The sequence below is a fragment of the Streptomyces bottropensis ATCC 25435 genome (assembly GCF_000383595.1).
In the GTDB taxonomy this organism is placed as follows: domain Bacteria; phylum Actinomycetota; class Actinomycetes; order Streptomycetales; family Streptomycetaceae; genus Streptomyces; species Streptomyces bottropensis.
Window position 1 is genome coordinate 5,265,031 of the sequence record NZ_KB911581.1, and the last position, 57,671, is coordinate 5,322,701.

The 57,671-nt window shown below is 68.3% G+C and carries 51 protein-coding genes and 2 pseudogenes (2 of these 53 only partly in view); 25 read left to right on the forward strand and 28 right to left on the reverse strand.

The annotated features are described in order from the left end of the window. The 14 genes from STRBO_RS0123405 to STRBO_RS0123465 all read right to left on the reverse strand — a co-directional run. Window positions 1–269 carry the 5' portion of a HypC/HybG/HupF family hydrogenase formation chaperone gene (locus STRBO_RS0123405; protein WP_020114867.1) on the reverse strand. Its footprint begins 19 nt before the window's first position, so only the first 269 of its 288 coding nucleotides appear in the window; the start codon lies at window positions 267–269; the stop codon falls past the left edge of the window. Window positions 270–313: 44 nt separating this feature from the next. Next, a complete protein-coding gene (gene hypE / locus STRBO_RS0123410; protein ID WP_245170610.1) occupies window positions 314–1,369 on the reverse strand; it encodes a hydrogenase expression/formation protein HypE in 1,056 nt (351 codons plus the stop codon). Between the two features lie 44 nt (window positions 1,370–1,413). Next, window positions 1,414–2,091, reverse strand: coding sequence for a D-sedoheptulose-7-phosphate isomerase (locus STRBO_RS0123415; protein ID WP_005476249.1), 678 nt, complete (start codon window positions 2,089–2,091; stop codon window positions 1,414–1,416). After that, complete coding sequence (locus STRBO_RS0123420; protein WP_005476250.1) at window positions 2,088–2,852, reverse strand: HypC/HybG/HupF family hydrogenase formation chaperone; 765 nt, start codon at window positions 2,850–2,852, stop codon at window positions 2,088–2,090. The genes STRBO_RS0123415 and STRBO_RS0123420 overlap by 4 nt, the downstream gene beginning before the upstream one ends. After that, entirely contained in the window at window positions 2,849–3,106 is a 258-nt protein-coding gene (locus STRBO_RS0123425) for a HypC/HybG/HupF family hydrogenase formation chaperone (protein ID WP_020114868.1), read from the reverse strand. Before STRBO_RS0123425 ends, STRBO_RS0123420 begins: the two co-directional genes overlap by 4 nt. 98 nt (window positions 3,107–3,204) lie before the next feature. After that, the gene (gene hypF, locus STRBO_RS0123430; RefSeq protein ID WP_020114869.1) at window positions 3,205–5,616 is read right to left on the reverse strand and encodes a carbamoyltransferase HypF; all 2,412 of its coding nucleotides are present in this window, start codon (window positions 5,614–5,616) and stop codon (window positions 3,205–3,207) included. Between the two features lie 5 nt (window positions 5,617–5,621). Next, window positions 5,622–6,833 (reverse strand): NHL repeat-containing protein, encoded by a 1,212-nt coding sequence (locus STRBO_RS0123435; protein WP_005476253.1) that lies wholly within the window; start codon window positions 6,831–6,833, stop codon window positions 5,622–5,624. After that, a complete protein-coding gene (locus STRBO_RS0123440; protein ID WP_005476258.1) occupies window positions 6,830–7,744 on the reverse strand; it encodes a NifU family protein in 915 nt (304 codons plus the stop codon). The genes STRBO_RS0123435 and STRBO_RS0123440 overlap by 4 nt, the downstream gene beginning before the upstream one ends. A gap of 18 nt (window positions 7,745–7,762) precedes the next feature. Further along, window positions 7,763–9,001: a tetratricopeptide repeat protein gene (locus STRBO_RS0123445; protein ID WP_005476259.1), complete on the reverse strand. Its 1,239-nt coding sequence runs from the start codon at window positions 8,999–9,001 to the stop codon at window positions 7,763–7,765. Next, window positions 8,994–9,254, reverse strand: coding sequence for a hypothetical protein (locus STRBO_RS41950; RefSeq protein ID WP_005476260.1), 261 nt, complete (start codon window positions 9,252–9,254; stop codon window positions 8,994–8,996). The genes STRBO_RS0123445 and STRBO_RS41950 overlap by 8 nt, the downstream gene beginning before the upstream one ends. 9 nt (window positions 9,255–9,263) lie before the next feature. Further along, window positions 9,264–10,064, reverse strand: a complete 801-nt coding sequence (locus tag STRBO_RS0123450; protein WP_005476261.1) for a hydrogenase maturation protease — start codon at window positions 10,062–10,064, stop codon at window positions 9,264–9,266. Between the two features lie 22 nt (window positions 10,065–10,086). Next, window positions 10,087–11,691, reverse strand: coding sequence for a nickel-dependent hydrogenase large subunit (locus tag STRBO_RS0123455; RefSeq protein WP_005476263.1), 1,605 nt, complete (start codon window positions 11,689–11,691; stop codon window positions 10,087–10,089). 37 nt (window positions 11,692–11,728) lie between these two features. Continuing rightward, window positions 11,729–12,700, reverse strand: a complete 972-nt coding sequence (locus STRBO_RS0123460) for an NADH-quinone oxidoreductase subunit B family protein (protein ID WP_028796814.1) — start codon at window positions 12,698–12,700, stop codon at window positions 11,729–11,731. An 82-nt stretch (window positions 12,701–12,782) separates the two neighbouring features. Then, complete coding sequence (locus STRBO_RS0123465) at window positions 12,783–13,340, reverse strand: helical membrane plugin domain-containing protein (RefSeq protein ID WP_005476265.1); 558 nt, start codon at window positions 13,338–13,340, stop codon at window positions 12,783–12,785. Window positions 13,341–13,883: 543 nt separating this feature from the next. On the opposite strand from STRBO_RS0123465, the gene STRBO_RS0123470 reads away from it, so the two are divergent. The 19 genes and pseudogenes from STRBO_RS0123470 to STRBO_RS44820 form a co-directional block, all read left to right on the forward strand. After that, window positions 13,884–14,942, forward strand: a complete 1,059-nt coding sequence (locus STRBO_RS0123470) for an AraC family transcriptional regulator (protein WP_028796815.1) — start codon at window positions 13,884–13,886, stop codon at window positions 14,940–14,942. A gap of 59 nt (window positions 14,943–15,001) precedes the next feature. Then, a complete protein-coding gene (locus STRBO_RS0123475) occupies window positions 15,002–15,343 on the forward strand; it encodes a hydrogenase maturation nickel metallochaperone HypA (RefSeq protein WP_020114871.1) in 342 nt (113 codons plus the stop codon). A 3-nt stretch (window positions 15,344–15,346) separates the two neighbouring features. Further along, window positions 15,347–16,144 (forward strand): hydrogenase nickel incorporation protein HypB, encoded by a 798-nt coding sequence (gene hypB / locus STRBO_RS40410; protein ID WP_051085259.1) that lies wholly within the window; start codon window positions 15,347–15,349, stop codon window positions 16,142–16,144. Between the two features lie 128 nt (window positions 16,145–16,272). Beyond that, window positions 16,273–17,112 (forward strand): hypothetical protein, encoded by an 840-nt coding sequence (locus STRBO_RS0123485; protein WP_005476273.1) that lies wholly within the window; start codon window positions 16,273–16,275, stop codon window positions 17,110–17,112. Window positions 17,113–17,902: 790 nt separating this feature from the next. Then, window positions 17,903–18,262: an NADH-quinone oxidoreductase subunit A gene (locus tag STRBO_RS0123490; RefSeq protein WP_020114873.1), complete on the forward strand. Its 360-nt coding sequence runs from the start codon at window positions 17,903–17,905 to the stop codon at window positions 18,260–18,262. Between the two features lie 15 nt (window positions 18,263–18,277). Next, window positions 18,278–18,832, forward strand: a complete 555-nt coding sequence (locus STRBO_RS0123495; RefSeq protein ID WP_005476276.1) for a NuoB/complex I 20 kDa subunit family protein — start codon at window positions 18,278–18,280, stop codon at window positions 18,830–18,832. Between the two features lie 5 nt (window positions 18,833–18,837). After that, the gene (locus tag STRBO_RS0123500) at window positions 18,838–19,563 is read left to right on the forward strand and encodes an NADH-quinone oxidoreductase subunit C (RefSeq protein ID WP_028796816.1); all 726 of its coding nucleotides are present in this window, start codon (window positions 18,838–18,840) and stop codon (window positions 19,561–19,563) included. Beyond that, a complete protein-coding gene (locus STRBO_RS0123505; protein ID WP_005476345.1) occupies window positions 19,560–20,900 on the forward strand; it encodes an NADH-quinone oxidoreductase subunit D in 1,341 nt (446 codons plus the stop codon). The genes STRBO_RS0123500 and STRBO_RS0123505 overlap by 4 nt, the downstream gene beginning before the upstream one ends. Before the next feature lie 29 nt (window positions 20,901–20,929). Next, a complete protein-coding gene (gene nuoE / locus STRBO_RS0123510) occupies window positions 20,930–21,760 on the forward strand; it encodes an NADH-quinone oxidoreductase subunit NuoE (RefSeq protein ID WP_051085275.1) in 831 nt (276 codons plus the stop codon). Further along, window positions 21,757–23,151, forward strand: a complete 1,395-nt coding sequence (nuoF, locus tag STRBO_RS0123515) for an NADH-quinone oxidoreductase subunit NuoF (RefSeq protein ID WP_028796817.1) — start codon at window positions 21,757–21,759, stop codon at window positions 23,149–23,151. The genes nuoE and nuoF overlap by 4 nt, the downstream gene beginning before the upstream one ends. Continuing rightward, window positions 23,148–25,673 carry an NADH-quinone oxidoreductase subunit G gene (locus STRBO_RS0123520; protein WP_005476281.1) on the forward strand — a complete coding sequence of 842 codons (2,526 nt, stop codon included), beginning with the start codon at window positions 23,148–23,150 and terminating at the stop codon, window positions 25,671–25,673. The genes nuoF and STRBO_RS0123520 overlap by 4 nt, the downstream gene beginning before the upstream one ends. Further along, window positions 25,670–27,046: an NADH-quinone oxidoreductase subunit NuoH gene (gene nuoH / locus STRBO_RS0123525; RefSeq protein WP_020114876.1), complete on the forward strand. Its 1,377-nt coding sequence runs from the start codon at window positions 25,670–25,672 to the stop codon at window positions 27,044–27,046. Before STRBO_RS0123520 ends, nuoH begins: the two co-directional genes overlap by 4 nt. Further along, on the forward strand, window positions 27,039–27,680 hold the full coding sequence (nuoI, locus tag STRBO_RS0123530) for an NADH-quinone oxidoreductase subunit NuoI (protein ID WP_020113829.1): 642 nt from the start codon (window positions 27,039–27,041) through the stop codon (window positions 27,678–27,680). The genes nuoH and nuoI overlap by 8 nt, the downstream gene beginning before the upstream one ends. Next, entirely contained in the window at window positions 27,677–28,630 is a 954-nt protein-coding gene (locus STRBO_RS0123535) for an NADH-quinone oxidoreductase subunit J (RefSeq protein WP_005476284.1), read from the forward strand. The genes nuoI and STRBO_RS0123535 overlap by 4 nt, the downstream gene beginning before the upstream one ends. Beyond that, window positions 28,627–28,926 carry an NADH-quinone oxidoreductase subunit NuoK gene (gene nuoK, locus STRBO_RS0123540; RefSeq protein WP_020114877.1) on the forward strand — a complete coding sequence of 100 codons (300 nt, stop codon included), beginning with the start codon at window positions 28,627–28,629 and terminating at the stop codon, window positions 28,924–28,926. Before STRBO_RS0123535 ends, nuoK begins: the two co-directional genes overlap by 4 nt. Before the next feature lie 14 nt (window positions 28,927–28,940). Then, window positions 28,941–30,887 carry an NADH-quinone oxidoreductase subunit L gene (gene nuoL, locus STRBO_RS0123545; RefSeq protein ID WP_020114878.1) on the forward strand — a complete coding sequence of 649 codons (1,947 nt, stop codon included), beginning with the start codon at window positions 28,941–28,943 and terminating at the stop codon, window positions 30,885–30,887. Then, on the forward strand, window positions 30,887–32,518 hold the full coding sequence (locus tag STRBO_RS0123550) for an NADH-quinone oxidoreductase subunit M (protein WP_005476287.1): 1,632 nt from the start codon (window positions 30,887–30,889) through the stop codon (window positions 32,516–32,518). Before nuoL ends, STRBO_RS0123550 begins: the two co-directional genes overlap by 1 nt. 43 nt (window positions 32,519–32,561) lie before the next feature. Next, window positions 32,562–34,223 (forward strand): NADH-quinone oxidoreductase subunit NuoN, encoded by a 1,662-nt coding sequence (nuoN, locus tag STRBO_RS0123555; RefSeq protein ID WP_005476289.1) that lies wholly within the window; start codon window positions 32,562–32,564, stop codon window positions 34,221–34,223. A gap of 136 nt (window positions 34,224–34,359) precedes the next feature. Continuing rightward, window positions 34,360–35,083: pseudogene (locus STRBO_RS44820) on the forward strand (transposase); the annotation flags it as partial. 1,065 nt (window positions 35,084–36,148) lie between these two features. Here STRBO_RS44820 and STRBO_RS0123570 read toward each other — a convergent pair. From STRBO_RS0123570 to STRBO_RS0123610, 9 genes are all read right to left on the reverse strand, one after another. Beyond that, the gene (locus tag STRBO_RS0123570) at window positions 36,149–37,096 is read right to left on the reverse strand and encodes a phosphoribulokinase (protein ID WP_005476306.1); all 948 of its coding nucleotides are present in this window, start codon (window positions 37,094–37,096) and stop codon (window positions 36,149–36,151) included. Further along, window positions 37,081–39,165 carry a transketolase gene (gene tkt / locus STRBO_RS0123575; protein ID WP_020114881.1) on the reverse strand — a complete coding sequence of 695 codons (2,085 nt, stop codon included), beginning with the start codon at window positions 39,163–39,165 and terminating at the stop codon, window positions 37,081–37,083. The genes STRBO_RS0123570 and tkt overlap by 16 nt, the downstream gene beginning before the upstream one ends. Beyond that, on the reverse strand, window positions 39,162–39,893 hold the full coding sequence (gene rpe, locus STRBO_RS0123580) for a ribulose-phosphate 3-epimerase (protein WP_078531378.1): 732 nt from the start codon (window positions 39,891–39,893) through the stop codon (window positions 39,162–39,164). The genes tkt and rpe overlap by 4 nt, the downstream gene beginning before the upstream one ends. Before the next feature lie 698 nt (window positions 39,894–40,591). After that, window positions 40,592–41,620 (reverse strand): CbbX protein, encoded by a 1,029-nt coding sequence (gene cbbX / locus STRBO_RS0123585; RefSeq protein ID WP_005476310.1) that lies wholly within the window; start codon window positions 41,618–41,620, stop codon window positions 40,592–40,594. Window positions 41,621–41,632: 12 nt separating this feature from the next. After that, window positions 41,633–42,061: a ribulose bisphosphate carboxylase small subunit gene (locus STRBO_RS0123590; protein WP_005476311.1), complete on the reverse strand. Its 429-nt coding sequence runs from the start codon at window positions 42,059–42,061 to the stop codon at window positions 41,633–41,635. A 14-nt stretch (window positions 42,062–42,075) separates the two neighbouring features. Beyond that, complete coding sequence (locus tag STRBO_RS0123595; protein ID WP_020114883.1) at window positions 42,076–43,506, reverse strand: form I ribulose bisphosphate carboxylase large subunit; 1,431 nt, start codon at window positions 43,504–43,506, stop codon at window positions 42,076–42,078. Between the two features lie 433 nt (window positions 43,507–43,939). After that, window positions 43,940–45,130 (reverse strand): GAF domain-containing sensor histidine kinase, encoded by a 1,191-nt coding sequence (locus STRBO_RS0123600; RefSeq protein WP_005476313.1) that lies wholly within the window; start codon window positions 45,128–45,130, stop codon window positions 43,940–43,942. Then, window positions 45,127–45,774 carry a response regulator gene (locus tag STRBO_RS44165; RefSeq protein WP_005476314.1) on the reverse strand — a complete coding sequence of 216 codons (648 nt, stop codon included), beginning with the start codon at window positions 45,772–45,774 and terminating at the stop codon, window positions 45,127–45,129. Before STRBO_RS44165 ends, STRBO_RS0123600 begins: the two co-directional genes overlap by 4 nt. A 273-nt stretch (window positions 45,775–46,047) precedes the next feature. Beyond that, window positions 46,048–47,040: a class I fructose-bisphosphate aldolase gene (locus STRBO_RS0123610; protein WP_005476316.1), complete on the reverse strand. Its 993-nt coding sequence runs from the start codon at window positions 47,038–47,040 to the stop codon at window positions 46,048–46,050. A gap of 857 nt (window positions 47,041–47,897) precedes the next feature. Between STRBO_RS0123610 and STRBO_RS0123620 the strand changes: the two genes are divergently transcribed. From STRBO_RS0123620 to STRBO_RS0123630, 3 genes are all read left to right on the forward strand, one after another. Next, window positions 47,898–48,839 (forward strand): LysR family transcriptional regulator, encoded by a 942-nt coding sequence (locus STRBO_RS0123620; protein ID WP_051085273.1) that lies wholly within the window; start codon window positions 47,898–47,900, stop codon window positions 48,837–48,839. A gap of 128 nt (window positions 48,840–48,967) precedes the next feature. Continuing rightward, the gene (glpX, locus tag STRBO_RS0123625; protein WP_005476323.1) at window positions 48,968–50,029 is read left to right on the forward strand and encodes a class II fructose-bisphosphatase; all 1,062 of its coding nucleotides are present in this window, start codon (window positions 48,968–48,970) and stop codon (window positions 50,027–50,029) included. Next, window positions 50,026–50,775, forward strand: coding sequence for an HAD-IA family hydrolase (locus STRBO_RS0123630; RefSeq protein ID WP_005476325.1), 750 nt, complete (start codon window positions 50,026–50,028; stop codon window positions 50,773–50,775). Before glpX ends, STRBO_RS0123630 begins: the two co-directional genes overlap by 4 nt. 189 nt (window positions 50,776–50,964) lie before the next feature. Here STRBO_RS0123630 and STRBO_RS44830 read toward each other — a convergent pair whose 3' ends face one another. Beyond that, window positions 50,965–51,111, reverse strand: a complete 147-nt coding sequence (locus STRBO_RS44830; protein WP_020665596.1) for a hypothetical protein — start codon at window positions 51,109–51,111, stop codon at window positions 50,965–50,967. 315 nt (window positions 51,112–51,426) lie between these two features. On the opposite strand from STRBO_RS44830, the gene STRBO_RS0123640 reads away from it, so the two are divergent. From STRBO_RS0123640 to STRBO_RS44170, 3 genes are read left to right on the forward strand one after another with little or no spacing between them, the layout of a single operon-like run. Then, the gene (locus tag STRBO_RS0123640; RefSeq protein ID WP_005479607.1) at window positions 51,427–52,449 is read left to right on the forward strand and encodes a tyrosine-type recombinase/integrase; all 1,023 of its coding nucleotides are present in this window, start codon (window positions 51,427–51,429) and stop codon (window positions 52,447–52,449) included. Continuing rightward, window positions 52,449–53,669 carry a hypothetical protein gene (locus STRBO_RS44840; protein WP_005479606.1) on the forward strand — a complete coding sequence of 407 codons (1,221 nt, stop codon included), beginning with the start codon at window positions 52,449–52,451 and terminating at the stop codon, window positions 53,667–53,669. The genes STRBO_RS0123640 and STRBO_RS44840 overlap by 1 nt, the downstream gene beginning before the upstream one ends. After that, window positions 53,558–54,280 carry a tyrosine-type recombinase/integrase gene (locus tag STRBO_RS44170; RefSeq protein WP_245170656.1) on the forward strand — a complete coding sequence of 241 codons (723 nt, stop codon included), beginning with the start codon at window positions 53,558–53,560 and terminating at the stop codon, window positions 54,278–54,280. Before STRBO_RS44840 ends, STRBO_RS44170 begins: the two co-directional genes overlap by 112 nt. A gap of 39 nt (window positions 54,281–54,319) precedes the next feature. On the opposite strand, the gene STRBO_RS40935 is transcribed toward STRBO_RS44170, so the two are convergent. The 4 genes and pseudogenes from STRBO_RS40935 to STRBO_RS45485 all read right to left on the reverse strand — a co-directional run. Further along, window positions 54,320–54,688 (reverse strand): hypothetical protein, encoded by a 369-nt coding sequence (locus STRBO_RS40935; protein WP_158698344.1) that lies wholly within the window; start codon window positions 54,686–54,688, stop codon window positions 54,320–54,322. A 407-nt stretch (window positions 54,689–55,095) separates the two neighbouring features. Beyond that, the gene (locus STRBO_RS0123660; protein WP_005476555.1) at window positions 55,096–55,719 is read right to left on the reverse strand and encodes an NADPH-dependent F420 reductase; all 624 of its coding nucleotides are present in this window, start codon (window positions 55,717–55,719) and stop codon (window positions 55,096–55,098) included. Between the two features lie 33 nt (window positions 55,720–55,752). After that, window positions 55,753–56,283, reverse strand: a pseudogene (locus tag STRBO_RS0123665) (SDR family NAD(P)-dependent oxidoreductase); the annotation flags it as partial. A gap of 630 nt (window positions 56,284–56,913) precedes the next feature. Then, window positions 56,914–57,671, reverse strand: partial view of an FG-GAP repeat domain-containing protein gene (locus STRBO_RS45485; RefSeq protein WP_005476558.1) — the 3' portion only. It continues 697 nt past the right edge of the window; the window shows 758 of its 1,455 coding nt (coding positions 698–1,455); its start codon lies beyond the right edge, outside the window; it ends in the stop codon at window positions 56,914–56,916.

Below are 57,671 nucleotides of genomic sequence, written 5' to 3' on the forward strand. Positions count from 1 at the left end.
ATGATCGCCGTCGAGTCGAACGCGTCGAGCTCGTCGGAATAGGCCTGGCCCATCTTTTTCAGCGCATCGAGTGTCGACGCGGCCTCATGCTCATCGATCCTCGCCATAGCGAATCCGACATGAACGAGCACCCAGTCACCGGCGACGAGGTTCTGCTTCGCGAGCAACCGCACGCTGATCACTCGCTGCACACCATCGACGTCGACCCTCGCGAGATGTCCGTCCGGATCCGTGATCTCGACCACGCGGCCGGGGATACCCAGGCACATGTCTGTTCCTCTCGTTCTGTCTCTGTGAGCGGCATCGCCGCTGTTCAGCAGATCCGCGGCAGTGGGTCGCCGACGAGCATGTCGACGATGCGGCTTCCTCCGAACGGGGTGCGCAGCGCGACAATGCCCTGGGGCTGCTCGACGATCTCGCCGATGACGCAGGCCTCTTGGCCCAGTGGGTGGGCACGCATGGCTGCGACAGCCGCTTCGGCCTCGTCAGGTGCGACGACCGCGGCGAACTTGCCCTCGTTGGCCACGTAGATGGGGTCGATTCCGAGCATGTCGCAGGCCCCGCGCACCATCGGAGCCACTGGCAGTAGCAACTCGTCGAGGATCACCGCGAGGCCGCTGTCCTGCGCGAGTTCATTGCAGACGGTGCCGAGGCCGCCACGTGTCGGATCGCGCATCCATCGAGTCGATGGCGCCGCCTTGAGCAGCACCTCGACCAGGTCGTGCAGGGGCGCGGTGTCGGAGCGGATGTCGGCCTCGATGGCCAGGTCGCCGCGGGCCAGCATGACAGCCATGCCGTGATCTCCCAGTGACCCCGACAGCACCACCCGGTCACCCGGGCGGACCCGTTGGGCGGACAGTTCGCGGCCGGCGGGGACCAGACCGACCCCCGCAGTGGTGATGTACAGGCCGTCTGCAGAGCCCTTGGGCACCACCTTGGTGTCTCCGGTGATCAACTCCACGCCTGCCTCGCGGGCCGCGCCGGCCATGTCGTCGACGATCTCGCGCAGCCGGGCGATCTCGAAACCCTCGGCGATCACGAAGGCGACCGACAGCCAGCGAGGCCGGGCACCGGACACGGCCAGGTCGTTGACGGTGCCGTGGACCGCGAGGTGGCCGATCGAACCGCCGGGGAAGCGCAGTGGCGAGACCACGTAGGAGTCCGTGCTGAACGCCAGACGCTCGCCGGACGGAAGGCTCACCACGGCCGCGTCGCCCAACTGCTCGAGTGCGGGGTTGCGGAACGCCTCCAGGAACACGGCATCGACCAAGGCCGCTGACGACTTGCCGCCGGCACCGTGCGAGAGTGTCACGACCTCATCGATCAGCCTCGGCCGGCGCTTGCGAAACGCCTTGATCCGCTCCAGCACCTGGTCCTCCAGGCCAGGCGCCGCCGGGATGTCCGAGTCAGTTGTCATGGTGTTTCTCCTGGCGTGTTCGTGGGTGTCGACAGGTGCCGTTGCACGGTCGTCCAGAGCCGACAGCCGAGCATCGCCTGGCTTTCCTGGATGCGATGGACGCTCTGCGAAGGAACGACGAAGCAGAACCCGACCTCCGGTGACGCGGCCATCTGTCCGCCGTCGTAGCCGGCGAACCCGATGGTGAGGAGGCCGCGCTGCGACGCCTCCGTGAGACCGCGCATCAGATCGGTGGAATTTCCGCTGGTCGACATGGCGACAGCGATATCGCGGTCCGAGGCGTGAGCGATGATCTGGCGCGAGAAGACCAGATCGAATCCGACGTCATTGCCGAGCGCCGTGACGACGGCCTGGTCGGCCGCGAGGTTCAGGGCGGGCAACGGCCGTCCGGCGATCGGCTGCGCGAACAGGGAGGCGAAAGTGGCGGCGTCCGTCGAGCTTCCGCCGTTGCCGAAGGTGTACATCCGTCCGCCGGACGCGAACCGCTGGGCCATCGCCACCCCGGCGGCGCCGATCTGTTCAGCACATGACGCGAGCGTGGCCTGCTGCAGCGCGGCGCTTTCCCGCGCCTTGAGCCGTGCCGACGAGGCGAGATCGGCCAGCAACGAGTCCGCGTCCTGCTCGTCGCCTTCGATGAACGGGTACAGGAATCCGGTGTTCTCCGCCGCGCTCATCGCCCTGCCTCCGCTTCGAGCCGGGTGAGAGCCGCACCGGCGTGCACGAGTACGAGGTCCCCGACCGTCACGGGCGAGACCAGGGTGACGTCGATACGCTCCTCACCCGTCGCGGTACGCACGAGAGCGTCGCCGAAAGGACCCTCGGGAGGCTCGACGACCTCGGCAAGCCGCCCCTCGTCACTGCAGGTCACGCACACCTCGTCGGTGCACTCGGCCGCGGGCTCCCGCAGCAGGCCCGGGTGTTCGAAGCAGACATGGGTCAGCTCCCACAGCAGGTGATAGAGCAGCACGAACCGGCCGCTCGCGGGGGCGAGTGGGTGGGGATCATCGAGCCACAGCACATGGTCGGCGGCACCGGCGACCGGCCGCGCGCCCGAGCCGATCCAGACCGTGCATGCGCCCCATGCCGCGGCCCGTCGCATCAGGTCCGCGACCACGGCATCGTCGGCCGCGGCCACAGCGACGATCAGGTCGCCCGCGCGGACCGACACCCGGGCCTGCCCGACGAGGTCCGACGAGCGCAGCGCGAACGCGGGCAGAGCGCGTTTGCCGACGATCACCGGGTGCACGAACTCGACAGCCACATGGTGGGCGTGGGGTTCCCAGCGGGGAGAGACGGCCCACAGGGTGGCACCGGCGTGGAAACGGCGGGCGATCGACAGCGCCGCGTCCGCCAGATCTGCCGCAAGGCCGCCGTCGAGCATGTCGGGTGTGATGCCGGCGCCCGCTTCGGTCAGCGGAGACACGTCCGTGGTCATGCGGCGCCCTCCGGCGCGGTCTCGCCGACGAGGACCCCGTACTCCCGCATCAAGTCGATCGTCGCGGCAGCGGTCTCCGCGTCGACCTTCGTCAACGCGAAGCCCATATGTGCCATGACGTGGTCACCCACTGCGAGATCGGGCAGATAGGCCAGGCAGACGCGTCGCTCCTCGCCCGCGAAGTCGGCGCGCGCCATCGTGGTGCCGGCCTCCTGCCATATCTCGATGAGGCGCCCGGGAACACCTAGACACATGACCGCTCCGTAAGTTTGGTAGGCGGCCCGGGAGGGCCGGATATGGCTCATTGACTGTTCTGTCGGTTGTGGTTCGTGAGGACTCGGCCGTCCTGCTCTCAGAGCGGCCCTGACTGCTGAGGGGGTTCGTCACTCTCCTTCTGCGCAGTAACCAGCGGTGGTGTCCGTCGTAGCGCCGCGACCACGGCCTGTCCCAGTGCCAGCCCCCCGTCGTTCGGGGGCACGACGAAGTGGGTCAGTACGGCCAGACCGGCCTCCTCCAGGCGGCGGCGGCACTCGCGGGCGAGCAGCACGTTCTGGAAGACACCGCCGGTCAGGCCGACGAGGCGCACGCCGGTTGTGCCGGCCAGTCGCTCAGCCGCCTCGGTGACCGCCATGGCCACCGCGACGTGAAACCCGTAGGCCAGTTCCGCAGGTGGTGTGCCGGTGTGCATCCCGTCGACGATGCCCCGAATCACCGGACGGTGGTCCAGGACGCCGTCCGCAGTGACCGTGAATCTTCCGCAGGCCGGGTCTTCACCGGCCGTGGCACGACCGGATTCGGCAAGCGCCTCCAGTTCGATCGCGGCCTGCGCCTCATAACCGATGCGGTGACGGACGTCCAACAGCGAGGCGACCGCGTCGAACAGCCGCCCCATGCTGGAGCATCGGACGGTTCCCGCCCGCGAGGTGAGCTGAGCCCGCACGGCCGCCAGCTCACGGCGGTCGCACGCCTGCACCGGACCCAGCTCGGGGTCCCATGGCAGGCCCGCCGCAGTCAGGTGGGCCAACGCCGTGCGGCACGGATTGCGCACCGCGGCGTCGCCCCCCGTCATGTCGACAGGCAGCAGATGCCCGGCGCGGGTGTACTCGGCGGTGTCTTCGCCGAGCAGCAGGATCTCACCGCCCCAGACCGACCCGTCATCGCCGTAGCCCGTACCGTCGAAAGCGACACCGATGATCGGCTCGCCGATGCGGCCGTGCTCGGCGAGCAGCGACACGACGTGCGCGTGGTGGTGCTGGACGAGTTCCACGGCCGGTTCGTCCGGCCCGTCGCCGTGTCGCTCGGCCCAGGCGCGCGTCTGGTAACCGGGGTGCGCGTCCGCGGCCAGCACCTCCGGCACGGTGTCGTTGATGGTCGTGAGCTGATCGACGGCTCGCTCGAACGCGCGCAGGGCCTCCAGGCTGCCCATGTCACCTATGTGCGCCGAGCAGAAGGCGTTGGCGCCGTCGATGAGGCAGGAGGTGTTCTTCAACTCGCTGCCGACCGCGAGGGTGGGGGTGAGTCGACGCCCGATCCGCACGGGAAGCGGCGCATAGCCGCGGGACCGCCGGATCGGTAGCTCCCGCCCGTCCACCACGCGTACCACGGAGTCGTCGCACGGGACGTGGATCGGCCTGTCGTGTGTCAGCACGGCGTCGGCAAGGTGCGGCAACCGCGTCAGGGCGTCGGCGTCACTGAAGCACAACGGCTCGTCGCTGACGTTCGCACTCGTCATCACGAGCAGCTCGGGGGGTGCGACGGCGGCGCCCGGCACGGGTGCGAGCAGCAGATGATGCACCGGCGTGTACGGCAGCATCACCCCGATCAACGGATTGCCGGGTGCCACCGCGTCGACCAGTGGTGCGTCCGGCCGCCGTCGCAACAACACGATCGGGCGCGAACCGCTCGTCAGCACCTGCTCCTCGTCCATGTCGATGCGCGCCAGTCGCCGTGCGACCGTCATATCGCGTGCGAGCAACGCGAAAGGCTTTTCGGCACGGGCCTTGCGTTCCCGCAGGCGCGACACGGCCACCGCTGAATCGGCCCGGCAGGCCAGGTGATAGCCGCCGATGCCCTTCACCGCGACGACGAGGCCTGCGGCGAGAGCGCGCTGGGCGGCAGCGAGCGCGGCATCGACACCCTCCACGCGAGTGCCGCCGCCCTCGTAGCACAGCACCGGCCCGCAGTCCGTGCAGGCGATGGGCTGGGCATGGAACCGGCGATCGTCCTGGTCTCGATACTCCTGGGCACACAACCGGCACATCGGGAAGTCGGCCATGGTCGTCGTCAGACGGTCGTAGGGCAGCTCCCGGATGATCGTGAACCGCGGCCCGCAGTCGGTGCAGGTGATGAACGGGTGGCGGTACCGGCGGTCTGTCGGACTGAACAACTCGGCGAGGCACGCGGCGCAGGTGGCCACGTCCGGGGAGACGAGGGTGCGCATCGCGGTACGGCTGTGGCTGGCGACGATCTGGAAACCCGCGTCGGCAGCCGGCTTGGGCGGCACGGGCTGCGCCGTGAGGCTGGTGATGAACGCCAGCGGCGGAGCTTCCCGGTTCACCCGCCGGCGGAACTGCGCCAGCGCGGCGGGACTTCCCTGTACCTCGGCGACGACGCCCTCCGTCGTGTTGCCGACGAAACCGCTCAACCCCAGCTCGGTCGCCAGACGGTGGATGAACGGCCGGAAGCCGACGCCCTGGACCACCCCGGCCATCGTGAACCGGAGCCGCCCGAGACCAGAGTCCGTCGCGATCACGCGTTGCGTCATGGCAGTCATGTCCGCCGCCAGAGGACGACCCGATTGTTACCGGAGTCCGCGACCGCCAGCCGATCGCCCCTGAGCGACAGCCCGTACGGCCAGCACATCGAATCCCGGGTGATGCTGTCCCACCGGTTCTCACCGTTGGCCGAGAACCCGGGCTGACCGAGTACCACATCCGCGGGTGGGCCTGCCTCACCGTCACCCGGATGAGGAACCGCGTCCCAGATCAGCACCCGGTTGTTCGCCGTGTCGGCAACCGCCAGCCGGCCGGAGTCGACATCGAGGGCGTAGGGAAAGCGCAGCTTGCCGGCACTTTGCGGCCCGTACGGCCACTCCACAGCCGTCTCGAAGTCCGACTGGCCGATCACCAGGTCGGCGTCGCGGTCACACGTCGGGTGCGGACTCCAGCCCATGAGGCGGTGATTGCCGGCGTCGGCGACCAGAAGCCCCTCGGACGTTCCCGCCACGTCGTGCGGCCAGCGAAAACTCGCACGGCCGGCAGGGCCGCCGCGGTTCTCGTCGCGGTCAGTGGCGGCCGGCTGCCCCAGGACCACGTCCGGCGGAATGCCGGCGGAGGTCGGTACGCCGTCCGACCAGCCGAGCACCCGGCGGTTGCCTGTGTCGGCCACATAGAACCGGCCATCCACCACCCCCACGCCGAAAGGCCAGTACAGCGACATGGCCGAGCACTCGCCACCACGGTTCGGCTCGACACTCTCGAGATCCGGCTGGCCGAGGACCACATCCGGCTCCATGTGGCCGGCCTGCGGCAGGTGACGGTAGACGAGCACACGGTGGTGCCACGCATCGGCCACGATCAGCATCTCGTCGTGGACCAGCACGCCGGTCGGCAGATTCATCCCGTAGCGCAGGCTTCGGCCACCGGCGGCCGCCCCCTCGCTCGTCATGTCCGGTTGGCCGAGCACGACATCACACGGCTGCCCGTCCCGTTCGGGCAGGCGGTGCCAGATCAGCACCCTGTGGTTGCCCGTGTCGGCGACGACGAGCACCTCCTGCCCGTCCACCCGGCCGACGTGCACCCCGCGCGGTGCGTACATCCACGATGCTGTCGGGTGGGCGGCCGGCAACATCAGCCCGCCGACCGCCGGCGCGCCCAAGCAGGTCTCGACTCGCCACCCGCCGGAGACGTCCGTGGTGGGCTCGCCCGGAAGCGGACTGACAGCGGCGCGGCGAGCGGCGCTGACGAACTTCACTGTCTTCATGCGCCGATCCTGATCCACACGTGCCCGTCATCGACCCGCAGCGGAAGCTGCTCGAGCGCCGCACCGGGGGCGCTCAGACAGTCTCCTGACAGCGCGTCGAAGCAGAATCCGTGCCAGGGGCAGGTGAGCGTCGCTGCTGTCACATCGAGCAGGGCCCCATCGAGCGGCAGCCCCATGTGGGCGCACTCGTTCCTGTACGCGGTGAGGCCGGCTCCGATCCGCACCACGATGATCTCGACCTGCTGCCCCGACGCGTCCGTCAGGCGCATCTGGCTGATCTCGCCGTCCGGGATCTCGGTGGCTGCGGCCGTCTGTACCCACCCCGCCTCTCGGGCTTCTTCGGGGCTCTCAACCCGACGGCGCACCGATTCCAGCGGGATCAGAGCGGGGCTCGGCTCGCTCGGCAGCACCTCCACGGACGAGATGGACGCGACACCTTGGATCAGCGCTTGCTCAATGGTGTTGCGCATCGTCACCGACGACATGGAACAGCCGTTGCAGGCACCCGACAGCCGTACATAGGCGGTGCCGTTCTCGATCCGCACCAGTTCGACGTCACCGCCGTGCGACTGCAGCCCCGGCCGGACGGTGTCCAGCACGGCACCCGTCTCCATCATCGGATCCGGCCGGAGGATGCCGTGCAGCGACAACAGCATGCGCACCAGCGGGTCGTCGACCAGCTCGTAGAGCGCGTTGCGGCCTGCTTCATCGGCACGCAATCTGCGCACGATGGTGACGAGCGCGGCCTGGTGCGCCGCCTCGATCGCCTCCTTGAGGTTCTCCGCGACGGTGTGGGCATGGCCTTCGAGTGCGCGTGCCGCAGTTACCGCCGCATCGACCGCACGGGCCAGCTCCTCGAACGCCCCCTCCGTGGATGTGGACGTATCACTGCGGGCTGCCGTGCTCGTCATCGGCTTCCTCCGTCTTCCTCATGCCTGCGTGCCGGTGACGGCATGGTGTCGCGCGATCTCGTCGAGAATTCCCCGCACCGAGGTAACGGCCTCGTACTCGTGCAGTTCCTCGAAGGTGAAGCGGGCCTCGACCAGGTTGGCGCGAGCCTGTTCGAACATGCCCAGGTGCGCGAGCGCGTTGCCCTGGTTGGCCAGGACACGGGCACGGCCGAGCGGGTCCTGGTCCCGGTCCCGTGCGCCGAGCACCGCTTCGTACAGTTCGACGGCTTCGACGAGATTGTCGCCCTGGTGGGTCGAGGGGGCATACACCAGCGCGTTGGCCAGGTTGAGCTGCGCGCTCGACCACTTCTGTGGATGGGTCTGCGGTGTGTATACGGTCAACGCCGCGCGCAGCGAGCCCACCGCCACGCCGAGGCGCAGCTGATCCGAGGCTTCGACCATCGGCATCGTCAGATAGGCAGTGGCGAGGTTCGCGTGCGCGGCGGCGTACAGCTCCGGCGCATCTCCTTTGCCGATCTCCTGCAGCGCGCAGTGGTAATGGTGGATCGCCTTCGTCAGCAGATCCCGCCGTTCGCCTGCCTGCTCGTGGAGTGTGGCGGCGAGTTCGAAGTGCAGTTCCGCGCGGGCGACAGCCAGTTCGGTGTCGGCCAGCAGCGCGAGGCCCGCCCGCAGGGACTCGGCGGCGGTGTCCAGCGCACCGGCTTGCCGCTGCACCTGACCGCAGGCGCCGTGCAGCACGCCCGCGAACGCCGGATACCCGACCCGGGCGGCCGCGGCTGCCTCGTCGAGCAGGGCGGCAGCGGCATCCGGTTGTCCCCTCTCCAGGGCGATCGCGGCCCGCGAGGCCAGTGCGAGAGCGGCGAGTTCGCCGGTGGCACCCTCGCTGCCGGGCAGGGCGTCGAGTCGGCCGACTGCGATGAGCACGACGTCCACCAGAATGCCCAACTCGGGTCCGAGGCCGGCACGCAGCAGGTCAGGATCCTCTTGGTCGGGGTCGATGACGAACCGGTTGAACCGGCTGACGATGTCGTCGCCGGTCATGGCCGCTCGCGCGGCATCGATCTCGCCATGCAGAGCGAGTTCGTGTCCACGCAGCGAGTGCGGCCAGTGTTGCGGCAATCGCCCTGCGAGCAGCTCCGCGCGCACCTGCGCGGTGTCCTCCCGGTCGGGAATCAGCAGATAGCCGAACGGCAGCGGGAACGCGCCGATGGGCAGGGGCCGAACCGGCAGCGTCGTCGGCTCGGTCGAGTCAACCATGGACGGGTCCTGAGATGTCACGTTCGGCTCCACGCTTGATGCAGCGCGCGCTGATCCTGGCGCGTGCTTCTGTGCTGTATGTCGCGATGCGCTGACGCACCACGCCATCTGGAAAGATCACCACGATGTCCACTGCCCACTGTCCTTTCACGGGGAGGACCTCCACCTCCACGCCGAGCGCCCGAGACCTTTGGCTGGGCGCCGGACGACCGGCCACCGTCTCCGGTTCCTGTGGGTCCTGGTTGCCGGTCACGGCCGACTCCTAGTCCCGGCTGATCCGCAGCGCCCCGTGCTGCTCGTCCCACCATCCCTGGCGGACGCCGACCGGGACATCGTCTGCCAGCGCCTCCCGGACGAGCAGCGTGCGGTCACCGGCGATGTTGCGTTGCTTGAGGAGCAGTCCGCCGCTCGCCGTCCCGCGCAACGGGGTCAGCCACACTTCCCCTTCTTTCGCCAGTACAACGGCGGCGTCGCCGGGGAAGTACTCGCGCGCACAGGCGGCGTCGAGACGCACGTATCCGTCGTCGGTGAACTCCACCTGCACCTGGCCGACTTGACGGAAGGCGGAATCGCGCCGGATCAGACCGAGCACACGCCGCATTCCCTCCTCCACCTCGGCGCTGAGCAGGCCCCCCGGCGTGAAGTCCCGTGCCTCTATCAGGTAGACGGTCACGTCGGACGGATAGTCGGTGCCGAGGAGCCAATGGGCGAACGCCAGGGCGTTGTCCCACCGGAAGGAGTGCGTGTGCAGTCCGGACAGCGGTGGCAGTTCCTCCACGGCCGGCCCGGGCACCTTGAAGACGGTGCCGGGTTCGGCCTCGGAGCGGCAGGCATCGACGATGATCACCCGTTCGGCACCGCGCATCTGGAACGCGACGTCCATCCCGGCAGTGCCGCCGTCGACCAGCCGCACCCCCGCGGGGACACCACCTTCCCAGAGGTGGCGGACGAGGATCGGCCCCACGCCGTCGTCAGCGCGCAGCAGATTGCCGCAGCCCACGACCAGCAGTCCGCACTCCGACACGTCGTCCAGCGTGTCGAGGTGTGCGGCAGAGTGCGTCATGTTCTTCCCTTCTGGCCGAGGGCTACACGGATCCGTTGATGACGAACTTGCTGAGCTCGCGGCCCTTGCCGTCATAGGCGTGCACGGTGCAGACCAGACACGAGTCGAAGCTGCGCGCGACGTGCCCGAGCTCCACCGGGTCCTCCTGGTCGACGATCGGGGAACCGACGAGGGCTTGCTCGATGGGACCAGGGGTCTCCGTGTTGTCGCGCGGCCCGATGTTCCAGGCGGTGGGCGTCACGACCTGGTAGTTGGCGATCTTGCCGTCCTCGATCACGATCCAGTCCGACAGCGAGCCGCGTGCCGCCTCGGTCGAGCCGAACCCCTTGCCTTCCGCGTACTCGACCGGCTTGCTGTAGAAGCTCTCGTGCAGATCGATCTCGTCGAGCCACTTCCGCACCCACTTGAAGTACTTGGGCGCCTCGTGCATGCGCGCGAGCTGGCGGGTGAACACCGAAGGACCGATCTTGCCGAGAATGTCCAGGAACAGCGGATCGTAGTCCTGGTGTGCCGCCGCGCCGGGCGCGCCGGCCACGAGCCGGCGGGCCAGTGGTCCGGCCTCGAGCGGGACGTAGCCCTGGTTCGGCACGTCGTAACGAGGTGCCTTGGCGAAGCTGTACTTGCCCTGCTTGCGGGCGACCTCCGGATCCAGCGGCTTGGTCTCGCCCTCGAACGGATGGCGGGCCTCGGTTCCCTCGTAGAACGAGTGCGTGACGTCCTCGCGGACCCGAGCCTGGTCGAACTCGCTGAACTGTCCCTTCGCGTAGATTCCGGAGCGGTTGATCAACGCCGCGTTGCGTCCGTCGATGGTCGGGTTCTCGTAGAGGGACGGCTCGAAGTAGGTACCGGTCGCGAGGAAGTCACCGGAGCCGGCACCGTACTTGTCCAGGCCGATGTCCATGCTGTAGCGGATGAAGAATCCGCAGTCGCTGTTGTACTGGGACTCGTTCTCATTGACCCAGTTCAGTACGTCTTCCCAGGTCTTGTTCTCGAGCCACCGGTCGATCGAGCAGCCGAGCCAGTGCTTCTCGAGCCAGTTGACCTTCCAGTGTTCGATAATCGCGATCGCGCGGGTGACGTCGGTGAGTGTCGGCGCGCACATGACACCGCCGGGCACCATGAAGCTGGAGTGCGGCCACTGTCCGCCGAAGATCGCGTAGACCTCGACGGGTTTCCCGGACAGTACGACACCGGGGCCGTAACTGGTGCCCACATAGGGCGCGAAGCGGCGCACCGCCTCGTCGTACATCGTGGACCTGGCGTAGTTCTTGTTCGTCAGGTCGATGGCGAACAGTGCGTAGAAATACCGCGGGATGCTCTGCAGCGTTTCGCAGGCCTGGGCGATGTTCCGGACCAGCGTGGCGTTCGGGGGAAGGTGCGTGCGCCATGCCGTGTCCAGGGCGTAGGCCGATTTGTACAGATGGCTGCCGCCGCAGATGCCGCAGATGCGAGGGGTGACGATCAGACCCGCCTGCGGGTCCTTGCCCTGCAGGATGATCTCGAAGCCGCGGAACATCGCTGCCTCGGTGTATGCCGAGGTGACGACGCCGTCTTCGATGGTGACGCGCACGTCGAGGTCTCCCTCGACTCGGCCAAGCGGACTGACGAACAGATCAACGGCCGTCATCGAGCTTCCTTACTGGGTGCTTGGGATGGGAGGTTCGTCAGACAACGAACATGTCTTCCTTGGACCACTGCGGGGCCGCGACGCGCGCAGCGGCGGCATGAGCCATGTAGGTGAGGTGATCGCTTCCCTCGGGGACCTCGCGAGGCACGACACCGCTCACCTTCTGCGTCTTGAACACAGTCCCCGGCGCGAGGTCGAAGAACGGGTACTCGGGTTCGGTGCAGCCCATGCAGGGCATGCCTGCCCGGGTCTTGGACGACTGCCGGTTCCACAGGATGCGATTGCACGGCGAGTGGGTCATCGGGCCACGGCAACCGAACTCGTAGAACAGGCAACCGGTACGGGTGCCTTCACCGAAGGCGGTGGTCGACTGCTTGTACTCGAAGAACTGGACGCGGGTGCAGCCGGTCTGCGTGAAGGTCTTGAAGAAGGTCTGCGGGCGGTGCAGTTCGTCCAGCGCGATATCGCCGGCCCTACCGGTGGCCAGCGCGACGATGATCTGGGTGATCCAGTCCGGGTGCGCCGGGCACCCGGGTATGTTGATCACCGGCAGGCCGGACTTGGACCTGAAGTCCGGGCCGAGGAAGCCGCCTCTTTCCCTCTTGTGAAACTGCAGCCCGGTCGAGTCGCTCGGGTTGGGTTCCATGGCCGGAATACCGCCCCATGCCGCGCAGTCACCGATGGCCACGACCACGCTCGCGGCTTCGGCAAGGTCGGTGACCCAGTCCTTCATCGGGCGATCGGAGAACATGTCATAACGCCCCGACCCGTCGGGCCCCTCGATGACAGTGCCCTCGAAGACGAAGATGTCCAGCGGCCGCTCCCCGCGAGCACATTCCCAGAACACGCGCTGGGCGTTGTCGCCGAGCTCCAGGCCCAGCGACGGGTGCCAGAGCAGATCGAGACCGAAGTCGGTGATGAGATCGACGACGTTCGGTTCTTCCGCGTTGAGGAAGGACATGGTGTTTCCACTACAGGCTCCGCCTTGAAACCAGAGCACTGACGACATCGCGGTTCCTTTCACTGACGACTGTCATGCCGGCTGTTTGGTGCCGGGCGGCGTGCCGTCCCGGCAGAGATGGGTCCGGTCTTCACCGAGCCGCTGCGCCGGCCGCGGCATCGAGGGCCTTCAGCTCCTGACCGAGTGCCTTCGCGATGGCCACGACGAAGCCGATCGCGCGGCCGACGTCGGGGTCTTTGACGACGCGCAGCAAAGCCCGCAGGCCGTTGACCTGTGTCTGCTCGCTCGCCGCCTGGCGCGTGCCGCGTACGGCGGCACGCGAAGCGGCAGCCACGATGTCGGGGAAGCCGACGCCGCCGACGTCCGACCGGACCGCGTCCTCGATCCTCGGCAGCACGTCGAGCAGTGGTGTGATGAGCCCGCTCAGCTGCCGGGCGAGCTCGATCATCTGGCTGGCCTCGGGCAGACCGGCCGGCTTGAACTGCCGCAGCTCGGTCACTGCGTCGGCGAGCGAATCGCTGATCGTGTCACTGCGGCTCATCAGACCGTCGACGCCGTGGATCAGGATGGCCAGTAGATCTGCGTGGTTCAGCAGTTCGTGCAGCGCGCCGGCGACGTTCGGCTCCTCCAGCCGTGCGACGAGTGCCTCGACGGGGTCCGGATCCAGTGCGGATTCGATGACTGTCACCGTTCCATCTCCAATCGGACATACCGAAAAGTAGGGCGTCTATGACGGGGATCGCATCCCCCGGTGGGGGGAGGTGAGTGGGGTTGCAGCGCGATACGCCGATCCACCGTGAGGCCGTGGCGTTGCGTCGCACCGTAGGGGCGGAAATGCCTGGTGCCTACCGCAGATACGAAGGGACTATCGTGATTGCGCATTGAACTTGTCGGAATAACGACATGGTCGGCGCTGATGTGCGACACCGCCTTCCTGGGCCGACCGCAGTCCGGTGAAGGGGCGACCCGTCTCGCGGCCTGCCTGCAGTCCTCTGGGGCCGGGAGGCCGCCCGTACCCGACGCCACCCTCGTTCCTGGCATGCCCCGGTATGCGTATCCGTCCGTCGTCCGTCGTCCGTCGTCCGTCGAGGCGTGAGCGGAACGGGGCGTCGCTGCCTTGTCAGGCGCAGGCCCACCTGAGGTTGATGGTCGGGCGCGGGTCGGGCAGCATGTTCCGGAACGGCGGGGACATCAACGCGCGATGCGTTGCGACGTCAACGAGAGGCTCTCTGTGCCACGTCTGTCCAGGCTCGGCTTCATCGATGCCCGCCGCACGACGGAGCCCATACGGCGGCGGGTGCGCAGCCGTGGAGTGCCCCCGGCTCTGGAGAGCCACGAGGTCTTCTACACAGAGGATCCCTCCGAGGCATCAGAGCTGCTCGGAAAGGCGCTGGCCCCCAATCGCCTCACGCTCGGCGCGATCGGATCCAACGGGTTCGCGGCGAGTCTGCACGGTGTTCGGCTGCGCGATCTCAGCCTGCTCTACCTCGACCTGCACGTCGCCGCGACCATCGACATGGCTCACTGCGGGCCGTACTTCGCGGTCCACATGCCCTTGAACGGCCGAGCCGTGGGTAAGGTCGGCGGAAAGCCGTTCGAGGCCCACAGCGTCAACGCGGTCGTCACCAACCCGGGCGACCCACTGGAGATCCGGTTCGATCACGACTCGCCTCAGCTGATCCTCCGGATCGAGCAGGAAGCGCTTGAGCGTTACTTGACCCGCTTCCTCGGTCGCCTGCTCACCCGTCCTCTCGTGTTCGAACCCACTCTCGACCTTGCGGGCGATGCCGCGATGCGTTGGCATGGAGCGGTGCAACTCCTACATACCGAGGTGTTCTACAGCGGCTCGCTCGTCCGACGCGGCCTGGGTATCGGACCACTTGAGGACTTCCTGATGAGTACCCTGCTCATGCTCCAGTCGTCGACCTATCACGAGATCTCGACCCGGCCGACGGTGCCGCCCGGACGGCGTGCGGTGCGTCGTGCGATCGACTACATCGAACACCACCTGGCGGAGCCGATCAGCATGTCCGACATCGTCGATCACGTCGGCGTCAGTGCGCGATCGATCCAGCAGGGTTTCCGGGACGAGTTGGGTGTCACGCCCATGGGATACCTGCGCGACCGGCGCCTTGAACGAAGCCGCGAAGACCTCACGGATGCCGAACCGTCCCAAGGCGTCACCGTCACCACCGTTGCCGAGCGTTGGGGGTTCAACCACCTAGGCACATTCGCGGCGCTGTACAAGAAGCGCTGGGGGGAATCTCCGTCGGAGACCTTGCGGAGATAACTGCTGCGGGGGGTATCGTCTGCCGACCTGCATGACTCTCAAGAAAGTCAAGGAAGTCCGTGCACGAACTCTCGATCTGTGGGTCCATCGCCGGCATCGTGACTCAACACGCCGTCGGGCGTCGGGTGGAGAAAATCCACGTTCAGGTCGGTCAGCTCCGACAGATCGTCCCGGACACCCTCGTGTACTGCTGGGCGCTGGTCAGCGCCGACACCGCGCTGGACGGATCCGTCCTGGAGGTCGACAACGTGCGGGCGAGTATTGCCTGCCGCGACTGTGAGGAGACCACCGAGATCGGAAAGTTTCCGATGTTCCTCTGTGGCACCTGCGGCAGTAGCCAGGTATCAGTCGTCGCGGGCGATGAATTTCTCATCACGTCAATAGATATCTCGGAGGGTTGAACCGTGGGTCGATTCCACCGGCATGCGGATGGCATGGTGCATGAGCATGAGCACGATCACAGCGATGATCCTCACGATATCGGTGATCACTCCTCGTATCGGACAGGCCGCGAGCGAGTCTCCGTTCTTGAGCGTATCTTCGCGGAGAACGACCACACCGCTGCCGAAAACCGGGCGGATTTCGCTGCGAGCGCGGTCTGCGCAGTCAACGTGATGTCTTCCCCTGGCGCGGGAAAGACCACTCTGCTGCGGGAGACTCTGCGCCGGCTGGCGGACTCCGTCCGGACAGGCATCATCGAGGGCGATATCGAAACAAGCCTGGACGCGGATCGGCTGGCCGGACTCGGTGCGGCAGTTGTGCTGGTCAACACCGGTGACGGCTTCGGAGGCGAGTGCCACCTCGATGCCCCGATGGTCCGCTCGGCGCTGCCGCGACTCCCTTTGGAAGAGCTCGATCTCGTACTGATCGAGAACGTGGGAAATCTCGTGTGCCCCGCCGAGTTCGATGTCGGAGAAAGCGCACGCGCGATGGTGTACGCGATCACCGAGGGCGAAGAGAAGCCGCTCAAGTATCCCGTGATGTTCCGCTCCGTGGATCTGGTGCTCATCAACAAGATCGATCTGCTGCCGCACCTGGACTATGACCTCGACGCCTTTCACGCCAACCTTCGTGCTGTCAATCCGGGAGTCATCACCATCGAGGTCAGTGCGCGTACGGGCGAGGGTGTCGACGAGTGGTGCAACTGGCTGCTCACAAAGCTGCCAGAACTCCGGCTGGACGCCGACGCGGCCCTGACCTGATCGCAGGCGCATCGAGGGTGGCGCTGTCATCCTCCGGAAGGCCGATCCGCCTACAGCGAAGGAATTTTCGTGAACAGCGAACAGACGCATCTGTCTGCACGCGCAACCGCCGCGCAAGGAAGACTGCGATGAGTCGCCCCTCGATCGCCCAGGCCGACGAGCAGATCGGGTTCCACTGGATGTCCGAGGCGGGTACGCCGATCAGCCTCCCCGATCTGCTGCGTGTCGACGACGAACCTCAGCGGCTGGTACCGACGCATTTGTCAGCGCTGGACGACGCCCTGATCGACGCGGTCAACCGCTTCGGTGAGTTTCTGGGAGGCGGATGGCCGGTCAGCTCGGCCGAGGACGCAAGGAATCTTCGTACGCTGCACCGCACGCTCGATCGGCTGTGCCACGAGTACGCAGCGGCGCTCGCGCCCGCCGGGCTCACCGTGGAGAGGCGCGGCGGTCAAATCATCGGGACGGCGCAGTTGGTCGCGGCGCGGGCGCGTATGGCACTGGGGACAGCGGGGCCCTCGCCGCTCGCCGGCGAGCTGGACGAGCCTTCCCTCGGAGTCGTGGCCGGGCGGGGGCAGATGTGTGTGGTCGACGAGACACAGCCCTGGCGTGGGAGCCGCTGGATCGTACAGAGCGAGGATGGACACCGCTACCCACTCACGTTGTCCATGCTGCTGTTCGACAGTTCGGGGGTACTCAAAGATGCCGCTCTCGATGAGCACCGGGAAGCACTCAGGGCGGTGACTGCCGCGGCAGTTGACGAGGATGCCGACCCTGACGTGGCCGCAGGCGCGATCGAATGGCTGCTCCACGACTGGCTGATGGCCCACCGCGAATCACCGGAGAGCGCGGCCATCGAGATCCGCCGAACAGACGACGCCGAGATGATTGTCGCGGCGGCTGCGGCAGGAGCCCGGGCTCGAGCCGCGGTCGACATCGGACTCTTCGAGCCGGTCTCGACGAGTTGAGCGTGCCCCGGGCACGCGAAGGGTGGCGGTAGAGGGCGGCCCGCCCGCTGCTCAGCGGGATGGCCACCGCACAGGATGTGGCGGATCTACCGGCAGTGGCCCTGCCGGGCGAACGTGGCCTCGACCGGGCGCACCTCCCTCACGCATGCGCGGCGTGCCAAGGATGTGGTGGCCGACGGCGCCGGTGAGGTGAAGCGAGGTTGTCCGCGCAGGAGGGAACCGCGATCGACCACGGTGCCGGCGCGTCCGGGCTTTCAGTCGCGCATGCTGTCCGTGACCTGCCTCAGGACCGCTTGGGTCGCGTCCCGCCGTGTGCCCCGCCAGTGCGTCAAGACGCACCACCTTCCACCGTGCGACGACGGTGGTCTGACGGCCTGTCTGCTCTGGACAGTCGCTCCCACAGGCTCAGTGGTCGACCCCGTCGACCTCGGCAGCATGACATCGACGGCGTCACCACTTGACGCTCCATGAGGCATGCGCGATCGGCTGTCGCCGAATTCGGCCCGTGGCACTTCATGGCGATCGCCGTTACACCACTGGGCGGGGCGCCACCTCGCTTGGCCGTGGTCCTTGGGCCCATGGGCCCCTTGCCACCACCTCAAGAATCCCCCGGGAGGGGGAGGCCGGTTCGGGCACCGATTCCTAACATCCTTGGACCGGGTGCAGCCCAGGAGCACGGCAGAGGGCAGGAAGGTTGGGCCCCCACCTTCGCGAGCCTGACGAAGGACACGATCCGGGCTGAGCGAGTGTGTGTTCCGTCAGGCACGAGCCGTGGGAGGAGCAGCAGCTTTTGAACGCCTATGTGTCGATCCTGATACTCGGTGGCATCGCGACGGCGTTCGCGGTGGGCTCCGTAGCGATGGCTTCGCTGATCGGCCCGAAGCGCTACAACCGGGCCAAGCTCGAGGCTTACGAGTGCGGGATCGAGCCCACCCCCACGCCGGCCGGCGGAGGGCGTTTCCCTATCAAGTACTACCTGACGGCGATGCTCTTCATCGTCTTCGACATCGAGATCGTCTTCCTCTACCCCTGGGCCGTCACCTTCGACGCCCTGGGTGTTTTCGGGCTCGTGGAGATGCTGCTCTTCGTGCTCACCGTCTTCGTCGCCTACGCGTACGTCTGGCGCCGGGGCGGCCTGGAATGGGACTGAGGGGCCTTTAAGACCATGGGACTCGAAGAAAAACTGCCGAGCGGTTTCCTGCTGACCACCGTCGAGCAGGCCGCGGGCTGGGTACGCAAGGCGTCCGTCTTCCCCGCGACCTTCGGCCTCGCCTGCTGTGCCATCGAGATGATGACCACGGGCGCGGGGCGCTACGACCTGGCGCGCTTCGGGATGGAGGTGTTCCGGGGGTCGCCGCGTCAGGCGGACCTGATGATCGTGGCCGGCCGGGTCAGCCAGAAGATGGCGCCGGTGCTGCGGCAGGTCTACGACCAGATGCCCAATCCCAAGTGGGTGATCTCCATGGGGGTCTGCGCGTCGTCGGGCGGCATGTTCAACAACTACGCGATCGTCCAGGGCGTCGACCACATCGTCCCCGTCGACATCTATCTGCCCGGCTGCCCGCCGCGGCCGGAGATGCTGTTGGACGCGATCCTCAAGCTCCACCAGAAGATCCGTGAGGAGAAGCTGGGGATGAACCGCCTGCGCGCGGAGGACCAGGCCGAGCAGGAGGCACTGCGGGTAGTTCCGACGATCAGCAGGGAGGGCCTGCTGAGGTGAGCCCGATCAGCGAGGCCGGAGAGGACGGCGTCCACAACAACGGTCCCCTGCCCGCCCCGCGCGCTGCACAAGATGGGGCGATCGCCGTGCGCCGCGGGATGTTCGGTGTCGATGGTACGGGCGACACCTCCGGGTATGGGGGTCTGGTCCGCTCGATCCGGCTTCCGGGTGCGTCGGCGAGGCCGTACGGGGGCTGGTTCGACGAGGTCGCCGACGAGCTGGAGGGCGCTCTGGAGGAGCAGGGCCTGGTTCCGGAGAGCGTGATCGACAAGACGGTCGTCGACCGGGGTGAGCTCACCTTCCACATCGAGCGTGAGCACCTGCCGCGTGTCGCCCGGACCCTGCGTGACGACCCGGCGCTGCGCTTCGAACTGTGTACGGGCGTGAGCGGAGTCCACTACCCGCATGACAAGGGTCGTGAGCTGCACGCGGTCTACCACCTGCGCTCGATCACCCACAACCGGCTGATCCGCCTGGAGGTCTCGGCTCCGGACGCCGACCCACATGTCCCGTCGCTGGTGTCGGTCTATCCGACGAACGACTGGCACGAGCGGGAGGCGTACGACTTCTTCGGCATCGTCTTCGACGGCCATCCCGCGCTGACGCGGATCATGATGCCGGACGACTGGCAGGGCTTCCCGCAGCGCAAGGACTATCCCCTCGGCGGTATTCCCGTCGAGTACAAGGGCGCCCAGATCCCGGCTCCGGACCAGCGGAGGTCGTACTCATGAACACGCAGCACGCTTCCGCGGAGTCCGCCGCCTCGGCGCGTGAGACGACCGAGGGCACTGTCTACACGGTCACCGGTGGTGACTGGGACGAGGTCGCCGAGAGCGCGGCCCGGTCCGACGATGAGCGCATCATCGTCAACATGGGTCCGCAGCATCCGTCCACCCATGGTGTGCTGCGGCTGATCCTGGAGATCGACGGGGAGACCGTCACCGAGGCCCGGTGCGGTATCGGTTATCTCCACACCGGCATCGAGAAGAACCTCGAGTACCGGACGTGGACGCAGGGCACGACGTTCGTGACGCGGATGGATTACCTGACGCCGTTCTTCAACGAGACGGCGTACTGCCTCGCGGTGGAGAAGCTCCTCGGCATCGAGGGCGAGATCCCGGACCGTGCCTCGGTCATCCGTGTGCTTCTGATGGAGCTGAACCGGCTCTCCTCGCACCTGGTGTGCATCGCCACCGGCGGTATGGAGCTGGGCGCGACCACGATCATGATCTACGGATTCCGTGATCGTGAACTGATTCTCGACATCTACGAGCTGATCACCGGCCTGCGCATGAACCACGCGTACGTCCGCCCCGGCGGGCTTGCCCAGGATCTGCCGCCCGGTGCGGTGGACCAGATCCGCGAGTTCGTGAAGAAGATGCAGAAGAACCTTCCCGAGTACGACAAGCTCGCCACCGGGAACCCCATCTTCAAGGCCCGGATGCAGGATGTCGGCTACCTGGATCTGTCCGGCTGCATGGCGCTGGGCGCCACCGGTCCGATCCTGCGCTCGGCGGGCCTGCCGCACGACCTGCGCAAGGCGCAGCCGTACTGCGGGTACGAGACGTACGACTTCGACGTGCCGACCGCCGACACCTGTGATTCCTACGGCCGTTTCCTGATCCGGCTGGAGGAGATGCGCCAGTCCCTGCGGATCGTCGAGCAGTGTCTGGACCGGCTGCAGCCCGGCCCGGTCATGGTCGGTGACAAGAAGATCGCCTGGCCCGCGCAGCTCGCGCTGGGACCGGACGGGCTGGGCAACTCCCTGGATCACATCAAGAAGATCATGGGCACGTCCATGGAGGCCCTGATCCATCACTTCAAGCTGGTGACCGAGGGTTTCCGTGTCCCGCCGGGACAGGCGTACGTGGCGGTGGAGTCGCCCAAGGGCGAACTGGGGGTGCACGTCGTCTCCGACGGAGGCACCCGTCCCTTCCGGGTCCACTACCGCGACCCGTCCTTCACCAATCTGCAGGCGATGGCGGCGATGTGTGAGGGCGGCCAGGTCGCCGATGTCATCGTCGCCGTCGCGTCCATCGACCCCGTGATGGGAGGCGTCGACCGGTGACCACCACCCCCGAGGGCGTCAGCCTGGGCATGCCCCAACTGCCCGCGCCCGATTTCCCGGACGACGTTCGGGCCCGGCTGGAACGCGACGCGGCCGAGGTCGTCGCCCGCTACCCCGACTCCCGGTCCGCGCTGCTGCCGCTGCTGCATCTCGTGCAGGCGGAGGAGGGCCATGTCACCCGTACCGGCATGCGGTTCTGCGCCGACGTGCTCGGCCTGACCACGGCCGAGGTCACCGCGGTGGCCACCTTCTACTCCATGTACCGGCGGAAGCCCTCGGGCGACTACCAGGTGGGCGTCTGCACCAACACCCTGTGCGCGGTGATGGGCGGCGACGCGATCTTCGAGGCGCTGCAGGACCACCTCGGTGTCGGCAACGGGGAGACCACCGACGACGGCAAGGTCACCCTGGAGCACATCGAGTGCAACGCGGCCTGCGACTTCGCGCCGGTCGTGATGGTCAACTGGGAGTTCTTCGACAACCAGACCGTCGACAGCGCCAAGCGCCTCGTCGACGACCTGCGCGAGGGAGCCGAGGTCGAGCCCACGCGCGGGGCGCCGCTGTGCACCTTCAAGGAGACCGCGCGGATCCTCGCCGGCTTCCCCGACACCCGGCCCGGGGCCGTCGAGGCCAGCGGCGGCGCCGGACACGCCTCACTGACCGGCCTCCGCCTGGCCAGGGGAGAGAGCGGACCCGCGCGCGTGGTCCATCCACGCGACGGCGGCCCGCACGACGAGCCGCGCGGCACGGTGCACGAGCCGTCACCCAACGAACACCTCAGCTCGCACGACGCGCCGCAGGACACGTCGGCCTCGGACCCCGCCCACCCGGCCGGGCCTGCAGCCGAGGAGGGGGAGTGATGACGTTGGCACCCGAGATCAAGGGCACCAGCCCGGACAAACTGCTCGCACCCGTGCTGTCGGCCTTCTGGGACGAGGACAGGTCCTGGTCGCTGGACGTCTACCGACGGCACGAGGGGTACGAGGGACTGCGCAAGGCCCTCGCGATGTCTCCGGACGAGGTCATCGCGTACGTCAAGGAGTCGGGTCTGCGCGGCCGGGGCGGCGCGGGATTCCCGACCGGAATGAAGTGGCAGTTCATCCCCCAGGGGGACGGCAAGCCGCACTATCTGGTGGTCAACGCCGACGAATCGGAACCCGGGACGTGCAAGGACATTCCGCTCCTCTTCGCGAACCCGCACAGCCTCCTCGAAGGCATGATCATCGCGTGCTACGCCATCCGCTCCTCGCACGCCTTCATCTACCTGCGCGGTGAAGTCGTGCCCGTGCTGCGGCGGTTGCACGAGGCCGTCCGTGAGGCCTACGAGGCCGGCTTCCTCGGCGAGAACATCCTGGGCAGCGGACTCGACCTCGACATCACCGTGCACGCGGGCGCGGGCGCGTACATCTGCGGTGAGGAGACCGCACTGCTCGACTCCCTCGAAGGCCGCCGTGGTCAGCCGCGACTGCGTCCTCCCTTCCCCGCTGTCGAGGGCCTCTACGCGTGCCCCACCGTCGTGAACAACGTCGAGTCCATCGCGTCGGTTCCCGCCATCCTGCACAAGGGCAAGGAATGGTTCCGGTCGATGGGCAGCGAGAAGTCCCCCGGCTTCACGCTCTACTCGCTCAGCGGCCACGTCACCAGCCCCGGCCAGTACGAGGCACCGCTCGGCATCACACTGCGCCAGCTGCTGGAGATGAGCGGCGGAATGCGCCCCGGACACCGCCTCAAGTTCTGGACACCGGGCGGCTCCTCGACCCCGATGTTCACCGACGAGCACCTCGACGTCCCCCTCGACTACGAGGGAGTGGGCGCCGCGGGTTCCATGCTCGGCACGAAGGCACTGCAGTGCTTCGACGAGACGACCTGCGTCGTGCGCGCCGTCACCCGCTGGACCGAGTTCTACGCCCACGAGTCCTGCGGCAAGTGCACCCCCTGCCGCGAAGGCACCTACTGGCTCGTGCAGTTGCTGCGTGACATCGAGGCAGGCAAGGGCGTCATGTCCGACCTCGACAAGCTGAACGACATCGCCGACAACATCAACGGCAAGTCCTTCTGCGCCCTCGGCGACGGCGCCGCCTCGCCGATCTTCTCCTCCCTCAAGTACTTCCGCGCGGAGTACGAGGACCACATCACGGGCCGGGGCTGCCCCTTCGACCCGGCCAAGTCGACCGCCTGGGCGGACCGGCACCGGGCCAGGCGGACGTCCGTCCGTCTTCCCGCCCAGCAGAAGGCAGGGCTGGCTCCATGACTGTCGCGACCGGCAATCCCACCGGGACGGTTCCCGTCCCGCCGCAAGACCTCGTCAAGGTCACCATCGACGGGATCGAACTCCAGGTGCCCAGGGAAACCCTGGTCATCCGAGCTGCCGAGATGATCGGCATTCAGATCCCCAGGTTCTGTGACCATCCGCTGCTCGACCCGGCCGGCGCCTGCCGCCAATGCGTCGTCGAGGTAGAGGGCCAGCGCAAGCCGTTGGCCTCGTGCGCGACCACGGTGAGCGAGGGGATGGTCGTGAGGACCCAACTGACCTCGCCCGTCACCGACAAGGCCCAGCGCGGGGTGATGGAGCTGCTGCTCATCAACCACCCGCTGGACTGCCCGGTCTGCGACAAGGGCGGCGAGTGCCCCCTGCAGAACCAGGCCATGTCGCACGGCCACTCCGAGTCCCGCTTCGACGGAGTCAAGCGGACCTTCCCCAAACCGATCAATATCTCCACCCAGGTACTTCTGGACAGCGAGCGGTGCGTGCTGTGCGCCCGCTGCACCCGCTTCTCCAACCAGATCGCCGGCGACCCCTTCATCGATCTCATGGAGCGTGGCGCGCTGCAGCGAGTGGGCACCGGAGAGGGCGACCCGTTCGAGTCGTACTTCTCCGGCAACACCATTCAGATCTGCCCGGTTGGCGCGCTGACGTCCGCCGCGTACCGCTTCCGGGCACGTCCGTTCGACCTCATATCCTCGCCGAGCGTCTGCGAGCACTGCGCTGCCGGCTGTGCGATGCGCACCGACCACCGGCGCGGCAAGGTGCTGCGACGGCTCGCGGGCGACGACCCGGAAGTCAACGAGGAGTGGAACTGCGACAAGGGGCGCTTCGCGTTCCGCTACGCCCAACTGCCCGACCGGCTCACCACCCCGTTGGTACGGAACGCGCAGACCGGTGAGCTGGAGACAGCTAGCTGGCCCGAGGCGCTGCACACCGCGGCTGCCGGACTCGTCGCCGCGCGAGACCGGGCTGGCGGCAGCCAACCCGCTGGTGTGGGAGTCCTGGTCGGCGGCCGAGTCACCGTAGAGGACGCCTACGCCTACGCGAAGTTCGCCCGGGTGGCGCTCGGCACCAATGACGTCGACTTCCGGGTCCGCCCGCACAGCGGTGAGGAGGCCGACTTCCTGGCCGCCGCTGTCGCCGGGCGCGGCATCGACGTGGACGGCACCGGGCTGACCTACCGCGATCTGGAGGCCGCACCGGCTGTGCTGCTCGCGGGCTTCGAACCGGAGGAGGAGTCACCGATCGTCTTCCTGCGGCTGCGCAAGGCGGCGCGGAAGGGCCTGCAGGTCTTCTCCCTCACCACCCACACCTCCCGGGGACTGGCCAAACTCGGTGGCACGCTGCTGCCGACCGTGCCAGGCACCGAGGCCGACCGGCTGGACCAACTGGCCGGTAACGAGCCGCCGCCGGGGGAGGGCGCCCGGGCCGGCGAACTGCTGCGATGCCCGGGCGCGGCGATTGTGGTCGGAGAGCGCCTTGCTACCGTGCCTGGGGCGCTCACCGCCGCTGTGCGACTTGCCGTGGCCACCGGGGCGCGGCTCTCCTGGATCCCCCGGCGCGCCGGCGAGCGGGGCGCGGTGGAAGCCGGAGCCTTGCCGGGGCTGCTGCCGGGCGGGCGACCCGACAGTGATCCTGACGCCCGCGCCGAGACCGCGGCTGTCTGGGGTGCGGACTCCATCCCCGGCGGATATGGCCGTGACACCAGCCAGATACTGGCGGCTGCGGCGGGCGGCAACCTCGGGGCATTGGTGGTCGGGGGTGTGGAGACGGCGGACCTGCCGGACCCGGCCGCTGCCGAGAAGGCCATCGAACGGGTGCCGTTCCTGGTCAGCCTGGAGCTGAGGTCCTCCGCAGTCACCACCCGCGCCGATGTGGTGCTGCCGGTCGCGGCCGTTGCGGAGAAGGTCGGCAGCTTCCTCAACTGGGAAGGCCGCATACGGGCTTTCGAGGCGGCGGTCACGCCCGATCAGCTGACGCGGCGACCTCTGCCGTCCGATCTCAGGGTGCTCAGCATGTTGTCCGATGCCATGGACGCGTCCCTCGGCCTGCCCGACGTCGCCTCTGCCCGGCGTGAGCTGGTTACCCTCGGTCCATGGACAGGGGAACGACCGGACGTCCTTGACGATCCCCCCGAGGCGCTGCCCCGGCCATGTGCCGGGCAGGCGATCTTGGCCGGCTGGCGGCAGCTGCTGGACAACGGCGTGCTGCAGGACGGCGACGACCACCTCGCAGGCACCCGTTCTCCCGCGTCGGTCATGATGTCGCCCGTCACGGCCGCCGAGATCGGCGCGGTGGACGGCGGCGCGGTCACCGTGACCGGTCCTGCCGGGTCGCTCACCCTGCCGCTGGCCGCCACTCCCGACATGCCCGACCGGGTGGTCTGGGTCCCGCTCAACTCCACCGACGGCGGAGCCGCACGCACGCTCGGGGCGGGCCCCGGCCGCGTTGTCGACATCGCGTCGGACGGCGTCGGCGCGGGCACCACCGCGGAGGAGTCCCGATGAACCGTCACCTCACAGTTCTGGCCGAACCCGGTGACCAACTCGACTTCTTCGGCCACGATCCGTGGTGGCTGGTCGTCGTCAAGGCGGTGTTCTGCTTCGCCTTCCTGATGGTGACCGTGCTGTTCTCCATCGTGTGGGAGCGCAAGGTCGTCGCCTGGATGCAGCTGCGCATCGGCCCCAACCGGCACGGTCCCTGGGGCATGCTCCAGTCCCTCGCCGACGGCATCAAGCTGATGCTGAAGGAAGACGTCATCGTCAAACGCGCGGACAAGGTCGTCTACGTCCTCGCGCCGATCGTCGCGGCCATCCCGGCCTTCATGGCGATCGCGGTGATCCCCTTCGGACCGGCCGGCAACGAGATCTCGATCTTCGGCCAGCGCACCACGATGCAGCTCACCGACCTGCCGATCGCGATGCTCTACATCCTCGCCGTCGCCTCGGTCGGCATCTACGGCATCGTCCTGGCGGGCTGGAGTTCCGGATCCACCTACCCGCTGCTCGGCGGCCTGCGCTCCGCGGCCCAGATGATCTCCTACGAGATCGCCATGGGCGCCGCGTTCGCCTCGGTGTTCCTCTACTCGGGGTCGATGTCGACGTCGGCGATCGTGGAGGCGCAGCAGGACCGCTGGTACATCGTGCTGCTGCCGGTCTCCTTCGTCATCTACATCGTGACGATGGTCGGGGAGACCAACCGCGCCCCGTTCGACATGCCGGAGTCCGAGGGTGACCTGGTCGGCGGCTTCAACACCGAGTACTCGTCGATCAAGTTCGCGATGTTCATGCTCGCCGAGTACGTCAACATGGTGACCGTCTCNGCGGTGTCGGTGACGCTCTTCCTCGGCGGCTGGCGGGCCCCCTGGCCCATCAGCACCTTCTGGGAGGGCGCCAACCACGGCTGGTGGCCGATGCTCTGGTTCGTGGTGAAGGTGCAGCTGCTGCTGTTCTTCTTCATCTGGCTGCGCGGCACCCTCCCGCGCGTGCGCTACGACCAGCTGATGAAGCTCGGCTGGAAGGTCCTCCTGCCGGTCTCCGTGGTGTGGCTGATGCTCGTCGCGACCGTACGGACCCTGCGCAACGAGAACTACGACTTCGCCGAGATCGCCCTGTACGTCGCCGGTGCCGTCATCGTGCTGTTCCTGCTCTCCGTGGTCGCCGACATGTTCCGCGACCGGCGCGAGGCCCAGGACCAGCCCGCCGAACCGGCCGCCTTCGACCCGATGGCCGGCGGCTTCCCCGTACCGCCCCTGCCCGGACAGACCCCCCCGCCGGTGCCGCGCAGGCGTCCGCGCCGGGAGCGGGAGCTGATTGTCAGTGGCGGGTCCGATACTGACAGTGACGGATCTTCGAATGGGAGGGAGGCGTCCGATGGCTGAGGAGCCGAAAGAGACCAAGCAGGGTTTCCAGAACCCCGTCGCCGGCTTCGGCGTGACCTTCAAGGCCATGTTCAAGAAGCGGCTGACCGAGCAGTATCCGGAGCAGCAGAAGACCACGGCCCCGCGGTTCCACGGCCGGCACCAGCTCAACCGCCATCCGGACGGCCTGGAGAAGTGCGTCGGCTGCGAGCTGTGCGCCTGGGCCTGCCCCGCCGACGCCATCTACGTGGAGGGCGCCGACAACACCGACGAGGAGCGCTACTCGCCGGGCGAGCGGTACGGCGCCGTCTACCAGATCAACTACGCCCGCTGCATCCTGTGCGGCCTGTGCATCGAGGCGTGCCCCACCCGCGCGCTCACGATGACCAACGAGTTCGAGCTGGCCGACAGCAGCCGCGCCAACCTCATCTACACCAAGGAGCAGCTGCTCGCGGGGCTGGAGGAGGGCATGGTCGACTCGCCCCACTCGATCTTCCCCGGCACCGACGAGCAGGACTACTACCGGGGCCTGGTCACCGAGGCCGCGCCCGGCACGGTGCGGCAGACGGCCGTGTCCAAGGGCGAGAAGCCCCAGGAGGCCGCGTCCACCTTCGGTGAGGACGAGCCGGCGTCGCACAAGGCGGTCGGCCGATGACGGAGCAACTCGCCGCCTACGCGACCTCCACCGGCGAGGCCGTCCAGTTCTGGGTGCTCGGCACGGTCGCCGTGATCGGCGCCCTGTGCACCGTCTTCATGAAGCGGGCCGTGCACAGCGCGCTCTGCCTCGCCGCAACGATGATCATCCTGGCGGTGTTCTACCTCGCCAACGGCGCCTACTTCCTGGGCATCGTGCAGATCGTCGTCTACACCGGCGCGATCATGATGCTGTTCCTGTTCGTGGTCATGCTCGTCGGCGTCACCGCCGCGGACTCCCTGAAGGAGACCATCAAGGGCCAGCGCTGGCTGGCCCTCCTGTGCGGCGCCGGCTTCGGCATCCTGCTCATCGCGGGCATCGGCAACGCCTCCCTGACGGAGTTCAACGGCCTCGGCACGGCGAACGCGAACGGCAACGTGGAGGGCCTCGCCGTGCTGCTGTTCACCAAGTACGTCCTTGCCTTCGAGATCACCAGTACTCTCCTGATCACCGCCACTGTCGGGGCGGTGATGCTCACTCACCGGGAGCGCATCGGGCGCGCCAAGACGCAGCGCCAGTGGTCCGAGGCACGGGTGCGTAGCGGGCATCTCGCGCCGCTGCCGGCCCCCGGCGTCTACGCCCGGCACAACGCGGTCGACATCCCGGGTCTGCTGCCCGACGGCACACCGTCCGAGCTCACCGTCAATCCCACCTTGCGCGCCCGTCGCCAGATGCGTCACGTAAGCCGCGACCTACTGCGTGGGATCGAGCGGTGGGAAACCTCCAGCGCCGACTGGCTAGGCCGTACGCCCCCGCGTCGCCGCGAGGACGGCTCCCTACGCGCTCCGCTCATTGCGGGCGCCTCCGACGCGGCGAGTGAGGCGGCCCGCACCGAGTCGCAGTCCCAGCCGTCGCCGGCAGGGCAGCCCTCTGCAACGACCTCCACCCCAGCGCAGGCGGAACAGCGGTGAACCCTGTCAACTACGTGTATCTCGCCGCGCTGCTGTTCAGTATCGGCGCGACCGGAGTGCTGGTCCGGCGCAACGCGATCGTCGTCTTCATGTGCGTGGAGCTGATGCTCAACGCCTCCAACCTGACGCTCGTCGCCTTCTCGCGCATGCACGGGAATCTCGACGGCCAGGTCATCGCCTTCTTCACGATGGTCGTCGCCGCGGCCGAGGCGGTGGTCGGACTCGCGATCATCGTGACGATCTTCCGCACCCGCCACTCGGTCTCGGTCGACGACGCCGGCCTGATGAAGCTGTAAGGGGTCGCTGAACCGTGAACGCTGAGAACCTGATTGCGCTGCTGATCGCGGCGCCCCTGCTCGGAGCCGCCGTCCTGCTGTGCGGCGGCCGGCGGCTGGACGCCGTCGGCCACTGGATCGGCACGGCCCTGGCCGCCGCCTCCTTCGTCATCGGTGTCGTCCTGTTCGCCGACATGCTCGGCAAGGAGGCCGAACACCGGGAGATGGGCCAGTACCTGTTCAGCTGGATCCCCGTCGAGGGCTTCCAGGCGGACGTCGCCTTCCAGCTGGACCAGCTGTCGATGACGTTCGTCCTGGTGATCACCGGGGTCGGCTCGCTCATCCACGTGTACTCCATCGGGTACATGGAGCACGACGAGCGCCGCCGCCGTTTCTTCGGCTATCTGAACCTGTTCCTCGCGGCGATGCTGCTGCTGGTCCTCGCCGACAACTACCTGCTGCTGTACGTCGGCTGGGAGGGCGTCGGCCTCGCCTCGTACCTGCTGATCGGCTTCTGGCAGCACAAGCCCAGCGCCGCCACCGCGGCGAAGAAGGCGTTCCTGGTCAACCGCGTCGGCGACGTGGGTCTGTCCATCGCCATCATGCTGATGTTCACCACCTTCGGGACCTTCGCCTTCGGGCCGGTCCTGGCGGCCACCGGTGAGACGAGCGAGGGCAGGCTCACCGCCATCGCCCTGATGCTGCTGCTCGCCGCCTGCGGCAAGTCCGCCCAGGTGCCGCTGCAGTCCTGGCTCGGGGACGCGATGGAGGGCCCGACCCCCGTCTCGGCCCTCATCCACGCCGCGACCATGGTCACCGCCGGCGTCTACCTGATCGTCCGCTCCGCCGCCGTCTTCGACGGCGCCCCGGACGCCCAGCTCGTCACCACCGTCGTCGGCGCGGTCACGCTCCTCTTCGGTGCGATCGTCGGTTGTGCGAAGGACGACATCAAGAAGGCCCTCGCCGGCTCGACGATGTCCCAGATCGGGTACATGGTGCTGGCCGCGGGCCTCGGTCCCATCGGCTACGTCTTCGCGATCATGCACCTGGTGACGCACGGCTTCTTCAAGGCCGGCCTCTTCCTCGGTGCCGGTTCGGTCATGCACGGCATGAACGACGAGGTCGACATGCGCAAGTACGGCGGCCTGCGGAAGTACATGCCGGTCACCTTCGTCACCTTCGGCCTCGGCTACCTCGCCATCATCGGCTTCCCCGGCCTGTCCGGCTTCTTCTCCAAGGACAAGATCATCGAGGCGGCGTTCGCCAAGGGCGGCACCGAGGGCTGGATCCTCGGCGGCGTGGCCCTGCTCGGCGCGGCCATCACCGCGTTCTACATGACGCGCGTGATGCTGATGACCTTCTTCGGTGAAAAGCGGTGGCAGTCGACCGTCCGCCCGGACAAGACATCCAGCGTCGAGCCCGGCATCGGGGTGCGACCAGAGAAGAAGCCGCAGCCGCACGAGTCCCCGGCGTCGATGACCGTCCCGATGATCCTGCTGGCCTTCGGGTCGGTCTTCGCAGGCGGCCTGTTCAGCGTGAACGACGCGTTCCTGCACTGGCTGGAGCCGGTCACCGGCCACGACCACGGTCACCCGCCCGTGAGCGCGCCCACCGTGACCGCGGCCACCATGGTCGCGCTGGTGACCGGCCTGGCCGCGGCCTGGGCGCAGTACGGCCGGCGTCCGGTCCCCGTCACAACGCCTCACGGATCGTCGCTGACACGGGCCGTCCGGCGTGATCTGTTCCAGGACGACGTCAATCACGTGGTGTTCGTCAAGGCCGGTGGGTATCTCACCCGCCGACTGGTTCGCCTCGACCACTCTGTCGTCGACGGTGCCGTCCTAGGCACTGCCTCCGCGGTCGGCGGTCTTTCCCGGCAACTGCGCCGCCTTCAGACCGGGCAGGTCCGGTCGTACGCACTTTCCATGTTCGGTGGTGCCGCGGTGCTGGTCGCCGCCATTTCCCAGATGAGGTCGCTGTGATGAGCCCCTTCCCGCTGCTGACCCTTACCGTGGCGGTACCCGCGGTCGGCGCGGTGGTGACGGCCGCGCTGCCCGCCGCCACGACGGATGCCCGGCGGCGCACAGCCAAGACCGTCGCCCTGGTCTTCGCATGCGCCACCCTCGCTCTGGCCGTCGCCGTGGCCGGGCGTTTCGATCCGGGTGGCGCCCGCTACCAGCTGACAGAGTCATACCCCTGGATCAAGAGCTTCGGGGTGGGCTTCTCACTTGGGGTGGATGGCATCGCCGCGATGATGGTGTTGCTCACCACGGTGCTGGTGCCGCTGGTGATGCTCGCTTCGTGGCATGACGCCGACGCGGATCCTCTCGCCGAGGCGCCGTTCGGAAACCGCCGCCGCACCCAGGTCTTCTTCGCCCTCATCCTCGCCGTCGAGGCGATGGTGGTGTTGTCCTTCCTGGCGACCGACGTCTTTTTGTTCTACGTCGTTTTCGAAGCCATGCTCATCCCGGTGTACTTCCTCATCGGGGGCTTCGGCGACCGGGCTGACGGCGGCGACGGCGAGGCGGCCGCACGGCGCTCCCATTCGGCCCTGAAGTTCCTGCTGTACAACCTGCTGGGCGGCTTGGTCATGCTGGCCGCCGTGATCGGGCTGTACACGCTCTCCGCCCGGGCCGGGATCGGCAGTGGGGCTGACGGCACGCTGGACCTGACCACCCTCACCGGTGCGCTCCGCGATGGTCGACTGTCCATCGACCCGGTGGCGGAGCGGGTACTGTTCCTGGGCTTCTTCTTCGCCTTCGCCGTCAAAGCCCCGCTGTGGCCGCTGCACACCTGGCTGCCGGGCGCCATGGGGGAGGCCACCGCCGGTACCGCGGCCCTGATCACGGGGGTCGTCGACAAGGTCGGGACCTTCGCGATGCTGCGGTTGTGCCTGGAGCTGTTCCCGGGTGCCTCAAGGTTCTTCGCGCCCGCGATCATGGTGCTCGCCGTGACCGGAATCATCTACGGCGCACTGGTGGCAGTCGCTCAGGAGGACATCAAACGCCTCATCGCCTATGCCTCGATCTCCCACTACGGCTTCATCGTCCTGGGCATCTTCGCGATGACCCCGCAGAGCCAGGTCGGCGCGAGTTTCTACATGGTCAGTCACGGCATATCCACCGCCACGCTGATGCTGGTCGCCGGGTTCCTGATCTCCCGACGCGGCAGCCGCCTGATCGCCCACTACGGCGGCGTGCAGAAGATCGCCCCGGTGCTCGCCGGAGCCTTCCTCATCGGCGGCCTGGCCAACCTCTCGTTGCCGGGTCTGGCACCGTTCGTCAGCGAATTCCTGGTCCTGGTCGGCACCTTCACCCGCCACCCGGCGCTGGGCGCCATCGCCACCCTCGGCATCGTGCTGTCCGCGTTGTACGTGCTGGTGCTCTACCAGCGCACCATGACCGGCCCGGTGGCGAAGGGCGTGGCCGCCATGGCCGACCTCAGGGCCAGGGAACTGCTCGTGGTGGCCCCGCTGGTGTTCCTGCTGATCGCGCTCGGCGTCTATCCCAAGCCCGTTACGGACATCGTCGCCCCGGCAGTCGACGCCACACTCTCCGAGGTCCACCGCACGGACTCGAAGCCCGCCCGCCCGGCTGCCGAAGACCGCGGCTGATGTCGTCCTTCTCCCACCATCGGACCGTCAGAGGTGAAGTGAAGTGAGCGCCTTCGTCGCACCGGAAACCGCCCGCACCCTTTGGACGGCGGCGTCCGGCAGTGTCGGCATTCCTGTTCCGCAGATCGAGTACGGCCGGCTGGCGCCCCTGCTCATCGTCCTCGGCTCCGCCGTCGTCGGCATCCTCGCCGAGGCGTTCCTGCCGCGTCGCAGTCGTCACCGGGCCCAGGTGTCCGTCGCCGTGCTGGGATTGGCGGCTGCCCTCGGCGCCGTCATCGCTCTCTTCGCCGACGGCCGATACGCCACCGACAAGGCCGGCTTGGCCGCCATGGGAGCGGTCGCCGTGGACGGTCCGGCGCTGTTCCTGCAGGGCGTCATCCTGATGACCTCCATCGTCGCGGTCCTCTCCTTCGCCGAACGGCGAATGGAGCCGCGCGGAGCGGACGGCGCGCTCGTGGGCGCGTTCGCCCCCCAACCGGCCGCGGTGCCCGGCACTGAGGCAGAAGCCGCCGCAGCCCGAGCGGGGTTCGCCACCACCGAGGTCTTTCCGCTGACCATGGTCGCGGTCGCTGGCATGCTGCTCTTCCCGGCGGCGGCCGACCTGCTGACGATGTTCGTCGCGCTGGAGGTCTTCTCCCTGCCGCTGTACCTGCTGTGCGCACTGGCCCGACGCCGTCGGCTGTTGTCCCAGGAGGCCGCACTGAAGTACTTCCTGCTCGGCGCCTTCGCCTCGGCGTTCTTCCTGTTCGGCACGGCCCTGATGTACGGCTACGCCGGCACCGTCTCACTCGGCGGCATCGCCGATGTCATCGCCGGCCGGTCCGCGGCCGGGCCTGCGCTGGGCAGCACCACCGCGAACAACACCCTGCTGCTGACCGGACTGGCCATGCTGGGAGTCGGCCTGCTGTTCAAGATCGGTGCCGTCCCGTTCCACTCCTGGACGCCGGACGTCTACCAAGGAGCCCCGACACCGGTCACCGGATTCATGGCCGCCACGACCAAGGTGGCAGCTTTCGGAGCGCTGCTGCGGCTGCTGTACGTCGCACTCCCTGACCTCGTGTGGGACTGGCGTCCGGTGCTGTCCGGCGTCGCTGTGCTCACCATGATCGTCGGCGCGGTGCTGGCCGTCAGCCAAACCGATGTCAAGCGGCTGTTGGCCTACTCCTCCATCGCCCACGCCGGTTTTCTCCTCATGGGTGTGCTCTCCGCCAGCCAGGCGGGGGTGTCCGCGGTCCTCTTCTACCTGGCCGCCTATTCCTTGGTGACCTTCGCTGCCTTCACCACCGTCACCCTCGTCCGTGATGCGGGTGGGGAGGCATCCCGGCTGCCCGACTGGGCCGGCCTGGGCCGCCGTTCCCCGCTGCTGGCCGCGGTTTTCTCCCTCTTCCTCCTGACCTTCGCCGGCATCCCGCTCACATCGGGGTTCACCGGGAAGTTCGCCGTCTTCCAGGCGGCACTGATGAGCGGCGCGGTCCCGCTGGTGATCGTGGGTGTGCTGTCCTCGGTGGTCGCGGCATTCGCCTACGTCCGGATCATCGTCCTGATGTTCTTCTCCAAGCCGCAGCCCGACGGCCCGTCCGTCGCCGTCCCCAGCGCGCTGACGATCATCTCCATCGGCTTCGGGGTGCTGGTCGCTTTGGCACTGGGTCTGCTCCCGCAGTACTTCCTCGACCTGGTCGACACGGCCTCGGCGTTCGTCCCCTGAGAGGGAACCCTGCCCGCCCTTCCGAGGGGAAGCGGCCGTGATCTCCGACCCGCTGACGCCTGACAGGTGAAGCGTCATCGTGCCGACCGCGGACAGAGCGGCCGGCTTGAGCGGGGGTGGCCGTGAGGGCAGGGCGCCGCTGGATGGACGGCGGGTGGTCGTCTCGGTGAGGTTGCGGCGGCTGATGTGCCCGGTGCGACTGTCCGCGGCAGACGTTCTGTGAGAAGGCTTCCGGCGTCGCGGAGCGCTACCAGCTTCGCGCCAACCGCCTGGCCGACCAACTCGGCTCCGTGGTCAAGGAGTTAGCGGGCTTCTCCCGCTCGACCGGCGCATGCTCCTGCGCAGGGCGGCACCGCCGCTGCGGTCCCGCGCGTGCTCGGCATCGATGACTTCGCCTCAAGGGCCGGCACCGCTACGCCAGCGTGATCTTCGACGCCGAGACCGGCGAGCGGATCAACGTCCTGCCCGACCGCCCTGCCCAGACCCTGGGCGCGTGGCTGCGCGAGCACCCCGGCGCGCATACGTCTGCCGCGACGGCTCCGGCTCCTACGGCGAGGCGATCCGCCAGGCCCTCCCCGAAGCGGTACAGGTCAGCAACAGGTGGCACCTGCGCCGTGCGCGAGCAGACCACCCGCGAGCGTCGGCAGCGGGTCCACCATCTGCTCGATCAAGGAGTCGGCCTGCTCGAATGCCCCCGCCGCCTCGATGTCGCCCTGAACATCATCAAGCGATACGCCCGCACGAATAAGCGCACCCGCGACCGCCGCGCACCCCACCACAGGCCCACGCAGCCGGTCACCACCCCGCAGCGTTTCGCCCGCCTCCTTCTCACCCGCCCCGAGAACCTGCGCGACAAGGACACCGCACTCCTGCCGGAACTCACCGAAGCCTGCCCCGAGATGACCGAAATCGCCCGCCTCACCGGTGAGTTCGCTCAGCTACTGACCTCAGCAGAGGGCAACGACCGCCAAACACACCGACTGAATCACCACGGTCCGCGCCACCGACCTGCCCCACCCGCACTCCGCAGCGGACTCGGCGAGGCCGGCTGTGCCCGGCGCGCAGGTCGGCGATGGTGGGCACCGTACTCGCCGCCGAGATGTTCACAGATCAGCAGCCTGGCCGCCTCAAGGAGTGATTCCCCCTGTTCCGCCACGTGGTGACTCCATCCGGGCCGACATGGACGACGCTGTCCGCCTGGAGGTGAACGACCGGCTGACCATGCCTGCGGAGCACGCCGGCGGCGCCGGCGGCGTCGACGCCTGGCGCGACCCGCTCGCCGTAGGTGCCGTCAGCCCCATCGGGGCTGGCCTGAAGACCACGGACGTATCAGCTCACACGCGCGATTGCAGCACGGTGTCGGCGCCGCTGCCTTTCCGGAAGCTGTCGGCGAGTCGGCGATTCGGTGACAGAGGCGTTCGGCGTGAATCGTCCGCCACTGCGCGGCGCGGATGCGATGCGTAGACGTGCGACGCCATTCTCGCGGCCCTGGCAGCTGAGCTGCGGGTGGTGGGGGCGGTGACGAAACGCTGCGGGCGAGCGGGACCTCGCCGAGGAACGGGGAACGGTCCGCCTCCTTGGTGCGCTTCCGGGATCCGGCGGAGAAGCGGCCTCCCGTCCTCCCCGTCGGTCCTCGTCCCAGGGCCCATCGGCCAGGCGGGAGTCGACCCAGTGTGCGAGGAGGACGTCGAGCTCGGCCTCGCAGTCACGCACCGCGCCTGCCTGACGGCCAGGATTCCGATGCAGAACTCGAGGGGAAGCACCGCCGCCGCGCAGCCGGCCGCGATCAAGACGGTGCCCATGTGCGACCTTCCGCGTGATCACGAGAGAGTCTCGCGGACCGCGAGGAGCCCCCGGTGACCGGTCGGACCTCGATGTCGGCGGTGCCGGTGGCAGGACCGCCTCGGCCGCGGTCGGCAGGCCGGTCAGCGGGTGGCTTCCAACAGGTGGTACAGCAGGAGCAGCTGGGTGATGGCCAGTGGCTCACTGCGGTCGGTGCCGTCGAGCTTGCCCAGGGTGTCGGGAGGATCGCCGACGTCCACGCCGAGCTGGGACCAGATGGACTTCTCCACGACTTCGCTCTCCTCGCGCGGCGCGTAGCCGTGCACGTGCAGTGCGTCGACGGGACGGCCGTCCTCGTCCCGGGCCAGCTTCAGGTGGATCGCTCGTCGGTCTCCCTTGGACAGTACGCCGTTGAGTTCCGGGTGCCGGATGGTCGGCCGCAGCAGCAGCTCGGCGGACAGGGGCGTGCCGGGCGGGTCGTCTCTGCCTGCGATCGGCGCGAACCGTACGACGATGTCGGCGGATTTCCGCTGGGGGCGGATGAACGCCTCCGACTCCGGCTCGCGGCGGTTCAGCTCGGCGAGCACCTGGTCAACGGTGTAGCCGCGCTTCTGGGTGTCCCGCTTGATCTTCCACTCCCGGCGGACTTCCTCCGGGGGGTTGAGATAGACGGTCACATCGAAGCACGCCCGGGTCAGCGTGGTGTGCAGCGGCAGCAGGCCCTCGACGATGACGAAGTCCCGCGGTTCGATCAGCTGAGGCCGTGTCAACTGCCCGGTGGCATGGTCGTACACCGGCTTCAGGATCGGCTGACCGGTGGCAAGCAGTTGCAGGTGCTGCTCGATGATCCCGACGTAGTTGCAGTCCGGGTGCAGCGCGGTGAACGGTAGCTCCTTACGCTCCTGGCGGTCGTAGCGGTGGTAGTCATCCACGCAGATCGATGTGCTGCGCTCCGGTCCCAGTGCCTCGACCAGCCCCTTGGTGAGGGTGGTCTTGCCCGTCGCGCTGTCGCCCGCGATGGCGAGCATGACCGGTCGTCTCCGAGAGCCCTGATTGACAGCGCGCTGCATCTGCATCAGCTTGTGCGGCATTGCGTCTCCCGCCTCGTCTCGCTACGGATGCTGCTCAGCGCGGCCTGGACGACCGCTGAAACCGTGAAACCGAGTTCGCCGTAGACCACCGGGCCCGGGGCGCTGGCGCCGAACCTTCGCAGCCCGATGACCTGGTCGCCGGCCCTGGCCAGGGCCTGCCACCCATGCGGCACGCCGGCCTCCACCCACACCGCCGGGCACCGCGGCAGGAGCTCCGGGTCGGAGTCCAGGGCCTCCTCGAGCCGCTCGCGCCAGGGCACCGACACCACCCGGGCGAGAACGCCCTGATCGGCCAGCTCGTCGGAAGCGGCACACGCCAGCCCGACCTCCGACCCGGTCGCTATCAGCACCACGTCGGGCTCCCCGTAAGAACGACGAACCACCTGGGATCCCTCCCGGCGGAGCACGTCGGCGGGCACTGGCTCAAGCACCGGCAGGTCCTGGCGGGTGAGCACCAGCGCCGTCGGCCCGTCGAGGCGTTCCAACGCCAGCTGCCAGCAGGCCGCAGCCTCGTTGGCGTCACCCGGCCGAAGCACCGTCAGCCCTGGAATCAGCCGCAGCGACTCCAACTGCTCGATCGGCTGATGAGTGGGCCCGTCCTCCCCGACGGCGATGGAGTCATGGGTGAACACGAACACCACCGGCAGCCCCATGAGCGCGGCCAGCCGCACCGCGGGTCGCATGTAGTCGGAGAACACCAGGAACGTGCTCCCGTATGGTCGCAGCCCCCCGTGCAGCGCCATGCCGTTGAGCGCCGCACCCATGGCGTGTTCGCGAATACCGAAGTGCAGCGTGCGGCCACCGTAGGACCCAGGCCCGACATCACCCGCGCCGGGGATCGTGGTGTTCGTCGAGGCCGCCAGATCGGCCGACCCGCCCACCAGCGCCGAATACTCCGGGCCCACCGCGGCCAGTACCGCTCCCGAGGCCTTGCGGGTGGCCATCGCCGTACCGGGCTCGAACCGCGGCAGCAGATCGCCGAGGTCGCGTGGTGGCTGCCGGCACGCTTCGGCATCCCACTCCGCGGCGAGCTTCGGGTGGGCCTCGGCCCACCGTGCCCGTTCCTTCTCCCAGGAGAGCCGGTCGGCCTGCCCTTGTGCGGCGAGCTGCCGACAGTGCTCCGCCACTTGTACGGGCACATGGAACGGTTCGTCCGGCCAGCCGCACCGTGCCCGTGTCGCCGCCAGTTCCTGCCGACCCAGCGGGGCACCGTGTGCCGTGCTGGTGCCGGCCAGCGTCGGCGCACCGAACCCGATCGTGGTGCGCACCGCGACGAGGGTCGGCCGGGTCTCGTCGGCGACCGCCTCGGTGAGCGCAGCCGTCATCGAGGCCACGTCGTTGCCGTCGTCGACCCGCAGCGCCTGCCAGCCATAGGCGGCGAACCGTGCCAGGACGTCGTCCCGGCAGGACTGGGAGGCCGGGCCGTCGATGGTGATGTCGTTGTCGTCGTAGATGACGATCAGACGGCCCAGCCCGAGGTGTCCGGCGAGCGAGGCCGCCTCGTGGCTGATGCCCTCCATCAGATCGCCGTCGCCGGCCAGCACCCATGTGCGGTGGTCGACGACGGTGTGTTCGCCGGTGTTGCAGCGGGTGGCGAGCATCCGCTCGGCGAGGGCGATGCCCACGCCGTTGGCCAGCCCCTGCCCCAGCGGGCCGGTAGTGGTCTCCACCCCGGGCGTATGCCCGTACTCCGGGTGCCCCGGGGTCGCCGACCCCCACTGCCGGAACCGGCGCAGCTCATCGAGCGGCAGGTCGTAGCCGAACAGGTGGAGCAGCGAGTACAGCAGCATCGACCCGTGCCCGGCGGACAGCACGAACCTGTCGCGGTCCGGCCAGCCGGGCTCGCTCGGGTCGTGCCGCAGAAAGCGCGACCACAGCACCCACGCCGGAACCGCGGCGCCCATGGGCAGACCCGGGTGCCCGCTCTGTGCGGCCTCCACCGCGTCGGCGGCGAGCAGCCGGATCGTGGCGACCGCCTGGGCGTCCAGGTCTTCAGGCAGCGGCACCAGGTCAGCCGTCACGGGGACGGTCGGCGCGGTCAGTACCCCCCGATCTCCGGGCATGCTCATGCTGCCTCCTCGATGTTCTCCTGCGGGCCGTACGCCTGCGCGTCATGCGGTGCCGCCGCGGCGAGCGAGCGCAGCGTCGTCACCTCCTCACTCAGCCGGCCCCGCTCAGAGAACAGCGCGCTGCCGGCGCAGAAGGTCGTGGCGCCGGCTCGCGCGGCGCCGGCGATGGTGCTGCGCCCGATACCTCCGTCCACCTCCAGCTCGATCTCACGCCCCGTGCGCGCGATCATCGCGCGGGCCTGTGCGATCTTGGGCTCCATGGACGTCAGGTAGGACTGACCACCCCACCCTGGGTCGACCGTCATGACGAGCAGCAGGTCGACAAGGTCGAGCACATGCTCCACCTCGCTCAGCGGTGTCGCCGGATTCAGCGCCACCCCGGCGCGCGCCCCCAGCTCCCCTATGGCGCCGAGCGTGCGATGCAGGTGACGGGTCGCCTCGGCGTGGACGATGACGATCTCGCAGCCGGCCCGCACCCAGTGCGGCAGCATGCGATCCGGCTCCTCGACCATCAGATGGGCCTCGAACCCCAGGTTCACCAGCGGGCGCACCGACGCGATCACGTCGGGGCCCATGGTCATGTTGGGCACGAAGACGCCATCCATGACGTCCCACTGAATGCGGTCCACGCCTGCCTCTTCCAGCAACCGGCACTCTTCCCCCAGTCGCGAGAAATCCGCCGGCAGCACGGAAGGGACGATGCGTGGCGGCAATGCGGTCGGCGCCATGAAGCCTCCTGTCGTTGGCGTTGCGGAAGAAGCTACGTTCGGATGGTGCGAGCGACTCCCCCCGAGCGGGGGAGACTTCCGGGGGATTCGGGGACCTGTCGCCGCCGACCGGCGGGGCGACGAGCAGGGGAGCAGCGGTCAGAATCCCTTCGCCGGAGGACCAGAAGCACCGCGACATCCTCAAGCGGCCCGCGGACCGTGTCTTCGCTGTCATCGACGCCTCGGCATCGAGCCTTCGGCGGCGTCGACGCAACGCCGAGCGGGGACTCGCCGGTTCCAGGAGGGTCCTTACGGGACCGCCTCCGCCACCGGCTTCACGCGCGGCGCCCACCTCACACGGGATGCGGCCGGCGGGCGCGGCTCCTACGGTTCCGGCACTGTGGTCAGCGCATCCCGGCGGACTTCCGCGCCGGGCAACCACCCACGGGCCCACGAGGGCGCCACCCACCGGTGCTCTCAACGGTGGGTGGCGCACGGGTGGACGGGGGATCGCACGATCGGGCCGGGCGATGCCGGGACAGGGCCGCGAGCAGGTGCGTCACCCCACCTACGGTGGCGGACCGCCCGCAACCCTGTCGCCGGACGCCTCGCATTTCCCTGCGCGGCATCAGGGCCGTCGGAAACAACTCGCCGACGTGACAAGGCAGTTGTCGGCTGCAGGTATCACCAGCCGTGACCGGCGCACCCCTGGGACGCTATCAGCGGGGATGCGCCTCGGCCGCCTGGGCCGAGGGCTCGGCCGAGAACACCCTGCTGGAAAGGAAGTCCTCCGGCTCCAGCCGCATGAGGTCGCCTTTCGACAGCGGTCCGCCGCCACGGTCCACCAGCCGGTTGGCGTGCCGCAGCCGCGCCCGCTCCAGGGCGTTGCGGACGCTGCGCGCGTTGGCGAACCGGGGCTGTTCGCGGCGTCGCGCGAGGTACTCCCGGAATGTGATGTGCGCCTGTGGGGAGAGAGCGTAGAGCTGCTCGCCCACGATGAGCTCGCCGATCTGCGTCAGCTCGTCGAGTGTGTAGTCGGGGAAGTCGATGTGGTGCGCGATACGCGAGCTCATTCCTGGGTTGGACTGGAAGAAGGTATCCATCCGGTCCCCGTACCCGGCGAGGATGACCACGAGGTCGTCGCGCTGGTTCTCCATCACCTGCAGCAGGATCTCGATGGCCTCCTGTCCGTAGTCGCGCTCGTTCTCCGCTCGGTACAGGTAGTAGGCCTCGTCGATGAACAGCAAGCCGCCCATCGCCCGTTTGAGGACCTCCTTGGTCTTCGGGGCTGTGTGCCCGACGTACTGCCCGACGAGGTCGTCGCGGGTGACCGAGACCAGGTGGCCACGCTTGAGATAGCCCAACTGCTTGAGGAGTTCGGCCATGCGCAGTGCCACCGTGGTCTTCCCGGTGCCGGGACTGCCGGTGAAGCACATGTGGAGATTGGGCCGACTGGCCGAGAGGCCGAACCGCGCCCGTTGCCGGTCGACCAGCAGTAGCGCCGCAATCTCCCGGATGCGTGTCTTCACCGGGGTGAGCCCGACCAGTTGGCGTTCCAGAGCCTCCAGCACCGTGTCGATACCCGAGTGCCGACGCTCCGCCTCGAGGTCGACGGTCGCGTCGTCGGTCAGAAGCGGCTCGGCCGGATCCGGCAGTTCCAGGGACGGGGGCCCGTCCGCGCCCGGTACCGGACCGGACGCGGACGGGCGCATCCCGAACACCGGGCGATCGCCTTCGTCAACGGTCATGCTGGTATCGCCTCACCGGTTGGAGGCGTAACGCCGGCCGGCCGGGTTGTCGGTGGCGTACGCGTGCGTGGTGTACTGAATCCGGCGGTCGCTCGTCTCGTGCCGGGTGAGCCGGAACCCGGGCTCCTCGGCGGGGCGGTTGACGATGAACGACAGGGCGGTGGTCTGCCGGCCCAGCCGCGCGTCGTACGCGTTGATGCGCACGTAGTGGTTGGGGTACGCCTTTCGGCATTCGTTGACCTCGAGCAGCACGCCTGCGGCATCCCGCAGGTCGAACATCGGCAGGCCCCACATGTCCCAGTAGGTGTTGCGCGGGTGAGGGTCGTCGGTGAACTCCACCGACAGGGGCCAGTCGTTGTCCAGCGCGTACTGGATCTGCTTCTCGATCTCCTCGTCGCTCAGGTCGGCGAGATAGGAGAAGGCGCCTTGGGTGATTCGCATGGTTCTCCCGGCCGTCAGGCTGTCGTCGGAGTCGCGATGACGTCCGGTGTGTCGGTGGACTCGTAGGTGAAGGTGATGTCGCCCCACGTGGACAGTGCGACATCGAGTTCGCGGTTTCGCCTCGCAGCGGCCCGAAGGATGTCCGGACCCTCGGCGAGGAAGTCCCGTCCCTCGTTGCGCGCCTTGATCATCGCCTCGAGCGCGACGCGATTGGCCGTGGCGCCCGCGGCGATGCCCATGGGGTGGCCGATCGTGCCGCCACCGAACTGCAGGATGACGTCCTCGCCGAGGTAGTGCAGCAGTTGGTGCATCTGACCGGCGTGGATGCCGCCGGATGCGACCGGCATGACGCCGGCCATGGAGGCCCAGTCCTGCTCGAAGTACAGGCCCTTGACCGGGTCGGCGTCGACCTTGTCGAGGCGCAGCGTGTCGTAGAAGCCCCGCACCGAGTTGGGGTCGCCCTCGAGTTTGCCGACGACGGTGCCCGCGTGGATGTGGTCGACACCGGCGAGGCGCATCCACTTGGCGATGACCCGGAAGCTGACGCCATGGCTCTTCTGCCGGGTGTAGGTCCCGTGACCCGCACGGTGAAGGTGCAGCAGGACCCCGTTGCGGCGGGCCCATTGGGCCATGGACTGGATCGCCGTGTAACCCACCGTCAGGTCGACCATCACCACGAGGCTGCCGAGTTCCTTGGCGAATTCGGCCCGCTCGTACATGTCCTCCATCGTCGCCGCGGTGACGTTGAGATAGTGGCCCTTGACCTCACCGGTCTCAGCCTGCGCCCGGTTGACCGCCTCCATGCAGAACACGGACCGGTCCCGCCAGCGCATGAACGGCTGCGAGTTGATGTTCTCGTCGTCCTTGGTGAAGTCCAGCCCGCCGCGCAGTGCCTCATACACCACCCGGCCGTAGTTGCGGGCGGACAACCCCAGCTTCGGCTTCGTGGTGGCCCCCAGTAGCGGACGCCCGTACTTTCCGAGGTACTCCCGCTCCATCACGATGCCGTGGGGGGGACCTTGGAAGGTCTTGGTGTAGTGCGGCGGGATCCGCATGTCCTCGAGTCGCAGCGCCTTGAGCGGCTTGAACCCGAAGACGTTGCCGATGATGGAGGAGGTGAGGTTCGCGATCGAGCCTTCCTCGAACAGGTCGAGTTCGTACGCGATGTAGGCGATGTACTGGTCGTCGGCGCCCGGCACCGGGTCCACCCGGTAGCACTTGGCCTGGTAGTGGTCGTACGCGGTGAGACGGTCCGTCCACACCACCGTCCAAGTGGCCGTCGAGGACTCACCTGCCACCGCGGCACCGGCCTCCTCCGGGGGCACGCCCGGCTGCGGCGTGATACGGAAAGCCGCGAGTATGTCCGTCGGTTTCGGCTCGTAGTCGGGCTGCCAGTAGCCCATCTCCGCGTACGGAATGACTCCGGCACCCCAGCGCTCCGTCATGGGTCCTCCTGCTCGATCGGGATGTCTCTCATCATCACCTCGGAAGCCCTGCATATCCATCAAGTCTTTTCGGAATCACTTGAATGAACAGTCAAGTGTTGTCGTCCTGCCTCCCGCCGGGGCGGGGTCTGGTCCCGCCGGGCGTGCAGCCGCGATCACGGCGAACATGCTGGTCACGCCCAATCGGCCGGCCCGGGGTACAGCCGACAGCAGCCGATGGCGCGACTGCGCTCGCCGAGGCCGCGGCGATACTGTGCGGGAGCCGCCTACTGGATCGAGGCGCGAACGCGCCGGGCGGCGTCGACAAACAGCCCGGAGACCGGACCGGAGGGAAGACCGGGACCGTGGTCCCGGTACGACACGGCGCCGCGAAACCCGCCCACAAGTGCAGCCGACGCCGGTGAACCTCCGCCCTTTCCGAGCCGAGAGGTTGTCAACGCAAGGGAACCTTGGCCATGACAGTCGTGCCGTGGTCGGGTTGGGACGTGACTTCGAGTCGGCCGCCGACGAGTTCGGCGCGCTCGGTCATGCTGCTCATGCCGTACCCGTCGCCGCCAAGGTTCCCGGGCGGCAACGAACCGGCATCGAAGCCGCACCCGTCGTCCGTCACCCGAAGCGACACCTCGTTGTTGCTGTAGCGCAGATCAAGCTGGGCCAGGTCGGCCTGCGCGTGCTTGACGACGTTGTGCAGTGCCTCCTGCGCGATGCGGTAGAGCGCGATCTCCACGTGTTCGGGCAGCCGGCACTCATCGAGTTCGAAGGCCACCTCGATGCCGGGGGTGGAGCGGGCCAGGCTGGCCAGGGCGTGGGCGAGCCCGAGGTCGTCGAGAACTGGGGGGCGCAGGCCGTTGATCGCCGCGTGGGCCTCGTCCAGGGTGAGGCGCGTGAGCCGAAGTGCCTGCACGAGCTGCTTGGCCGTGAAGTCCGGGTCCTCGGCCAGAGCGTCGGTCGCGGCGTCGAGATGAAAGCGCAGGCTGATCAGCCGCTGGGTGATGCCATCGTGGATGTCGGCGGCCAGCCGGCGTCGCTCCGCCTCCTGCGCGGCGATGACCTGCTCGGCGAACCGTTCCAGCGCACGCTCGCGTGCGGCGAGCCGGCGGTGGGAGCGTGCCTGATGCATCGCTCCCGCGACAAGGCTGCCGATCGAGGTGAGCAGCCGGACGTCCCGGTCGGAGAACTCGCGGCGATCACGGGTGTGCACGTTGAGGACTCCGACGAACCCACCGGGGTGGCTGATCATGGGCACTGAGGCCATGGACGTGAAGTCCTGGCCGCGGAGCTGTGGGAAGTGCAGGTATCTCGGATCGTCCTCTTTCCGCTCGACGATCACCACGGGCTGCTGATGGCGTGCCACCCACCCGCTCACGCCCTGGCCCAGCGGCAGCCTGATCCGGCCCACTTCCCGGTCGAACGGCCGAGTGGCGCCCGTGAGCGTGAGGGTCTCCCCGGTGTCATCGAGCACATGCACGAAACAGAGGTCGGTCGCCGTTGCCTCGGAGATGAGCCTGGCGACGTTCGCGGCCAGCGGCCCCAGCTCGGGGCCGGCCGATATCGCTTCGATGATCCCCACGAGCAGCGCGTTCTCCCGCTCCGGATCAGCAAGTCCGAGACCCTGCCTGCTCAACGGAAGATTCCTTCCCGGAGCGCGACGGTGATCGCGCCGGCCCGGTCGTGTACCTCGAGCTTGCGGTAGATGGAACTCATGTGGCTCTTCACCGTCTCGGTGCCCAGGACGAGTTCGGTGGCGATCGCCCGGTTCGACAGGCCGGTCACCATGAGCGAAAGGACCTCGCTCTCCCGCTGGGTCAGGCCCACAGCCGCCCCAGGCCAGAACTCCCCGGCCTGCAGTCGCGCGGCGGAGGCAGCGGCCCGGCCGGCCATGGTCGGGTCGATGACCGTCTCGCCCGCGGCGGCCCGCTCGAAGTGGCGGAGCAGTTCTTCGCCCCCCATCCATTTGAGCAGATAGCCGACCGCCCCGGCGCGCAGCGCCTGGAACAGATACTGCTCGTCGTCGTAGGCGCTGAGCAGCACAACTTTCGTCTCGGGGTCCGCCTCGACGAGCCGCCGGCACAGATCCAAGCCGCTGTGGGCTCCACGCAGCCGCACATCGGACACCACGATGTCGGGACTGTATGCCGCGACCTGGCGTTCCGCTTCCTCCGAGTTCACCGCCTGCCCGACTACGCGGACCCGTCGGGGGAAACGTGCCAGCAGCGCTTTGAGCCCTTCGAGCACCATCTCGTGGTCGTCGACGAGTACGATCCGCATCGGTCGATCTCTCATTCGAGGGAGCTTACTCGCGCCCTATGCAGCCCACCCCGGTCGTGCGGCCTCGGCTACGTATCCCGGCGGTCTTCTCCTCGCCGCATCCCTGCAGCGCCCCTCATCGGTGGGACCGAGGCCGCACCCGGGCGGATCGGGTCCCACGCGAGCGCGACGCCGACCGCGCGACCCCAGTGAAGTCACGGGGGCGGGCGGAGGCCGCCCGCCCCCGACCACCGCGGCCGAGCTTCCTGCGCAACGCCGCACGCCGACCTGCCACTACACCACAGCCGAACCGGTGAGCACCGCGGAGTTGGCCGACGTCCGCTCCGACAGCGCCTGCTGCCCGGCCTCGATGAGGTCCGCTTCGCCGCGCCAGGCCGCCAGTGCCGGATCGACCAGCGCCCGGCCGAAGGAGAACGTCAACGGCCACGGCGAAGGCAGCGGCTGCATCGCGGCCAGGTTCGCGGTGGCCCCCCGCGGGCTCTGCCCGCCGGACAAGAAGGCGACACCGGCCAGTTCGGCGGGCATCTGCTCGATCAGTACTCCCACGGTGGCCTGCGCCACAACGTCCGGCGAGGCATGCTCACCGGAGGAGGAACCCGGCAGCACCATGTTGGGCTTCAGTACCGTGGCGGCGAGGTCGACTTCGAAGGAGCGAAGTTCTTGGGCGACCGCCTGAAGCACACGCGCGGTCACCTCCCGGCAACGAGCCATGGAGTGAGAACCGGTCATCAGCACTTCGGGCTCCACGATCGGCACCAGCCCGGCCTGGTGACAGGCACTGGCGTAGCGGGCCAGGGCGTGCGCGTTGCTGCGCACCGCGGCAACGGAAGGCCGTGTCCGATCGATGGTGATGACCCCACGCCACTTGGCGAATCGTGCGCCCAGCGTGACGTACTCCTGCAGCCTCGGAAACAGCCCGTCCAAACCCTCGGTGACGGTATCGCCGGGCGATCCTGGGAGCGGCTTGGCACCGGTGTCCACCTTGATCCCGGGCAGAATCCCCAGGTCTTGCATGGCCTGGGGGAACGGGCGGTCATCGGAGAGCCGCTGCCGCAGCGTCTCGTCGCAGAAAATGACCCCGCTCACTCCGTCGGCCAGATCAGGCGTCGTGACCAGCATTTCCCGGTAGGCCCGGCGGTTCTCCTCGGTCGGTGCGACCCCGGCCGCCTCCAGACGCGACGACATGGTGCCGATGCTCTCGTCCGCCGCGAGGATTCCCTTGCCACCGCTGACCAACGCGGCTGCTGTCTCGGTCAGAACACTCATCCGGTACCCACTCCTTCGATCGATAACTTCCTGCCTGGCGCCGCCGGGCACCGAGGGTGTGCCGCACCGAATCCGCTCAAGCAGGGCGGCGCCGGCGCAACGACCCTAGGAATCAGCGGCCCGCCCTGCCTCCCCCGCGCGGTGGACCAGGCAGGGGAGATGCCGCGCTCCGGGGCTTCGAGGAGGCTTTGCATCGATCTTGGCCGAATGTGCCGTTCTGTCGCTTCCGTGTTCGCCATGTGTGCGACCGCAAGCGTCCTCCCGAGGTGGAGGAGCGACCCGGACAAGCCCACTGCCGACGCGGCCGGAGCGCTGGGCCCAGTCCGTTGCGGGTACCGGTGCGCTCTACGGTGCGGCTCGGCATGGGCGGTGACCTGCTCGCGGCGAGGTTGTCCTCGTGCGCCGCAGGCGGGGACCGGTTAGTCGATGTGACGGTGGGCGAGGGGGAGGTTGGGGAGAGCTGACGGTTGGTCAGGGTTGTGTGATGAGTGGTTCCTACCCGCAGGGACTGCTCAACGAGGTCGAGCGGAAGAACGGCTGGACGCCGGCCGAGCCAACGAGTGACGCCGGGCCTGCGGGGAATGCAGCGTCTTGCGGTCATCGACTGCCTGCGGCACGGGTAACGGAAGCGCTGCTGATGCTTCGGTGGCAGAGGCTCGATCATCGCTCACAACTCGCGCCAGCCTCCTCGGCCGCCGCTGTGTCATGGTCACGCCACCAACACGGGCTCACCTGCAACCCCACCGTTCCACAACAAGGTCCTGCAAGGACCCTTAGGATCGGCCCGCACACCGAAAGGTTCACTCAGGTGTTATCACTGACGTCTGAGTAGATGCTCCAGATGATGGGGGATGGGGATGACGACGACCTCCCGCTTGCGTGCCTTCGTCGCTGTCGCCGATGTGGGGTCTGTCCGGGGCGCGGCACAGCGGCTGTCGCTGACGGAGTCGGCGGTCTCGGCGGCCATCACCGCACTGACTCGAGAGGTCGGCGTTCCCCTGATGGAGCGGGAGGGACGGAGCGTACGCCTCACCCGCTCGGGGCAGACCTACGCCGACTACGCCCGCACCATCCTCGGCCTGCATGACGAGGCGCTGGCCGCCGCGCGTGGCGACATCGACCCTGAACACGGGCAGGTGCGGCTTGCTTCGGTGACATCGGCCGCGGAGCACGTGCTTCCCTCGGTCCTGGCCGGGTTCCTCCAGCGCCATCCCGGAGTGGACCTCGGGCTCGAAGTCGGCACCAGCGAGCGGGTGTGGGCCCTGCTGTCCAGCCACGAGGCCGACCTTGTCATCGCCGGGCGGCCACCGGCCGGCATCGACGCCACCGTGCACGCCGTCCGCCCCAACGAGCTGGTGGTGGTGGCCGTGCCCGACCTGGCCGAGCGATTCGATCTGGGGCGCACCACCTGGCTGCTCCGTGAGGCGGGCTCGGGCACTCATGTCACATGCGAGGCCCTGCTGGCCGGTCTGCAGGTGGACCCGCCCAGGCTGACCCTGGGGTCCAACGGCGCGGTCGTCGCGGGGGCGGTGGCCGGAGTCGGAGTCACCATGGTCTCCCGCGACGCGGTCGCCCGGGAGTTGGCCACCGGAGAATTGACCGAGGTGAAGGTGCCGGGCACGCCGCTGCTCCGGCCTTGGCATGCGGCCACCCACATAAGGACCTCGGCGAGCACGTCGTTGCTGCTGGAGTATCTGCTGGACAGCGAGCACACCACCGGATGGCGTCGCCCCTCGTCGGGCGGCTTCCCCCGGCGCTCCACCCGCCGGGGGGTGGGAGCCGACGGGCCGCGCTCCTAGTCTCCGACACAGGGCACCGTCCGTATCACAAATGAAATCCCCGACCACTGTGCGTACGGGCGGTTGCCCCCTCATCGGATACCGCCCCGTGCGACAGCAGACAGGGGCTCCCCGGAAGGGAGAGGGATATGACGATGGTGCCCGCCGATGCAGGTATCGAAGGCGGTGACGTCGCGGTCTCGGCACCAGACCGCAACCTGGCAATGGATCTGGTGCGAGTGACCGAGGCCGCGGCCATGGCGGCCGGCCGCTGGGTCGGCCGGGGCGAGAAGAACGGCGCCGACCAGGCGGCCGTCGACGCCATGAGGGCGATGATCGGCACGTTGCCGATCGACGGCACCGTGATCATCGGCGAGGGTGAGAAGGACGCCGCGCCGATGCTCTACAACGGTGAACGCGTCGGTGACGGCAGCGGTCCGGCGTGCGACGTGGCGGTCGACCCGATCGACGGGACCACGCTGACGGCCAAGGGCATGGGCAACGCGCTGTCCGTGCTCGCGGTAGGCCCGCGCGGGTCGATGTTCGATCCGTCCGCCGTGTTCTACATGGACAAGCTGGTCACGGGACCCGCCGCCGCCGACGCCGTGGACATCCGCGCCCCGGTCCTGGACAACGTGCGCGCTGTCGCGAAGGCCAAGGGCTGCGCCGTGGAGGACATCACCGTGTGCATCCTGGAGCGGCCGCGACACAAGGAACTGGCGGAGCAGGTCCGCAGGGCCGGCGCCCGGATCAAGTTCATCTCCGACGGCGACGTGGCGGGCGCGATAGCGGCGGCCCGTGACGACACCGGCGTGGACCTGCTGCTGGGCATCGGTGGCACCCCGGAAGGCATCATCGCCGCCTGCGCGATCAAATGCCTCGGCGGTGCGCTCCAAGGCAGGCTGCGCCCGCGCGACGACACCGAGCGTCGTCGCGCTCTGGAGGCGGGACACGACCTGGATCGAGTACTGACAGTCGAGGATCTCATCGCCAGCGAGGACGCGTTCTTCGTGGCCACCGGAATCACCGACGGCGAGCTGCTGCGCGGAGTGCGCTATGGCCCGGAGCGAGCGGCCACCGAGTCGCTGGTCATGCGCGCCCGGAGCGGCACCGTTCGCTTCGTGCACAGCGAGCACCGCCTCGACCGACTCGGCGCCTACAGTGCCGTCGACTACCGTCAGCATGAAGACCCGGCGGAAGCACCGGGATGACAAGTCCGAACCGGAACGGTGCCGTTGTCTTCGACGTCGATGGCACACTCGTCGACAGCGAGCGGGACGGTCACCGCACCGCCTTCAACGCGGCTTTCTCCGCAGCGGGCTTGCCCTACCACTGGGACGTCGAGACCTACGGCCGTCTCCTGCAGATGACCGGGGGACGTCGGCGCATCGCGACGTTCCTACGGCGCCAGAGCCACAGTCACGACGAGGCGGAGGAACTCGCCGCGATCCTGCACGCCGACAAGACCGCCCGCTTCCGCACGATGGTCGAACAGGGCGCCATCCCGCCGCGCCCCGGGATCCGCGCGCTGCTGAGCGAGCTTTCGGCCACGGGAATGACACTGGCCGTGGCCACTACGGGCACCCGGATGTGGGTCGAACCCCTGCTGGACAACCTCTTCGGCAGGGGGCGGTTCGCCTGTGTGGTCACCGGCACCGAGGTCCCCACGCTCAAACCCGACCCGGGCGTCTACCTGCGGGTGCTGGACGGGATAGGTCTGCCCCCGAACCGGGCGATCGCCGTGGAGGACTCGGTCAACGGGCTGCGCGCGGCGCAGGGAGCCGGGCTCCGCTGCCTGGTGGTGACCAACCACTACACCAGGGGCCAGGACTTCACCGGGGCCCTGGGCGTGCTCGATCGGTTCCTCGTACCCGATGTGGCGATGCTGCTGCGCCACCACCTGCTCCCGAGCACGGAGTGCACGTCCTCCAGACCGCACACCGAAAGTGATCCTTAGGGGCCACGAAGTTTCCGGACGGGCGCCCGATGAGGACGTTTCATCGCGGTTTCGGGGCTGGGCGGCCTATTACCGGGGGTGGTGTCCAGCAGGATCTTCACGGCGCTGGATCACTACGTGTGGTGGCTCACCTACCGGTGGGCCGGACGCAGGTACCCCAACCAAGTCGAAGAAGTGGATCGTTCGACGCTACTTCGGCAGGTTCAACAAGTTCAGGCCGCTTGCGATCGACTGGTGCCGAACGATGTTCGCCCAGGAGAACTTGAGGAGAATCGGGATCTCGCCGCGGTCGTTGAGGACGTTGGCGCGATCTCCGAACACCCATCGGCCGTCCATGGGGCTTGCTTGAGCCGAGGTGCGGGGAAACCCGCTCGCCCGGTTCCGAGGGGGCGGGGACGCGGCAATGCGTCCCCGCTACCCGACACGAGGGCAGGATCCTCGCCCACGTCGGGATCCCGAAGGTCTACTCGTTCCCCATGGTCTTGTCCTGCTCGCGCGACCCGTTCTGCTGCTTCCCCACGAGCCAGGACATGGCCACCTTCTTCGACTGCCACCGTCAGGCATTCGCCCACTTCGGCGGTTATGTGGGTGACAACTCTTCCTCGATCTCGTGTTGCCCGTCAGGATGGTCGCTCCCGTCGAGGAGCTCGGATGGCCTGGCAGCCGGAGTTGGTACGACGTGTTGATGCCGCGGGCAACCCTGCTGCATCGCTCGGCCACGTCCTGGTCGACGACTACCTGGAGTTCGTGGCGGCCCGCTGCAGGCCGAACACCCTGCTGGCCACCGCCTACGACTTGAAGGTCTTCTTCTCGGTGGTGCCCAAGGAGCCGGCCGACGTCGTCACCGCAGACATCTTCGCGTTCATCACCGCGCAGAAGAAGCCGCGTCAAGGCCCGAAGGTCGTCCGGCTCGAAGACGGTGAAGCCGGACTCTCAGCCCGGACCATCAAGCGCCGGCTCGCCAGCGTCTCTGGGCTGTTCGGCTACCTGATGACCCGCGACGACCTCGCTGTCGACCGCAACCCGGTGCCGACGGGACTGGCCAACCGCCGCCGCAGTGGCACCCGCGGGGCACCTCTGCTGCGCACGCCTCGCACCCTCCCACGCGTCCTCGGGCCGACCGAGGTCGAGGCGGTCCTCGGCGCCCTGAACACCGCACGGGACCGGGCGATGATCCTGGCGATGCTGCTGGGCGGGCTGCGCCGCTGCGAGGTCCTCGGCCTGCGCCTGGGTGACCTCTCACCGGGCGAGCGTCGGGTCTTCATCAGCGAGGGCAAGGGCGGGCACCAGCGCCTGATACCCGTCTCCGCGCAGTTCTTCAGCGCGGTCGGCGACTACCTGGACCGTGAGCGTCCACCCGTGGACCACGACCAGCTGTTCGTGGTGTTGCGCGGGCCGACCCGCGGCCGGCCGCTCTCCGCCGACGGTCTCGACGAGATCCTCGACGGAGTCCGAAGACGAACCGGACTACCGAAGTTGACATGCCATCAGCTCCGGCACACCTGCCTGACGCGGCTGCGGGAGGCAGGCATGGCTCTGGAAGCGGTACAGGCCCAGGCCGGACACCGCTCCATCGAGTCGACCCGCGTCTACATCCACCTCGCGAACAGCTGGCTCGTCGAGCAGTACCTGGAGGCCAGTGCCGCGATCGACGCCGACCGAGCGGAGTCCTGATGCGCCGGGCCCGCGCCGCGGCCCTGCCGATAGTGCGCCCGGACCTGGTCGAGTTCTACCTCGCCCACCGGGCCGCGCAGGGCATGAACACCGACCACAAGGTCCGCTGGGGTGCCCGGGCACTGCTTGCCGCAGTGCCTGACCTGACCGACTTCTGTCGCCTGCCACTGGAACGTCAGCTCGCCTTCAACCACGAGACCCACCGGTTCATCAGCTGGCTTGCGGTCACGGGACGGATGCAGCCGGGCGCGGACTACCTGGTCGCCCGGCGCCCGCGACTGGGGATCGTACTCGCCCGCACGGAGCCGGAACTGCACCTGCGGTTCATGGAGACCGCCCGCACACTCGGCTTTCGCGACACAGTGGCCATGACCCAGTTCAACCTGCTGGGTCACTTCGTGGCACTGTTCGCCAACCAGCCCCACGAACTGCAGCAACGCGACTGGGACGAGGGACGCCGCCTTCTGCTGGACGCCGCACGCCGCATCCCCAACCGCGGCGTCAAGGCCCTGTCGACCGCCCTGTTCAACCTCGAAGCCACTCTGTTCCACTGCGAGTTGACCGACCAGCTCCCGCGCCGACGCACCCCGGACCGGGCCGACATGCGAGCCCGCGAATGGGCCCGCGTCCCGGCCAGGATGGCGGAGACGATGCAGCACTATCTGCAGCAGATCGCCGGGACGCTGCGGCCGGGCACGGTGAAGAACGCCGAGCTGACGCTGCGAGAGTTCGCCTTGCTGGTCGCCGCCGAAGACGCGGCCGTCAGCTGCGTCGCCGAGCTCAAGCGGCGACACGTCGAACGCTACCGACAGTGGCTGCTGGAGCGGCCGGCCGCCCGCGGAGGCCCGCTGCACCGGCACACCGTCCGCGACCGCCTGAGCAAAGTCCGCGGCTTTCTCCGCCGCCTCGACGAATGGGACACCGCCGACCGGCCACCTCGCCAGCTGGTGTTCGACAGCGACTTCCCGATCGCGGACGAGCCACTGCCGCGCTTCCTCGACGACGCCGCGGCCGCCAAACTTCTGTCCGCCGCTCGCAAGGATCCTGATCCGTATTCGCCCGCCTGGCCATCGAAATTCTCGCCCGCACTGGGATGCGACGCAGCGAGATGCTCGGCCTCACCATCGATGCGGTCGTGCAGATCGGCTCCGCCTACTGGCTCCGTGTCCCGGTCGGCAAGATGCACACCGACCGCTATGTTCCCCTGCATCCGCAGCTGAAGGCGCTGCTGGACGACTGGTTGCTGCACCGCCCCGAGGGCCTGCGCTCGAACCTGCTGTTCACCGACCACGGCCGCCCGGTCAATGCCTCCCGCATTGAGGCCGCCGTCCGCAAGGCCGCCGAGCGGGCCGGACTGGGCAGGGTCACCCCGCACCAACTGCGCCATACTCTGGCCACCCAGGCGATCAACCGAGGCATGTCCCTGGAGGCCATCGCCGCACTCCTGGGACACAAGTCACTGTCCATGACACGCGTTTACGCGCGGATCGCTGACCGGACCGTTGCCGACGAGTACTTCGCCGTCTCGGAGAAGGTCGAGGCACTCTACGACGCCCCGCGCCAGCTGCCGGCCGACGCCGAGGGAACGGAGATGACCAAGCTCAGGCGGGAGATGCACCGCCGGATGCTCGGCAACGGCTACTGCGCTCGCCCCGTCGAGATGGACTGCCACTTCGAGTCGATCTGCGAGTCCTGCACCTTCTTCGTCACCACGATCGAGTTCCGGCCCACCCTCGAACGCCAGCGAGACGACGCGGCGGCCAAGGGACAGGTCGCACGCGAGCAGATCTTCGACGGACTCCTCAGCCGACTCGACGGAGAAGCCTCCTGACTGTGTCGACTCGCCAAGTTCGTACGACAGTTGCCCACCTCACGGGACCTCCCCAGCGGCTGCCTGAGCTCGTGCAATCTCGGCATGGTGTGAGGCTTCGGCAGGGGCGTCCACATGCTCCAGTCGATTCCAGCGGTCGCTGTCGTATCCGTCGCGATAGTTCCACCAGCTTGCGGTGGTCCACAGCCGGTTCCATTCACGGAGCATGGTGGACCGCTCCTCCTGGCCAAGCCCGCCCCGGTCGAGGAGTGCGAGCATCAGTCCTGCCGAGTCGCAGACCAAGATTTCCAGGGAACGCAACGCGCAGAACGTGTCCCCGGTCTCGCCAGCCGCATCCTGGACTGGCCGAATCTGGGAGTAGATGAACGCCTCCAGCGCGAGGACGTCATCGCGGATGATGTCGTCCACATAGCGCAGGCTGCGGAGCGGCTCAGTGCTCACTGGGCGGACTCTCCCTCGATTCGACGATGACTTGACAACGAGACCCGCATATTAGAGGGGTGCCGGTGTCGATCGTCCATGACCGCACCAAGAGGGTGGTCCGTCGGCCTACCTGGCCCGCGTCGACGCGGACGATAGCCCGAGATCCGTTGCGCTTCGGCTCAACGGCACGGCCAGGTGCAGATCAGGCACGGACACGGGGGTCTCAGCATCGTATTCGGGCAGCGTCCATGTCACCTGCCATCCCTTCCCATGGACAGCAGGCTCGACATCACCAGGAGGTAGGCCTGCCTCGGATGGCCCGGGAGCCGCTCAACGTGCGGTGACGGAATTTGCGGTGGGCGCTCCCTTTCGGTAATCCGTCAACCGCTTGCTCAGACGGGCAGTTCGGTGATGCTGAGGGCGAAGTCCAAGTTCCCCACCCCGTGGTTGGCGAGGCCCACTGTGACCACGCCCGCTCCTTCCAGCCAGTGCGCCATTTTCAGGCCGCCGACGTCCAGCGGGCGCAGTCCGAGGGTCTCGATGAACGCCTCCACGCTTGCTTTGGCCCGCGCATTGTCGCCGGCGATGAAAACGTTGGGCCGACCCTTCTCCAGGACGTGACGGAAGACGGTGTTGAACGCCTTCACCACGCTGGCGCCGGCCGGGGCGACCTTGGCGACTTCCTGCGCGATCGAGGTCTCCTCGCGGTGGGCGAGCCCGTCGAACGTGGAATTGAAGGGATTGCCGATGTCGACGATGGCCTTGCCGGCGAGAGCGTCTCCGTACTGGGCGACGACCGGCACGACGCCGTTGTGCAGCAGGGCCACGATGACGATGTCCCCGGCCGGGGCGGTGCCCCATTCTCCGGTCGTGGCACCGCCGCCGAGAGCCTTGGCCAGGGCGGCGGCCTTGGACTGATCGCGGCCCATGACCTCGACGGTGTTGCCGCCCGCTATTGCCCGCGCGCCGATGGTGCGGGCCATGTTCCCGGCGCCGATGATGCTGATGTTGCTCATGAGATGTCCTGCCCTGGTTGTGTGTTGTCCGGTTCAGATGGCGGTGGTGCCGCCGTCGGCGACGAGTTCCATGCCGTTGACGTAGCTGGAGTCGTCGGAGGCGAGGAAAAGGGCGGCGGTGGCGATTTCGTCGGGGCGGCCCATCTGGCCGCGGGGGATGAGGGACTCGAACTGGCGCCTGGTGGCGTCGTCGAAGAGCTCTTCCTGCTTGGCGGTGGCGACCTGGCCGGGTGTCAGGACATTGACGCGGATGCGGCGGTCCTTCAGTTCGTTGAGCCAGATGCGAGCCCAGGCCTGCTGGACGGCCTTGCTGCCGGCGTAGACACTCCAGCCGGGGAAGGCGCCGAGGGAGGCGTTGGAGCCGGTCATGAGGATGGAGCCGCCGTCGTTGAGGAGCGGGAGGGCCTTCTGCACGGTGAACAGGGTGCCGCGGGCGTTGAGCCCGAACCAGGTGTCGAACTGGGCCTCGGTGATCTCGCCGAGCGGGGCGGGCTCGCCACCGCCGGCGCTGGCCCACAGCACGTCGAGGCTGCCCTTCTCCCGCTTGACGGTGTCGTAGCGCCTCACGGGTCGACCCGCGCGCGGATTCCGCGCCCTCCTCGAACGAGAGAGGGAATTAAGCAGCTGGGCGTCGGCTTCGTTGCCTGCTCGCCGCTCGATCGCGGTTTCGTCGCCGGCACCGCCCGCGGCCAGCACGACGCCACCGGCATGCGTAACGTTGCCCCGCGGGGGCAGCTCGGCGGTACCGACCGCTACCTGCTGCCCGCCGATGTCGAGCCGATCGCAGGCGAACAGCTCGACAGTCACATGGTGAAGCAGCGCGTCTCCGAGGCGATGGCCTGGGCTCGCAGGGCGGTCGTCGAGTACCACGCAGCTGCCCGGGCCCGGTCGCGACCGGTATCGACGGCTTCCGCCCGCAGGACCCTGACAGGTGCTCAGCCGTCGGCGTCCCCGATGGCGTCCGGTCTACGCGGCCGCCGATATCGCCGGTCGTACGCCGATCCTCATCTGCGCCACCGTGCGGGACGAGCGTGGCTGGGACGACGAGGACGACGAGGACGACGAAGAGAACGCGGAGGAGGGGCCGGACGCCGACGATGAAGGGGGTGTCCCCCTTCGGCGGCAACCGCCGGCTGTACGAAGCCGTCAGCACGCTGTCAGGCGCTCACGCGCCAACCACGTGACAGTGCCCTTCTACGAGCCGAAGTCCATCGTCTTCACGAAGCGGCGGTCCGTCACCGACGGACCGTCCTTCGTGCCCGCCAGCACCCAGTAACCGGCTTCTTTCCGGGGCGTGTTGAAGCCGAACGTGCCGATCAGCAGCTCGTCCCGGCCGTCCGCATCCAGATCGCACAGCACCAGATCCCACCCGAACTCGTCCTTGTCGCCGGAGTGCGCCGGCTTGCCACCGAGGCCGATGGAGTACCGGTCGATCCGTGTAGGGGTTTCGGTGGTGAGGCCGTCGGGGGTGCCCAGCCGGACCGAGACCCGGCCGATGCGGCGGTCCTCGCCGAGCGACTCGGTGGCCAGGTCGGCGTAGCCGTCGCCGTTGACGTCCCCGGTGACGGCGCGGGACAGATGGAGCCTGTGGAGGTCGGTGGGGGAGCGGCCCTGCCCAGGGCCCTGCTTGCTGCCGTAGACGACATGCGTTCCGCCGGTGTTCCCCGTCAGCAGATCCGCGCGCTTGTCGCCGTTGAAATCGGCGGCGACCAGCGGCTCCCCTCCTGAGGAGGTGTCCTCCGCCCTGATGCCGGGGACGGGCGCCGCCTCACTGAGGCCTTTCTCCGTGCCGCGGTAGTACGAGCTGCCGTCGACCTCCGGCATCTCGTCGTCCTCGAAGCGGGCGTCCTCCTCGTCGTACTGCGCCTTCGTCACGAGGTCGTCGCGGCCGTCGCCGTCGAAATCGCCGATCGCGGTGTGTACCACGGGCACCCAGCCCTCGTGGCTGACAT

Bases quoted from the DNA above. Each gene is read 5' to 3' on its own strand.
- STRBO_RS0123415 (WP_005476249.1), bottom strand. From the start codon at position 2,091: ATGAGCGCGGCGGAGAACACCGGATTCCTGTACCCGTTCATCGAAGGC.
- STRBO_RS0123420 (WP_005476250.1), bottom strand. From the start codon at position 2,852: ATGACCACGGACGTGTCTCCGCTGACCGAAGCGGGCGCCGGCATCACA.
- STRBO_RS0123425 (WP_020114868.1), bottom strand. From the start codon at position 3,106: ATGTGTCTAGGTGTTCCCGGGCGCCTCATCGAGATATGGCAGGAGGCC.
- hypF (WP_020114869.1), bottom strand. From the start codon at position 5,616: ATGACGCAACGCGTGATCGCGACGGACTCTGGTCTCGGGCGGCTCCGG.
- STRBO_RS0123435 (WP_005476253.1), bottom strand. From the start codon at position 6,833: ATGAAGACAGTGAAGTTCGTCAGCGCCGCTCGCCGCGCCGCTGTCAGT.
- STRBO_RS0123440 (WP_005476258.1), bottom strand. From the start codon at position 7,744: ATGACGAGCACGGCAGCCCGCAGTGATACGTCCACATCCACGGAGGGG.
- STRBO_RS0123445 (WP_005476259.1), bottom strand. From the start codon at position 9,001: ATGGTTGACTCGACCGAGCCGACGACGCTGCCGGTTCGGCCCCTGCCC.
- STRBO_RS0123450 (WP_005476261.1), bottom strand. From the start codon at position 10,064: ATGACGCACTCTGCCGCACACCTCGACACGCTGGACGACGTGTCGGAG.
- STRBO_RS0123455 (WP_005476263.1), bottom strand. From the start codon at position 11,691: ATGACGGCCGTTGATCTGTTCGTCAGTCCGCTTGGCCGAGTCGAGGGA.
- STRBO_RS0123460 (WP_028796814.1), bottom strand. From the start codon at position 12,700: ATGTCGTCAGTGCTCTGGTTTCAAGGCGGAGCCTGTAGTGGAAACACC.
- STRBO_RS0123485 (WP_005476273.1), top strand. From the start codon at position 16,273: ATGAGTCGCCCCTCGATCGCCCAGGCCGACGAGCAGATCGGGTTCCAC.
- STRBO_RS0123495 (WP_005476276.1), top strand. From the start codon at position 18,278: ATGGGACTCGAAGAAAAACTGCCGAGCGGTTTCCTGCTGACCACCGTC.
- STRBO_RS0123505 (WP_005476345.1), top strand. From the start codon at position 19,560: ATGAACACGCAGCACGCTTCCGCGGAGTCCGCCGCCTCGGCGCGTGAG.
- nuoE (WP_051085275.1), top strand. From the start codon at position 20,930: ATGCCCCAACTGCCCGCGCCCGATTTCCCGGACGACGTTCGGGCCCGG.
- STRBO_RS0123520 (WP_005476281.1), top strand. From the start codon at position 23,148: ATGACTGTCGCGACCGGCAATCCCACCGGGACGGTTCCCGTCCCGCCG.
- nuoI (WP_020113829.1), top strand. From the start codon at position 27,039: ATGGCTGAGGAGCCGAAAGAGACCAAGCAGGGTTTCCAGAACCCCGTC.
- STRBO_RS0123535 (WP_005476284.1), top strand. From the start codon at position 27,677: ATGACGGAGCAACTCGCCGCCTACGCGACCTCCACCGGCGAGGCCGTC.
- STRBO_RS0123550 (WP_005476287.1), top strand. From the start codon at position 30,887: ATGAGCCCCTTCCCGCTGCTGACCCTTACCGTGGCGGTACCCGCGGTC.
- STRBO_RS0123570 (WP_005476306.1), bottom strand. From the start codon at position 37,096: ATGCCGCACAAGCTGATGCAGATGCAGCGCGCTGTCAATCAGGGCTCT.
- tkt (WP_020114881.1), bottom strand. From the start codon at position 39,165: ATGAGCATGCCCGGAGATCGGGGGGTACTGACCGCGCCGACCGTCCCC.
- rpe (WP_078531378.1), bottom strand. From the start codon at position 39,893: ATGGCGCCGACCGCATTGCCGCCACGCATCGTCCCTTCCGTGCTGCCG.
- cbbX (WP_005476310.1), bottom strand. From the start codon at position 41,620: ATGACCGTTGACGAAGGCGATCGCCCGGTGTTCGGGATGCGCCCGTCC.
- STRBO_RS0123590 (WP_005476311.1), bottom strand. From the start codon at position 42,061: ATGCGAATCACCCAAGGCGCCTTCTCCTATCTCGCCGACCTGAGCGAC.
- STRBO_RS0123595 (WP_020114883.1), bottom strand. From the start codon at position 43,506: ATGACGGAGCGCTGGGGTGCCGGAGTCATTCCGTACGCGGAGATGGGC.
- STRBO_RS44165 (WP_005476314.1), bottom strand. From the start codon at position 45,774: ATGCGGATCGTACTCGTCGACGACCACGAGATGGTGCTCGAAGGGCTC.
- STRBO_RS0123610 (WP_005476316.1), bottom strand. From the start codon at position 47,040: ATGAGTGTTCTGACCGAGACAGCAGCCGCGTTGGTCAGCGGTGGCAAG.
- STRBO_RS0123620 (WP_051085273.1), top strand. From the start codon at position 47,898: ATGACGACGACCTCCCGCTTGCGTGCCTTCGTCGCTGTCGCCGATGTG.
- glpX (WP_005476323.1), top strand. From the start codon at position 48,968: ATGACGATGGTGCCCGCCGATGCAGGTATCGAAGGCGGTGACGTCGCG.
- STRBO_RS0123630 (WP_005476325.1), top strand. From the start codon at position 50,026: ATGACAAGTCCGAACCGGAACGGTGCCGTTGTCTTCGACGTCGATGGC.
- STRBO_RS44830 (WP_020665596.1), bottom strand. From the start codon at position 51,111: ATGGACGGCCGATGGGTGTTCGGAGATCGCGCCAACGTCCTCAACGAC.
- STRBO_RS0123640 (WP_005479607.1), top strand. From the start codon at position 51,427: ATGGCCTGGCAGCCGGAGTTGGTACGACGTGTTGATGCCGCGGGCAAC.
- STRBO_RS44840 (WP_005479606.1), top strand. From the start codon at position 52,449: ATGCGCCGGGCCCGCGCCGCGGCCCTGCCGATAGTGCGCCCGGACCTG.
- STRBO_RS44170 (WP_245170656.1), top strand. From the start codon at position 53,558: ATGCTCGGCCTCACCATCGATGCGGTCGTGCAGATCGGCTCCGCCTAC.
- STRBO_RS0123660 (WP_005476555.1), bottom strand. From the start codon at position 55,719: ATGAGCAACATCAGCATCATCGGCGCCGGGAACATGGCCCGCACCATC.